Genomic DNA, 57,671 nt, shown 5'->3' on the forward strand with positions numbered 1-57,671 from the left:
ATTGCCGCTGGCGACCACGCCACCCAAACCATTGGCCACGCCACCCTTTTCGGTCGCATTCCCCGCATCGGCAACCGCCGTCGGCGTCGTGTTCGAGGCCGACGGATTGAACATCACATCGACCCAGTAATTCGTCTCAGCGAAGGTGGCCGTAGGGTACAGGCTGGTGCTGCCGTATCTGTATACGCCATTACCGCTCGCTGGTGCCGTCAGCGGACCGCTGGTTACGTTCGAGACGAAATAGTTGGTGGTTGTCGAGTAACGACCGGCATTGGTGTGGTACGACGCCGTATAGGTCTGTCCGGGCGTCAACGCCACAGGACTGGAAAAATTTGCGGCCTGCCAGCCGCTGGCGGTCTCGTTCGAAAAGGTGAGGGTTGCGATCCGCGTGCCGGTGCTCGACCAGAGTGAACCGGTATGCGTACCGGTGTCCTGGCTGCCCTTGTAGAAACGAATACCGCTGACAGTCCCTGCCACAGAGGTTTGGAAGCGGACTCCGAGTTCGACGGCTGACGCATCGTTTGTATTGACGATGGCCGGAGTCGCCGCGCCGAAGAGGGACGTGTAGCTCGGCCCACTGACGGTGACCGTACGTCCGGCCGAGGGTGTTTCGAGATTGATGTTATCGTCTACGGCGCGGGACCGGATCGTGTAGCTTCCGACGACCTGCGGCGACCAGCTATAGGTCCAGTTCTCATCGCCTGTCGCTGGATGCCAGCTTGCCCCGTTGTCGGTGGAAACCTCGACGCCGGCGATGACTCCGCCGCCCGTGTCTGCAGCAGTGCCCGTAATCGTCACGGTGGATCCGACGGTCGCCGTCGCGGGCACCGAAATGACGGAGGTCGGGGCAACCTGGTCCGACGAAGCAGTCGCGGCGACGAGTCCGGATTGCAGCGTCCCGGGCTGAATGCCCATATCGGCAAGCAAGTTGATCATTGCCTGCTGCACGCGCGGGTCCGTCGGAGTCGCCGTGAGGTCGTGATTGTCGCTCAGACCCCATGTCCAGTAGACGGTACCGGCGCCGAACACCAGTGCACCGCTCGGCGCACGATAGAGCGTCAGATTATGGGTCGCGGTCCCGTTGCCGGTCGTATTTCCGTAATCGAGCAAGTAGGTGCTGACCGGAAGCGTCGTCGACGACAGCTTGACAAGGCCAGCCGGATCGAAGCCGTTATCGACCGCTTCGTCCCATTCGTAACCAAGATAGTTCTTGGTGAGCGTTGCCGTCTGGCCAGGCTGAAGATTGGCAACGCTCGTATTGCGCCAGAAGCGCAGGTTGGCATCGTCATATCCGACTTTGATCGCCTGGAGATTGCTCCCGACATCATCGACCTGGAACAGCTGCCCGGTCAATGAGTTTTCCGGATTGCCGCCGCCGACAGCGGGTGGACTGAGGCGCGGATCACGGAATGTGCCCGTCCATTCGTTGGAAGGGTCGATGCTGGCGCTCGGCGACCAGGTCTCCTTGTAGGAGATCAGCGTGCGATAAGGCGTGCCGTCGGCGCTATAGGCATTGCCCCAGCGGGTGCGCCAATAAACCTCGTTACCGCTCCAGAACATCAGGTTGACGCCGGCATCGCGCGCGGCTTCGACATTGGTCCGCTGCTGTCCAGACCAGTATTCATCATGCCCGGCATCAATATAGGTCTTGTGATTGAGCAACAGGCTGCCATAACGGTCGACGTCGACACCTGACAGGTAGGAGACGTCATAGCCGTTCTGTTCCAGCCAGTAGATACCCGCATATTCGGCGCCGAACAGGTAATCCTGCGGGCCGGCAACGGTTCCCACGCCCCCGCGGGTCGCAATCGGCCGGTTATAGCTGACCGCATAAGCGCGACCCGCACCCTGCCCCGTCGCCGGACCGTTGCCGCCATAGAAGTTTGCGCCGCCCCAGCCGTTGTAAGCTTGCCAGGTCTGGTCTGCAGTCTGGAAGACGATGTCGCTGCGGCTGTCGTCGTCGCGCACGATGAACGGGATATGATTTTGGCCGGAGGTGCCATCTTGGCGCACGAGCTTAGCGATATAGACGCCCGAGACGGAGTCCTCCGGTACGGTCCACGAGGCTGACACGGCCCAGTTGCCGGCATCCACCGTGCCGGTCGAGGCGTTGCGCAACGGATTTGGCTGATTCTGCAATCCGGTATGCTGAATGGTGTCGACCTTGCGAGCCCCCATGCCGCCATAATAGCCGAGCCGGTATATGTCGATCCGGTAGTTGGTGGAATTGGTATTGATCTTGAAGCTGATCGTCTTGCCATTGTCGACGCTGATATCTGTCGCAAATCCCTCGATGTTGGAGCTACCGGCACCGTCGATGCCCCACTCGCTCTCCGGGTTACCCTGCTTCTGGTTTTCCAACACGATCAGGTTGCTGGCCGCAGCCGCGGCCGCCAGATTTTGCGTCGTCAACGACCGCTGCGTTGTAGGTGGCGTCGTCACCGAGCCGGAAAGGATGCCGATGCCCTTGGATGTGGCGGTGCCCGTTCCGGTCTCTCCGCCGCCTGGCAATGATCCGTTCAAGATCGTCGAATCCGTCCACGTTGCGGTTCCGCGCCAGCCCGAGAGAGGGGACAGAGTCCGATCGAGAAGCGGGTCGCTGGTCGAGGCGCCGATCGCCCGCTTGATCGTCGATACAAAGTCCGGCCCCTCGGTCAGCCTGGTCCCCGGCAATTGGCCGTCCTGTTGAAGCATGGCGCCGCCATGGGCCCAATCGAGAATCCGCGTGGGGGAGGTAAAGTAGCCGCATCCGCACACACCAAAGGGCATGCCAAACGCCAGTGAATCCGCGCCCGTCTGATGCGCAGTCGCCTGCGCTGACGGGCTCGATTCGAGAATGACGACATTGCCCGAGTGAGCACGCTCGCCCGTCACCGCAGGAGAACCTTGTCCCGAAACTCTCGGTGCAGGGCTTTGCGGCAAATACGGAGCCAAAGGATCGTCGCCTATGAGGCTCATTCCAGCGTAGGTGCGATAAAGGGACGATTGAGCCCCGAATGCAACTCCGTGCGCGTCCCGCTCGAAACCTGCAAAACCAGGCGTGTGGGCGAACAACCGAGACGCGGCAGTGTCCCCGCTTCGACCCCCTGTCTGGCGATTTGCTGCGAAAGCGTTAGGCAGGGCAGGCAAGAGCGGCGCTGGGTGGTTGCTATCGGCCCGACCATCTGTGTCGCCGATCAGGCCCGCTCTCTGTCCAATATCATGCTCATTGAGCGCCGCGTTGCTGTAGGGATTGTCGACAAGCGTACCATCATGCTTGTTTCCATCCGCCGTTTGCACGGTTGTCGCAAGTTGAGCACTATCCTCGCGCTTATCGGCAGGCTTGCGAGGCCTTTCCTTTCCGCCGACGGTCAACCATCGGGGAACCAAGGAATCCAGCAGGAGTGAGCGTGATGTCCACCGGCGAGCGTTGCGATACATGGCAGGCCCTCTCTCGCGAGATTATCGGGATCGAATCTACGGGGATCGTTTGCTACGAAGCTCTGAATGATAGCCCAAAAATAAGCGAGTAGGTCCTACGCCTTTTGCTCTACAGGCGGCATCCTTTGGGCAAGCGGCCGTGTTGGCATGGACCACGTGATGGGAAAGACACGCAAGTTGTTCGTTTGGAGGCCTTTTCTTTGCGCCGACCGTTAAGGCGACGCCGCCGGTCAATATCATCATCGCAAAATAAACGATCCAAACACGACGGCTCTGCCGCGAGGGATCGCTGGCCTTCGCGGCTCAAGCGCGTCGCGCTTTAGAACTTTGTTTTTACGCATGTCGTTAGCGCAAAATCGCTGCACACTTTTGCTCGACATGCTCTGGCGCGCCTCTTCCTGCGCGCATGACGTCCTGGTTTCCCGGGGCCGATGCCTCTGTGCCGCGCCGAAGGTATATGTTCCTACTCGGTTTAGGCTAAGCCCCCTCCCCCGCCTCATCAATAGTGATAAGGCGAAGCAAACAACCGCCACCTTCCTCAAGGCTTCGTCAGATTGCACACTGGCATTGCGGCTTCGGACCTGGCGCCCGATGCTCGCGTAGCGCCTAAGGCATTGACCCGGTGTCCGTTTAAGGACGCTTTTGCAGGCTGGACATGTAAATGAAGCTATCGTATCGCGTTCTTAACGTGTTCTTTCGGGCGACGCTTGTCATCAGTACACTCGTCTTTCTTGCCGGAGCTGTGCCGCCGGCTCTCGCCGATGACACTGCTTTTGCTCCGCAGACGAAAATCCGTCTGACGATTGTCCAATGGATGCAGTCGAAAGGCCAATATGAAAGATGGGATGCGCTTGGCGGTGAATATACCGTCTCGGATGAAGGCGCTGTCTTTTTGCCCTTTCTTGGATCCGTTTCCGTCGGCAATCGCGATAACACCAGCCTCACGAACGAGATTGCCAAGCGTTTGCAAGAAAAAATCGGATTGGTTCAGCCACCCGCGGTCACCATCGAAATTCTCGAATACCCGCCAATCTATGTCGTCGGAGACGTAACCACGCCTGGGCAGTACAAATTCCGCTCAGGACTTACCGTCCTGCAATCCCTGGCAATGAGCGGCGGCCCGTTCCGCGCCACAAGTCTGCAGCAATCGCAGACGATCAAACTCGCGGGCGAGCTGCGGGAAATCGACCACTCCCTGCTGCGCAGCACTGCCAAATTAGCACGGCTCCAAGCAGAGATGACCGGGGCAAAGGAGATAATTTTCGATCAGAGCCTCGGCGTCAATCAGCAATACGCCGCGGGAATATACAACGAGGAACGGGTCATTTTTCAGGCTCGCGCAAATGCGCTGGACAGGCAGTCGAAGGCGCTCACGGAATTGCGTGATCTTTTGAATAGTGAAGTCGGCATGCTGGGCGAGAAGGTGCAGGGCTCGGAGGACAATATCAAATCGATCGAGGACCAGCTGACCAGCGTCAAAACACTGGTTTCGAAAGGCCTCACCGTTTCGTCGCGTCAATTGGATCTGGAACGGTTGCTCACCACCTACCGCTCCGATCGGCTCGACCTTGTCACCGCCATCATGCGGGGCCGTCAGGCGATCAGTGAGACAACGCGAAATCTTGAGGGGCTTTATGATACGCGGCGAAGCGAAGTCGCTTCCGAATTGCAGTCGGAACAGGCAAGTCTCGACCAGCTCAAATTGAAGCGCGAGATGACGCAAAAACTGCTTCTCGATGACCTCGCGGCAGGGGGAAGCTCGAATATTACCGACGAGGCGCTCCCGCTGACGTTTACGGTGAGCCGGCGAAGCGAAGGCCAAATCAGGCAGTTCCAGGCCTCCGAGACAACGGCACTGATCCCGGGTGATGTTGTGAGGGTCGTTCGACCCCCCATAGTGGATCGCGTGTCTCAGGCCGCGCCCGCCGACCTGCCGCGTGAAACTGAAACACGCGCCAGTCAGGCAAGCCAGTGACCCGCGAAAAGCATGTATTGCAAACGATCTCGCAGCGGACGATTGACCAGCGCCAAGGCGCTCCGACTACCTGCGCGAGAGAAATTGCTCTTGATACAAGCTGCCATAAACCCGACCGGGTCTTGAATTCGCTTCCTGCCTCAACAGCAATGCCTGTGCCGCGTATCTCCGAAGCGGCGTTGGGCAACATGTCGGCGACATTGCGCCGGAGATCCCGCCCCACAGCATAGCGGCCAAGGACAATTGATGACTTTGCGCATGATCCCAGCCAGTGGGCAGACTTATACCCAGATCCTCAAGTCGACGATGCTGATGGGCGGTTCCTCGCTCGTGAACGTCGCTCTAAGCGTCATTCGTAACAAGGCCCTGGCCGTTCTGCTTGGGCCAGAAGGCGTGGGGCTCATGGGCCTCTATCAGTCAATCGTCGATATCGCGCAAACGGCCGCTGGTCTGGGACTGGGCGGCAGCGGGGTGCGCCAGGTCGCCGAGGCCGCCGGTACCGGCGACGAAGCGAGGATCGCACAGTCGGCCAAAGCGCTGAGACGCATATCGATGATACTCGGCCTGCTTGGCGCGCTCCTTCTTGCGGCGCTGGCATTTCCGGTCTCGGATTTCACCTTCGGCGACTACCAGCACGCCGGTGGCATCGCGCTGCTCTCGCTCGCCGTATTCTTCCGGATAGTGTCGTCCGGGCAGACGGCGTTGATCCAGGGCTTACGTGGCATCGCAAATCTTGCCCGCATCAATGTGCTCGTTGGTTTTTTCGGCACGGTGATCACGGTCCCACTGATTTACCTGTTCGGCGCGCAGGCGATCGCACCCTCGGTCGTAGCGATTGCGGCTGTCACAACACTCTCCACCTGGTGGTACAGCAGACGGATAGGCGCACACTCGCCGCGAATGTCGGCTCGCCAATTTGGTCAAGAGTGGGCACCTCTGCTGAGATTCGGCGCCGTGTTCATGGCGAGCGGACTTCTGACCTTCGGCGCGGCCTATGCCATCCGCATCATCGTATTGAAGGACGGGGGCGTGATGGCCGCAGGATTGTATCAGGCGGCCTGGGGGTTGGGCGGTCTCTATGCCGGCTTCATTTTGCAGGCGATGGGAACGGACTTCTATCCGCGCCTGACCACGACTGCGGACAATCACGCCGAATGCAACCGCCTGGTCAATGAACAGATGGAAATCAGCATCCTTCTTGCCGGCCCCGGTCTGCTCGCCACGTTGACGCTGGCGCCGCTCATGATGAGCCTGTTCTATTCTTCGGAGTTTCATGGGGCGGTGGATCTCTTGCGCTGGATCTGCCTTGGCATGATGCTCAGGATCATCGCCTGGCCGATGGGTTTCATCATCTTGGCGAAGCGTGCCCAAGCCATTTTCTTCTGGACGGAGGTGGCGGCCACGCTCGTGCATGTGGGCCTGGCATGGCACTTCGTATCGAAGTTCGGTACGCCAGGAGCCGGCATGGCGTTTTTCGGCCTCTACGTCTGGCATAGCATCCTCATTTACGTGATCGTGCGGCGGCTTACCAGCTTCCGCGGGTCCGCAGCCAACCGCAGGCACGTGCTGCTTTTCCTGCCTGCATCGGTGTTGGTATTTTCGGCATTTTGGGTCTTGCCGTTATGGCCGGCGATCGGCATCGGCGCCTTGGCCGTAGCTCTGACGGGGATCTACTCGCTGCGCATGCTGATCCAGCTTCTTCCGCCCGAGATGATGCCCGCAGTGATCAGAGGATGGATCGCGAAATTTGCCTAATAAAAAATGCGCATCGAGGCGATGCGCATTAGGCCCTGCGGCACAACGAGAATTGCATCACGCAGTCAGGAAATCATACAAGCGCGATGTCCCGATCGTGCTGTACGGCGGCGGGTATGCTGGCCGCCTCAGCCAACGAGCTTCGAAGTGCTTCGACAACCCTGACGATGTCGAGATCCGTCATCTGAGCATAAAGCGGCAGGATTATCGTTTGCCGCTGCGCTGCCACGCTTCGCTTCAGACTTGCGGCAGCACGATGGGAACTTTGGCCCGAATAGGCCCCCTCCAGATGGATGTTCATCACACCGCGCCGGGTGGATATCCCCTGATCGAGCATCGCTTGCATGACCGCTCTTTGGTCGACAGCATCAGGCAATCTCACACAAAAGCTCTGCCAGTTGCTGCGAGCCCAGTCGGGCTCGATTGGCAGCGTTAGCCCAGGGATCGTGGACAGGCGCTCTATATACTTCTCGGCAAGCCGCCGGCGCTGCGCAATCAGCTCCGGCAGCCGCCGCAGTTGCACCCGTCCGACCGCCGCCTGAAGGTCAGTCATGCGGTAGTTGTAGCCTAGTTCATCATAGTCTTCAAAGATCACCTGCCTCGAGCCGTGACGGACGGCGTCGGTGACGCTCATGCCATGTTGGCGCCAGAGGCGAAATTTTCGGTCATACTCGGGATTGGCCGTAGTCAACATGCCACCATCACCGGTCGTGACGACCTTACGGGGGTGGAAGGAAAAGCAGGCAATGTCGCCATGCGACCTGCCAATTTTTTCCCAATTTCCATCCCAAAGGATTTCGCTTCCCGTTGCGCACGCTGCATCCTCGATGACCGGTATCGAGAGGCGCTTCCCGATCTCAACGACAGGGCGAAGATCGCAAGGCATGCCAAGCTGATGAACGCACAGGATTGCCTTGGTCCGGGACGTGATTGCCCTTTCAATCAGGCTAGGGTCGATGTTGTAACCGTCCGCCTCGATGTCGATAAAGACAGGCACGCCATCGCAGTATCTGATGGCGTTCGCGGTTGCGATGAACGAGTGACTGACCGTAATGACTTCATCACCGGCACCGATACCTACCGCCATCAAGGCTAGATGCAGTGCGGTCGTGCAGTTTGAAACGGCGCAGGCATGTGCTGCGCCGACAAAGGCAGCGAATTCACTCTCGAAAGCGGCAACTTCCGGCCCCTGCGTCACCCATCCTGATAGAATAACGCGACGGACAGCCTCCGCCTCCTCCTCTCCGAGAACGGGCTTGGCAACTGGAACTACAGGTAGCGACGGGCTCATGCAGCTTGGCCTCCTGCCGCATCGGTCTTCATCTTCCACCAGGCGACAAGGTCGCGAAGCCCTTGTTCCATCGATATTTCCGCTTTGAAGCCCAGGAGTTTCTCGGCCTTGCTGATATCGGCAAGACGACGGGTTACGCCGTTTACCGTGCGGGCTTCTTTGTGCTGCGGTTCGAGTGAGACCCCCATGATGCTGCTCAGCATCTGCGCGAGTTCCAGGAGGCTTATTTCTCTGCCGCTCGCGACGTTGAACACTTCATCCGTGACATCGCTCTTCGCAGCGAGCAGGTTTGCCCGGGCGATGTCACGTGCATCGACGAAGTCCATCGTCTGGCTGCCGTCTCCATAGATGAGGGGTGGCATCCCGGTCGCCAGACGCTCCATCCAGCGGATCAGCACTTCGGTATAGGCGCCGTAAACGTCCATTCGCGGCCCGTATACGTTGAAATAGCGCAGCGCCACATAGCGCAGGCCATACATCTCCGCAAAGCTGCGAAGCAGCCCCTCGTTAAACGTCTTGGCCGCCCCGTAGATCGTCTTGTTATTATAGGGATGATGCGCTTCGGTGGTCGGAAAGCTCTCGGCCAAACCCAGCACAGAGGCAGAAGAGGCAGCGACGACCTTCGACACACCTGCCTTTACGGCAGCTTCGAGAACATTGAACGTGCCTTCGGCCAGTACATCGAAGGCAAGCCGTGGGTCTTCGGCGCATTGCGTGATGCGGATGGCCGCCTGGTGAAAGACGATGTCCACGCCCTCGAAGGTTCTCGCCAACAAGGCTCTGTCACGGATATCTCCCTCAATGATGTTGACCGACCCGCCACCTATTGCCGTGCTGAGATTGTCCCGGCGTCCGCGCACGAAGTTGTCGAGGATGATAATCTCCCGCGGCTTCTCCAATGCGACGAGATCGGCGATATGCGACCCGATCAGGCCGGCTCCGCCGGTAATGAGTACCCGTTGATTTCTCACGATCTTCCTCCATGCGATAAATCCAGCACAGGATCGGCTTCCGTGCGCCAGCGTATGAACTTCGCCGGCACGCCCGCCACGACTGAAAACGGTTCGACATCGGAGACAACGACTGCACCCGCTCCGACGATCGCCCCTTTTCCGATGCTCACGCCGGGAAGAATCGTTGCGTTCGTTCCAATATCGGCCCATGCGCCGATGCGGACCGGCTTGATTTCGAGATCGGTGCGAATGATCGGCACATCCACCGGCTGTGCTGTGTGGGTCGAGCCAAGCACCTTGGCGCCAGGGCCCCAGCCGACACAATCCTCGATAACCAGGTCGCGTGCGTCGAAATAAGCCATCGGGCCGATCCAGACATTGTCGCCGATCACGCAAGTGCCGTCGAAGCGGCCCTGGATATAGGCCTGAGCGCCGATGAACACGCCATTGCCGATTTCAAACGTTTCCGGATGTTTGAAACCGGCGCCGCCCGCAACCTGCAGTCCCGTGCCGCAGCTCCGCGCGATCGCTTGCCAAATGGCTTTCCGCATCAGAGTGTCGACGACCCCGTCGCCTGTGGCGAAACGACCATAGAGGTCTATCAGGCCAGCGCGCCCGTATGATTGTCTGAGTTCTTCGACCAACCCAGTTTGGTAGCCAGGATCTGCCGGCCTTTCATGGCGACCATGGACCGCCTGCACCAGTCGAGCCTCGCCGGCGCGGTTAACTGACATAGGCGTACTCCAGCGCGGCGACCACCAGGTCAACGTGTCGTACAGGCATCTCTGGATAGATCGGCAGCGAGAGGACCTCCCGTGCCGCGGCTTCCGAGAGTGGGAAATCCCCGGCCTGGTAACCAAGGTCGGCATGGGCTTTCTGCAGATGAACAGGGATGGGATAATGGAGCCCGGACGGAATGCCTTCCGCGCTGAGCAGCCGTTGAAGCCCATCGCGATCACGGCTTCTTATGGCATAGACATGATAGACGTGACGCCGGTCGGATGCTTCGACAGGGGTCGTCAAAACCGTCGACCCGGCAAGCAGCGAAGAGTAGCGGCGCGCATGCGTGCGACGCGCCTCGGTCCAGGCTTCAAGGTGCCGGAGCTTGACACGCAGGATCGCGCCTTGAATGGCGTCCATGCGATAGTTAAAGCCCTTCAGCAGATGGTGATAGCGCTGCTCCTGACCCCAGTCTCGCAGCATGCGCATCGTCTTGGCCTGATCATCGTCATTGGTAACGACCATACCCCCCTCGCCGCAGGCGCCGAGGTTTTTGCCCGGATAGAAGCTGAAGCAGCCGGATAGGCCGATACTGCCGGCGCGGTGGCCTTTGTATTGCGCGCCATGGGCCTGGCAGGCGTCTTCGATGACGGGTATCCCGTGGCGCTCGGCAATTGCCTTGATCGCGTCCATATCGGCCATTTGACCGTAGAGATGGACGGGAACAATGGCCTTGGTCCGGGGAGTAATCTTTGCCTCGACTTCCGCCGGATCCATCGTGAGTGTCACGGGCTCAACATCGACGAACACGGGTCGTGCGCCCGTGTAGCAGATCGCCGACACGGTTGCGACGAACGTGAATGGCACGGTAATGACCTCATCGCCGGGACCAACGCCCGCCGCAAGCAGGGCAAGATGCAAGGCACTCGTTCCGGTGTTGACGGCTATCGCATGCTTGACGTTGCAATAGTCTGCGAATTCCTGCTCGAAATGCGCGACCTCGTCGCCCAATACGTACTGCCCCGAGGCGAGGACGCCGAGCACGGCGGCGTCGATCTCACCCTTGATTGATTGATATTGTGCCTTAATGTCCAGGAACGGGATCATGCGATGCGCCTTGCCTCTTCGAGCTCGATGATGCGACCGCGCTGGGCCAACGACCGGCTTGCTGCCTCCAGAATCCGAACGACGCGCAGGCCGGCATGGCCGTCCGTAATGGGCCGCGAATTCTGCTCGATGCATTCGACGAACTGATCCAGTTCGCGTTTCAGTGCTTCGGTCATATCGAGCTTGGGCGCCCACATGTCGCCGCTGCGGTAGCCGACCATCATCTGATGCACCTTCTCGCCGTAAGCCTGAGAATTGGGGTTCAACGTGATGCCCTTGTCATAGATCTTGATTTTTTCGCTGGGCTCCAGATCGTCGTAAACGATCATCTTGTTGCTGCCACCGATCAGCGTGCGGCGCACCTTGACCGGCGCCAGCCAATTGACGTGGATGTGTGCGATGAGCTTGCTTTCGAAGAAGAGCGTCAGGTAGGCGATGTTTTCCGGCTCGCCGAGTACATGGCTCATGCCTGTCGCTGAAACAGCCACCGGCCTTTCCTGCACAACATGGTCCAGGATGGAGAGATCATGCACCGCGAGGTCCCAGATGACGCTGACATCATGCTGAAAGAGCCCCAGATTGACCCGAACCGAGTCATAATAATACATGTCCCCCAAGCCGTTCTCGACCAGTTCACGCATCTTGCGGACGGCGCCGGTATGGACGAAGGTGTGATCCACCGCCAGCACGAGGCGTCGACGTGTGGCCTCTTCGACCATCCGCGAAGCTTCCTCCGTCGTCGATGCCATCGGCTTTTCGACGAAGACATGCTTTCCGGCCATCATAGCCTGCATTGCAAGCTTGAAATGGGTGAAGACCGGGGTCGCGATAGCGATGGCATCCACTCTTGGATCACGCAGCACTTCCTCGAAATCATCGGTGATCGTCACGGCGGGGTAGCGGCTTTTGACAGCCGCCAACCGGTCAACATTGAGATCACAGACAGAAACGAGGTGCGCTCCGGCTGCCTCCGAGATGTTGCGAACCAGGTTCGGCCCCCAATATCCATACCCAACAACAGCGATGCCGATCATCACATTCCCTCCAACGCGTGCATGTCGACTGGCCCGTCATTGACACGGCCGATAACCCTGGCTGGAACGCCCGCGACGATGGCGCCATCCGGCACATCCTTTGTTACAACCGCTCCCGCTCCGACCTGGGCAGCCTCTCCGATCGTCACGCCGGGCAGAATTGTGGCGTTGCTGCCGATCGATGCGAGGCGCTTGACAAGCGTGGGGATGAGAATCCAGTCGGCCTCCGTCTGCAGGCTGCCATTCCGATTGACGGCGCGCGGGTAGGTGTCGTTCGTAAACATGACCCCGTGGCCTATGAACACGCCATCTTCCAGGGTCACGCCCTCACAGAGGAAGGAATGGCTGGAGATCTTACAGTCTTCTCCGACGATGACGTTCTTCTGAATCTCGACGAAGGTGCCGATGCGGGTTCCTGCTCCGATCGTGCAGCCGTAGAGATTCACAAGATCTCGATGGTGGATGACGCTGCCTTCACCCAGCTTGACGTTTGATGCAATCATCCCTGCAAACTCCCTACTCCTAACAGGCCCGATTTTCAGTCAAACAAATAATCGTTCGATTGCGTCCAAGGCTTCACACCAACAGGAGAAATACTTCTCTCCATTCCAAAGAGAATTGTTTTCTTCATCTGAGTAAAGAAACAAAACGTTTAAGCTTATCCGCCGAAAGGCGTATCTACTTAAGACGACTTACGCCCTGGTTTATGCCCCTGACCATCATTGGTGGTGGGGTTATCCCCCCGCACTCGTCGGCTGCTTACGTCGGAGACAGCGATGGTTTCCATGCATTTAGGGGTTCATCGCCAAACGGCGACGCAACAACAGAGACTATCCCGCAAGCTCTCTAGTAAGACCTAGGTCTATACTCAGGCTTATCTTCAACATCTTATCCATTTATGGAATCTGTGTAGTACTTAGCCTATATTAGCTACTGTAACGCTCGGCGAATTGTGGTATTCGATTCCTACTTTAGAGTTTCCTAAACCCCCGTATTGAGAGGGGTTGGTACTCGGGTCTTAGTTGAGCGTAACGTGTTAGGGGAGGGTAAGCTGTGAATTCAGCACTTATACCGAATTTGGACCTCAGGCAGGAGAACGTAGCTCTTCCCCTCAGGATAGATAATCCGAACACATCTGCCGCGCCGGGAAGACACACGCATTCGCTTGTCATTCTCGATAATCGTGAGCTCGATCGTCAATGCCTGGCGCAATGCATGGCTGCCCAAAAAGCGGATTTGCAGATTTTGGCCTTTGGATCAATTGAGGAGTGGAAGCAGAAGCGCGACGAATATCCTCCGCTTTCGGCAATCCTTTTGAACGTCGGCGGCAAAAAGATCGATGAACCGGCCGTTTCGGAGCAAATCCGGAAGCTTTCGTCGGAATTCGCATCGACGCCACTCATCGTATTGGCCGATAGCGACGATTTCGGTCAAATCGTTAGGGCACTTGAGTACGGAGCCAAAGGGTTCATACCCGCCTCAGTCAGCGTCAGTGTCTGTATGGAGCTGATCGCGCTGTCGGTGGCAGGAGGAATTTTTGTGCCTGCAAGCGCTCTGTTCGCCATGCGTCACTTGCTGGACTCGAGCAATTCGACCGCACGCCCGCTAGCCGGCATATTCACGGATCGTCAAGTCGAAGTCGTGGAGGCGCTCCGACGCGGAAAGGCAAACAAAATTATCGCTTATGAGCTCAACCTGCGAGAAAGCACTGTAAAGGTGCATGTTCGCAATATTATGAAAAAGGTCAAAGCGACGAACAGAACGGAAGTCGTGTTCAAGCTCAACGATCTTTTTCTTTCGGGCGGCTCTGCGACAAACAGCCTGTGCTGATGCGGTCGGCCGATCAGATCTTGCATCGCATCACGAGCGCATTCTCGCTCTAAACATCCTCGGTGGCTGCGCGACAATACGCCACCGAGTCCCCGATTGCATCTTCAGCCTCACCGGAGAAGTTTGTCATGCACGCCTCTCCAGGTGAGGCTGTCTGCATGTGCGCCCACAGCTAATTGCCGGTGCCCATTGGAAGCCTGGAAAGCGCCGTTCGGATCCTGCGCAACGGGCCTCTCCGCGAATGGGGGACCAGACGCCGCGCAAGATGCCAGAAGTATCGGAACTCAGGCAGCGGCGGTACATTCGGCCTCAGGCCATTCAGGCGCAGTCTGACCATCAGGCCGTCGACGCCTGAATATAGTCGCAGACGCCAACCAGCATCACGTTTGAAGTGTAGAAATGTTACTTTCTCGCCGGCGCCGCTTCGGCCGACGGGAGCGTGACGAAGAACATTTGCAAGATCTGGCTGCTGACACCGCTCAAGAATATCGGAGAACCATACAAGCCATTCGGAATCGCTGCGATCGGGAATCTGATGAATGCTTTTTCGATCGCTGCCATACCGTCTTGAGACGACCCCATCGCCTGAGCGACCGAGTTGCGCGATGACGAGGCGCGCGCGCCTGAATTCGTCGTGGGATAGAGATGGATAGAAATCTTGCAGCCTCCGCGCCCGCTCACACTGGCCTCTGCAGATCAAAGCGAGAAGGAAGTACGCCCACTCGACCGGATCCGGGTTGAGTGCCCCATATTCGGTCATGGTCACCTTGACCAGGTCCACCAGAAGGTCATAGGCGCGCTCGGCGTCGCCCTCCTGCAACGCACAAATGGCAAGGCGGAATTTAGCTTCGGGGAGGTACGATACATAATCCAGGCAGCGGGCGTAGCACTGCTTGGCTTCCTCCACCCTGCCCTGCTCGAGAAGCAAGTCGCCCTGCTTCAGTAAAGTGCGATCGCTCGCTTCCCCCACGATATGGACGCTCTCTTGCTTGGAGATCCGCGGGACCTTTGTAAGATCGCCGAACGGGCCGGACTGGATGATCTTTTCGCCGAACTGAAGGCCTTTGTTCAGCACGAACCACTGATATATTTGCGGCCTGTGGCTCAACGTATGACACGAGTGGATCAGACTGTAACCGGCTGTCGTGATACGCCGTATTTCGTCGGGATGGGCAAAAAGGTAATCCAGTCGCTCGACGACGTTGCGCCCGTCAACAAAGACACAGTTCTCCATGTCGACAAAGCCGGCTGCCTCCACGGCTGCCGTGCGTTCCGTCACGAGACAGGCCTTTGCCGCGGGGATCTCAAAATGCTTGCGCACGACCTCGCCGCCCATAGTGCCGCATGTGGGGACGACGAGGCTCGCGTTGAGCGCGCGCGCATAAGCCTCTCCAGACAGGAGCTGGGAAGCTAGCTTGCTCTCATAGGCGTGTTGCGGCGAGACCAGGCAGGGGTAACGGTCGCGGATTATCGGAAAGACCGTCTGTCGCCAGGGATAAAGGCCGTAGGCCTGACCTGTGAGCATGGCCGGGATGACCTTTTGCTGGCCATAGTCGTGGTAGACTTCGGGATCGATGAAATTTGGCCAGACGAACAGATTCTCCTTCACCGCCGGCATATATTCCGGAGCCATCGTTGCGATCGCGAAATACGCCTCGATTCCCCACTGCTCCATATCGGAAAGGAAGCCCGCGCGTCGATCGCACCATGCGTCAGCGTTATGAAGGCCAAGCTTGGGAACGGCGATATGGGCATTGGTGTTGGTGATTTTTATCCGACGCGAGCCATGCGACCGATAACCGCTTTCAAACAGCGTCAGATCCGGCTCGTACCTGTCGCATATCTCCGCATAATCGCAGTCGCGGTTAATGACGACGACATCGAAATGTGTTGCGAGGCATTTGACCTGCTGCTGCATGTGCAGCAGCAGGTAACCGGCCGCGTTCGCATTGGGCTGATGGTCCCATTGAAAAAAAACGAGCCGCGGCTTTCGATCATCAACGGTGCTATTCATGTCCCTATCGAATGGCTTCAGGAGCAGTGAGTTCGACGTTGGCAGACGCCAGATGCGGATAAGCCTCTTGCGAGGACTTGACGCTAAGCCTGTTCTTCACGCCGCCGGAAAGCTTCCACTCGAAATAGGCGATCGTTCTCTCAAGCCCCTCACGAAGGTTCACCTTCGGCTGCCAGCCCAGTTGTTGCGTTGCGCGGCTGATATCGGGCTTGCGCTGTGTCGGATCGTCAACTGGCAGATCCTTGAAGACGATGCCGGACTTCGATCCGGTCATTTCGATCACCATTTCTGCCAATTCACGGACCTGGAATTCTCCGGGGTTGCCGAGATTGATGGGGCCTGTGACCCCAGCGGGCGCCGCCATCAGACGGATAAAGCCATCGATCAGGTCGTCCACATAGCAGAACGATCGTGTTTGCCTGCCGTTGCCAAAGATGGTGATCGGCTCGTTTCGAAGCGCCTGAACGATGAAATTGGAGACGACACGGCCGTCATTGGTCTGCATGCGCGGACCATAGGTATTGAAAATCCGCGCCACCCGAATTTCCACGCCATATTGGCGATGATAATCGAAGAACAGCGTCTCTGCGCACCGCTTGCCTTCGTCATAACATGCCCGCGGGCCTATGGGACTGACGCTGCCTCGATACTCCTCGGGTTGAGGGTGGACTGCCGGATCGCCATAAACTTCGCTTGTGGATGCCTGGAAGATCTTCGCCTTGGTGCGTTTTGCCAAGCCGAGCATATTGATGGCCCCGTGCACATTGGTCTTCACGGTCTGCACGGGGTCGTGCTGATAGTGGACCGGAGATGCCGGGCAGGCGAGGTTGTAGATCTCGTCGACCTCCACATAAAGCGGGAAGGTAATGTCATGGCGGAGCACCTCAAAGCGAGGATCGTCAAGAAGATGCAGCACATTGTCGCGCGAACCGGTGTAGTAATTGTCCACGCAGAGGACGTCATTGCCCTCTCGCAAAAGCCTTTCGCACAGGAATGATCCCAGAAACCCGGTGCCGCCGGTTACCATAATTCGCTTTTGTCCGTGCATTGGTATGCTCCGTTGTTGATGGTTGCCTCGCGGAAGCGAGGATGGTCAGTAGGCTCCCCCGCGCTTGAACACCGCGGGGATTGTGCTGAGAAGAATTTGGCAGTCGAGCCACAGGGACCGGTTGTCGATGTAGAACTCGTCAAGTTGCTGCTGCAGTTCGATGTCCGCATTGCTTCGTTCGGATATCTGCCAGAGGCCCGTCAGCCCCGGTGTTACCGAACGCCGCTTGTCACGAAATTCGCTATCCATCGCTGAGAGGTGATATTCTGGAAACGGACGCGGTCCGACGATGGCCATCTGCCCCGCAATGATGTTTGCCAATTGCGGCAGCTCGTCGATGCTCGAAGAGCGCAGCATATGTCCTATAACCGGAAGGACGCGCGGATCGTCCTTGAGCTTGAAGTGGCTCAACCACTCGGCGCGCATGTTAGGGTCATCTCGGAAGACTGCTTCGAGGCGCTGCTCTGCATCCTGATACATCGTCCTCAATTTGAGGACGTGCACCGGCTTGCCGGACCGCCCCTCCCTGGTGTGCCAGAAGAAGACGGGGCCTGGATCAATGGCATAGATTGCAGCCGCTGCAAACGCGATGAATGGGGCGACGACAATCGATGCAGGGATGGCGATTGCGAGATCGAGGATCCGGCGAACCAAGTCCGAGTTGATTGAACTCCCACTGTTGATAAGGCGAATACCGATCTCTCCGCCGACATCCGCAGGTCGCAATCCGCTTACCTTGAGGCTCGGCGTATCGGACAGCAAAATAACTTCGGCGAACTTCCGACGCATCGCCGCCAAATCGGATGCAAGCGCGCCTGTGGCGCCCGCAATCACGGCAATGGATGGCCCGCCATCGGGCAATGCCTCCAAACTATCGAGGGAGATGGCCTCCGGCCTGATGCCATACTGCCAGTGGCTCTTGAAATGCGCCACGAGAGCGGGAGTAAGGTCGCCTCCCCCCATGACAACCGCGCGCTCCCCCCAGATTCCAAGTTCCCAGCACAGGCTCCGTGCAAGCCAATGCCCAAATGGCTGAACAATCAGCCCGAGAGCGAGGAACCCAGTGACGGCAAGCAGCAGTCGTTCCCCCTCCGGCAGGATAATTGCTCCAAACGCCGCCAGGACAGCCACCTTGACGCCAGCGACAGTGCGCCGCCGCAGATGTTCATGGTCATGCAACCGATACCCAGGATAGAGGCCGGCCGATGTGTAAAGAATAATCGCGGCGAATGCTGCGATCGTGAACGTACGCTCCGCCAGCGTGCCCTCCAAACCACTGGGGAAAAAGGACAGGACAACAAAGTAGGCAACCAAATAGCTTGCAATGTCGCCGGCGACCAGGAAGGACGAGGTTGCAAGCCGAGGAAGCCGACTCCGTAGTGCGACGGGCATATACAGCCCTGCCCGGTCAAAGGGATCGGCGGTCTTAGCTGCTATGGGCGGCACGGAACCTGCCGCAATCGCCCGCGACGTCATGTCATTTGAGGTGGCTGCCTTCGGCGGCCTCGGTGTCATTGCTGGCGACGCAAATAAGGACATGATGGCTTTACACCTTTGCAGCTGCTTCTTTTGGCGCGCTTGGTCCAAAAACCGCGTCTTCGATCGGAAACTTTCGAAGCCCCAGTCTCTGGAATGCCGTCAGTGAGATGAACGTCGGCACGACGACCGCATAGCGCCGCCACAGCCGTCGCGGCTCGCATAAAAGACGAAACGCCCATTCGAAGCCGCTTCTTTGAATGATCCTTGGAGCCTGCCGCTTGAGGCCGGCGTGGAAATCGAATGCGGCTCCGACACCGATGAGCATCGATGCTTCCAGACGATCGCGCATGCGCGCCATCCAGAGTTCCTGCTTTGGACTGCTCAGCCCGACCCAGATGATATCGGCGCCCGATCGATTGAGCTGGTCAGCAATCTCCGTTTCCTCCCGCGTCGACAGTTTGCGAAAAGGTGGCGCATAGGAGCCGACGATCCGAGCTTGCGGAAATTTTGCGAGAAGGCGCGCCTGCAGCTGTTCGAGCGTTTCGGCCGTTGCGCCATAAAGGAAGTGGCGCAAGCCCTTGGAGCTGCCGGCATCGAAAACGGATAACATCAGGTCAGGTCCATAGACCCTGTCGCTTTCCGCATGACCGGCACGCTTCAATGCCCATACCAACGGCATGCCGTCGGGTGTTACGAGGAAAGCCCGGTTATGTATCGACCGGAGCTCGGGATCATCTTGACACCGGACCACGCCGTGCGCGTCGCGAACGCACACATATTCCTTCCTGCCGTCTTCGATCGATTTTTGAATAATTCCGGTGGCACTCTTGAGATTAACTGCCGAAATGCGAACACCAAGGACATTAATACATTCCAAAGAACTCGTTTGGTTGAGAACTGAATCTTGGCTTCTGTCTGCTGATTGCTTTCTCATGACCTACGCTTTCGCGATCTAAACTGTCATCAGAATATGCTGCCAAGACGATTGCCTCCATACTTGCGTCTCTAACTATTGGACGTAGAAGAGACTTCATGTTTCTACGTCTTACGCCGAGATAGGTTACATATTCGAAGTAAGGCGATGTACCCCAGCTGCTTGCCAGGCTGCTCTTTTTGATGAGCGCTGTCCCGAAAGAACGGTTTGACCTCGGCAAAGCCGAACGCGGCTCGCCATCGCGCCAAAGCGCAACCGAAAGTGCAGCGCGCCCGCGACGCAGACCTCTACAAGGAGCGCAAGCGCATCGAGCGCTTCTTCAGCAAGCTCAAACAGTTTCGACGCGCCGCAACCCGATACGACAAACTGCTCGTGAACGTCATGGGATTGGCCAAGCTCGCCGCCATCACCGTTGCCATCCGAGTTAAACAGTTGTCCCCTGTCCGTTTACTGCGACCGGGGCAACTCATAGTCTGCGGCAGAACCGTCGATATGCTTCTTTACAACGCGGCGAGAAAAACCAGGGACCCTGCGGGGCGGCACGCTTATGAGATGAATATGGTGCATGCATCTTGCACACCGGATCGATCCAAGCCGGGTCAGCCGACGGAGCAAGCTGGATTTCATAAAGAGGACTTCCCCGCCACCGTTCCGAGGTCTCGCACCAGCGGCCGAACTTGGTCGCCCACTCAGACACGGCCTGGAACGAGACATCGATATCACGCTCGGCAAGCAGATTGTCGACATCAGCGGAAACGGAAAGTGTAGTCACACCGCATGCCAGACGATCTCGGCGGGAAAGCGGTGACGCTTGAAATGCTGGGCAATGGGTTGGCCGAATCGATACGGTCGACCTCCCCATTACCATCTCGATCAGCATCAATCGTAAGGCGATGCTGCCCAAAATTGCCGAATTCAGAAAAAAATGTCGATTCCGCATTTGGCGGGAGCAATCCCGCCACGCCCATCAGATTTTTCTAAAGTTTTCAATGGATGCATATCGCTCTGGTTGCAGAAAGAATAACTCCCGGCAAGCGAGATATTAATACTGCCACATTTTGGGCGACTCCAAATTCACCAAATATTTCAAAACGTAACTTTGGATCGATTCGGATATTGTGGCAGCAATAAGGCTATGCTTCTCAAGCACTTACTGTTGCGTTGCTGTTGCGCCCTCAAAAATGTCACCCTATAACCTGCCGCCGTAACGCTGGATTAACCACAAATATTAACGGGCGGGGGTTGAGGAACAAGACCATGACAACATATTACGTAGCGACAACTGGCAGCAGCGGCGGTAACGGCAGTACCTCCTCTCCCTTCCGCACGATCAGCGAGGCGATGTCGGCGAACCTTAGACCCGGCGACGAGGTCGTGGTGAAGGCGGGGACCTACAACGAAGCTATTAACATCAACACGGACGGCTCGGCGGCAGCCGACATCACGCTGCGCTCGGAAGTGCCCGGCGGGGCGCTGATCCGGCCGCCCGCGGGCTCGTGGAACGCGATCAGTGTCAACGCCAACTACGTGACAATCGACGGCTTTGACATCGGCGGCGCCAAAGGCGACGGCATCGAAGCGAACAATGCCCACCACGTCCAGATCCTCAACAACAAGGTCCACGGCAGCGGCGAGTCGGGCATCCAGTTCAACCAGTCGGACTTCATTCGCATCGAAGGCAACGAGACCTACAACAACGCGTCGACGGGCTGGTTCTCGGGCATCTCGATCTACCAGAACCGGAACATCACCGGCGATACCTCGACCGACGGCTACCGGACGATCGTGCGGGACAACATCTCGCACGATAACGTCACCAAGTCGGGTGAGCACACCGACGGCAACGGCATCATCATCGACGATTTCCAGAGCACGCAGACGAGCGGTCATCCGAACTACACGTTCAAGACCCTGGTCGACAATAACCTCGTCTACGAGAACGGCGGCAAAGGCATCCAGGTTACCTGGAGCGACTCCGTCACGGTGAAAAACAACACCGCATACCACAACAATCAGGACCCGGCGAACAGCGGCACCTGGCGCGGTGAGCTCAGCAACTCGGCGTCGAGCAACAACATCTGGGCCAACAACATCGCCGTAGCGGACCCATCGGTGAACAAGAACAACACTGCGATCGATAACACGTCGACCGACAGCTACACCAACAACAACGTCGTCTGGGCCAACAACATCACCTACAACGGCACGGCCGGCCAGGCATCGGTCAAGACCGACGGCGGCAACGCGATGCCGAGCGCGGCGAACGGCAACAAGCTCGGCGTCGACCCCAAATTTTCGGGGGCAGCGAGCGACAACTTCCACCTCGGCTCCGGCTCGGCGGCAATCGACAGCGGAACCGCCAAGTACGGCGTCGGGTCGGTCGATCTGGACGGCCACGCTCGCGTCGTTGGAACTGTCGACATGGGTGCCTACGAATCGGGCTCCAGCTCGACACCGGGAACGCCAACCACGCCAACACAACCGGGTACGCCAACCGCGCCGACGCAACCAGAAACGCCAACCACGCCAACGCAACCGGAAACGCCGACCACACCGACCACGCCGACGAAGGTATTCACCGGCACCAACGGCAATGACATCCTGCCACATACCGGTCAGTCCAACGGCGGCAACGAAACCTTCAAGGGTCTCGGCGGTAGTGACGTGTTGAAGGGCGGCGCCGGCGCGGATGTGCTCGACGGCGGTTATGGCACCGATACGGCCAGCTATGCGGGCTCCGGTGCGGTCAGCGTCAATTTGGCGACCAAGGCCGCAGCGGGCGGGCAGGCCACCGGTGACAAGATCGCCAGCATCGAAAACTTGACTGGCTCCAGCTACAGCGACGTGCTGACCGGCGGCAATGGCGGCAGCAACGTTCTCAATGGCGGGGCTGGGGCGGACAAGCTGGATGGCGGCGCCGGCGGGGACGTCATCATCGGTGGCGCCGGAAAAGACATCATGACCGGTGGCGTCAGCACCGGTGGCGTCAGCGCGGATACGTTTGTCTTCAAAGCACCGACGGAAGCCGGGTCTGGCTCGAACCGCGACGTCATCACCGACTTCCTACATGGCGTCGATAAGATCGACATCGCGGCGATAGATGCGAATGGTTCTGGGCTGGGCAATGGAACCTTCCATTTCCAGGCGCAGGAGAATGCCTTGTTCGACCATAAGGCTGGCGCGCTCGCCTGGCACTATGACGACCAGGCTGGATCCGCGAACGACGCTACCGTTATCCAGGGCGACCTGAACGGCGACGGCGTTCATGATTTCGAGGTTCAGCTGAAGGGCCTCGTCCACGTGGGCGCAGGCGATTTTCTCCTGTAACTATTACTTGTTGCGGCGGTCGTCCGATCGCCGCAACAATCGTCCTGGGCGAGTTTCCTCATCTCGATCCAGCGGTAATAGCGCCGCTTCACCGAGCGATAGTCGCCAAGCCGCTCGGGCAGATCTCGCCGGTGCGGAACATCGCTCGTCGCGTCGCCCTTTTGTTACTCGGGCGGCGCGACTACGCTTTCGGTGTCCGCCCCAACCTTCTGAAGATCCTGTAAACTGCCAAATTCTCCCGAAGGCATGATCTCCGGATGTATTCGGAAGCTCTTGTCGTTCAAATTGCCGGTGTAGCGGTTATGCGCGAACTGCACGTATCCAGGCCCATGGTCAGGAGCGTAGACATAGGCTGCAAGCCCGTTGCTACTGTCGATCGACACGATATTGCTCTCGATACGATTGGGACGTGCCCATGGCGGACGCCAACCCCTGCCCGTACCGTCATCAACGCGAAAAGCCGCGCCCGATCCATGCGTGATGACGTTTCCCGTCACCAAGTTGCTCCAGCCGCCGTTGATGCCGATCGCCGATATATTGTCCGAGAGCGTATTTCCTTCGATGCGCACACCACTGGCCTTGCCATCCGTGTAGATCGCCCAACTGATAGGCGTCGGCCATTCATTGATATTTTCATATCCGAAAGGCCAAAACGTCCCATCGGCCCTGTTCATAAGTTGACCTGTCCCGGTGACCAGATTGTAGCGGATGCTGCTGTTCAGGAGGTCTGCCTGCTCGCCCATCAGCTTGATGGCACCGCCATCTGCCGTCTGCTGATTGGCATTACGGATCTCGTTATGTTCGATGACTGCGTCGTGGACTGCGTCTTGTGCCCCCCACAATGAGCCGCCGGCGATACCGAACTGCGCAGTATTTTCGACCAGGTTATGAGCGATCCTGATACTGTCGGCCGCCTGGAACCATATGCCCGCGGTTTCAAAGTAGACCCTTCCAATGTCATGAATATGGTTCGAGAGGATTTTGGCACCGTCGGATTTGCCGAAGCTGCCATAGGTCGTGCCAACGTAAATCCCGTTGCCAGCCACATCTCCAATCACGTTGCCGGCAATCAAGACACCTTTGCTCTCGGAAACATGGATGCCGACGCCGACATTGTCGATGGAGTTGCCGAGCAGCCGAACACCATCCGAGTGATCGAGCCGTATGGCCCCAAAGCTTCTGGTGTCTGTACCGAACTTGCCGCTGCCACGCGGATCTCCATCCCGAAACTGGAGCCCCGATACAACCATCCCGTCGGCTCCGTCCAACCTGAAGAAGGTCGGCAGGATGCCCGCCACAGCCGTAGAACTTGTTGGTAGCCCATCGGTCGGGATATAATCGAGTTGACCCTTGGTGCGGTCATACCACCACTCCCCAGGCGCATCGAGCAGCGCTGCCGCCCCGGTCAAAAAATAGCGGCTGCCTTCTGCGGTGAAGAAATAGCCGGTGCCTTGGGTATTTATCGCCCGGTTCGCGGTGTCGACTGAAACCACTGGGAGGGTATCACTGCCCCACTGGCTGCCGGGGTGAAAACCACCAACGATGTGGGCGACAAGGCCTGCTGCATTTTTTGAGATCGGAAGATCGCCGGCATGGAAGCAAAAACGCGTGTTACCATGCCATAAGTCGTCGTCCTGCGTGCACTTAGCCGCGAAAAGCCACCCTTTGCGCGGATCTCCATCGAGTGGAGCGTTGGGAAAGCGAGCCTGCGTCTGGCGCGCGCCGCCGACGAAAAGATCGCCCAGATCCCGGCCCGCAGGCAACTTCAGTGACGCCTTCCAGCGACCATCGTCCTGCGCCGTCCAATTGCGAACGATCGGGCCGCCGTGCAGAACCGGCGCCTCGTTGCATCTCGCCGCGATGATCAGGCCCGCATCGCGAGCATCGAAGACTATCGGTTCAGCGAGATAGTAATCCCCATTGCCCATTGCGATCGTATTCTGGCCGCCCTTCTGGCGCGCAGCATCCCGCGCTCTTTCAATACTGGCAAAAGGACCGTCTGTACGCCGAGAATTTGCTTTAGGAAGGTGCCCGCTCCAGGTGTCTTTGCCATCGGGAGAGACATAGAATACTGCCCGGGGCGCGGATGTTCCGGTCATTATGTTGCTCAGTGAAGTCCCCTTCAGCTTGTCCGAAAAGGTCGCCGGCGAAGCTTCCGCGCAGGTTGCCTCCCTGACCGCCGTCTGCAGCCTGTCGGGCGCATCTGCGTCCGGGCGCACCGGAGCCAGCTTGCTCGGCTGCGGAAAGAGCATCGCAAGCAAAATGCTCAAGATCGGTGCGAAGCGCAGCCTCATGAGATTTGCAGCTCCGCCGTTTTGCTGCGGGCCGGTGCTCGCAATTGCCGGCCGGGGGCCGTCGAAGCAACAACAGGCTTGTATAGAGAGAACATGATGATGGCCGTTGTGAACAGAATGAAAATCGCGTCATTCTGGATCAGGAAGATTGTCTCGGTCAGGTTCATCACCAAAATCACAACCGTGAAGACGTTCAACCAGAGCCAGCCATAACGCGGGTCCCCGCATTGGAGGGCCGCGCCTTGGCGGAGTGCCTGCAAAAGCATCAGAGCGAACAAAGTCATTCCGCTTGCTCCGAAGCTCAGCAGCGTATCGCGGAATCCATTATGGGCGTGGGGAGCCATCCATTGGATCTTTGACCAGATAATCCAGGCTTCGGGATTCGCCTCTGTCCAAAACGCTTGGTAGCCGAAGCCGAGCAGCAGATGATCGGCGATCTGACCATCGACCAGCTCCCACAAGGGCACTCGACCCGTCAGAGTGGCATCCTTGCCAAGCGCCTCAAGGAATGGGACCAAGAACTCGTGAAGCAAAAGGAGGATCCCGACGAAGATTTGAACGAAAAACAGGATGAAGACAATGCGACCGACGCCACGGATTCGCTGCAACATGGAGTAGAAGCCGATCAGGCAATATGCCGATACCGTCGCAATTGTCGCGGTCATCGATCCGGAAAGGAAGAGACAAGCCCCGCCCGCCATCAGCAAGATCAAAGCTGCTCGCCGCAAGCCTGGATTGCCGTCCATTACGATGGCGGTCGACACCAGTATCATCATGCCGGCGTACCAACCAAGGCTGTTCTTGTGGATGAATATGCCGCGAACCGCGCTGTCCGTGGGCATGCGAGCGAGCCCCGGTGACACTAGAAGAAGCAACAGGCTAAGGACGATACATGTTCCGAAGGTGGCAAATGCGATGAGAAGCAACTGCCTCGGTGTAAAGCGTATGGCCAACACATAGGCCAGAAGTACGGTGAAGAGCAGGCCGATGGCACGCCTGAAAGTCGTCGACGGGCCAACCGACCAGAAGACAGACACGAAGGGCATGGCGACCATCAGGGGGACAAACCAATTTCGCTTCAGCGCTATGATGAATTGCGGAGAATTTCGTGCCAGCATCAGCAATGTAAACCCGTATACCGGTAAACAAAGCAGACGCAGTATAGACCTGGCATGATCGCTCAGGCCTCCGTCGGCATCCGCCAGCATGAGCGGGAAAAGCGCGCCTGTCTGAAGAAAAAGGCATAGGCCGGCGCCCCAGCACTCTATTGCCCGCCAACTGACAGTCGGCCCATTCGCTATTCTAAGCGTATACGCTCTCATTACCCGTCCCGATTTGCTTGGACAGATGAGAGGCTGTTGATCGCGGCAATTTGGAAAGACATGGGTCCCCTTTCATAGCTGCGCTGCTTACCAACGAACAATCATCCCGCCATATCCCCGGTCAACCAACGCAAACGAAGGCGGGGCTAAGCCTAACGTCCATACCCACCACCCAAGGGCGTTGTTTGGATTAAGCTTGCAGTCTACCCCTCCCCCAAAAGTTGGTGCTGGGGCCTACGACATTGCCCATAAGAGGAGATGTCACCCGTGACCAATCACCGGTAGCTTGACGATGAAAGCATACCGCGAAGCACGTCGCGCCGAGCCGCAGTTCCGGTGAAGTGAGGCAATAATTCTGGCGCAGCCGGCTGTTGGCAGGTGACGCTTAGAAGGGTTGGGATTGCAATGGTTCTGCGTCATGGTCCTGGTTTTGTACGTTATATAAAGGGAGCGTCACGCGTTGCGGCGTTGTCGGCGGTGACCCTACCGGCTCAAAGCGAAATCCTGATCGAGCTGAACTCCTTCCATCAATTCGCGCTGCCAAACGCGCGAGCGTTCGCAACTCTGGCGCACCGACGTGTCGCCCAGCGACGCGCTTGAGGGGTGTCATGGAGCGGCCGACATTCAGCGTCCTTATCAACAACTACAACTACGGTCGCTTCGTCGAACGAGCGATTGACAGCGCCTTGAGCCAAGAGGCGTCCAATGTTGAGATAATCGTCGTCGACGACGGCTCGAGCGATCAGTCGCGCTCTGTTCTCGACGGCTATGACAAGCGGGTGGCGGTGCTTTTCCAGGAAAACCAGGGACAGGCCGCCGCCATAAATGCTGCTGTGAAGTTAAGCAGTGGCGACATCCTCTGTTTTCTCGACGCCGATGACTGGTGGGCGCCAGGTAAGCTGTCGGCAACAGCCGCTGCTTTCCACTCCAATCCTCAGGCATCGCTTGTTTATCACCGACTTCAGCCAACGCAGACCGATGGTTCACCAGCCTTCAAGCCAATCCCTCGGACCCTGTGTTCAGGAAATTTGTCGCCACGGCTCGCCAGATCGGCTGGTTGGTGGCCCTTCCCGATGACATCAGCTATCGCTGTAAGGCGTAGCGCGTGGGATGCTGCAGGGGATATTCCCGAGCAGTTCCGCATGTCTGCAGATGCCTGGCTCACAGGCATCTACCCATTTCTGGGGGGCGTTGTCGCCTTGTCGGATCCACTCGGGTTCTATCGGATTCACAACAACAATTGGTATCGGCCAGTCGATGACGCCGCCATGCTGCGAAGGCGGATGGCCCATTGGCAGGCTACCGTTGAAGCGACGAACCGGTTTCTTTCCGCGCACGATCTGGCGGGAAGGCTGCGTCTGACCGATCACTATCCGTACCGGGTGGCCTCAGCCAGACTGCAGGGCGCCGATACACGCACCCGGTTCAGACTTGCTATGGAAGGGCTCTTTTTCGCCGGAGAACCAAACTTGCTGAGGCGGACGCGTGATGCATTGCGCACAGCCTGCGACCTGCCTCGACTTGGTAAGGATGTCGGCGTGTCGGAGTCAGCGGGATGAAGGCGCTGCTACTGGTTTCCGAATTGGAAGACTACACCATCTCCTTCGCTAGCGGCGTTGCGCGACATGCGCACGTCGTCCTAGCGGTTCCGCGCCGGCGCTACGCACATCTTGCTCCATGGATCGATCCGGCTGTCGATCTGCACCTGATGGACTGGCCAAGGCACCGCTCGCTCTCCAATCCCTGGTTCCTGCACCAACTCACACGTCTTATCCGGCAGGAGCGGCCGAACGTCATTCACCTTCTGAGCAACTCGACGCTCTGGTTGAACTTTGCCGCGCCGTTCTGGCGCCCAATCCCGATCGTGACCACCGTCCATGACGTGGAAGTGCATCCCGGCGATTCCGACACCCGCACGCTGCCCGCCTGGGCTCCCCAATTGATGGTGCGGCAATCGGGTCATGTCGTCGTCCATGGCGAAGGGCTGAAACGAATGGTCCTCGAGCGATATTCAAAATCGCCTGATTGTGTCCATGTCCTGTCGCATCCCGCCATTCATCGCTACGCGGAACTCGCTCGGCGGCACAAGATGGCGCGGCGCGGCGCAGATGGAACTTTGCGCGTTCTGCTGTTCGGACGGATTTTTGCTTACAAGGGATTGGAGCATCTGATCCGTGCTGAGGCGATGCTCAAGGACCTGCTCCCCAATCTACGCATCACGGTCGCTGGCCGCGGCGATGATCCGTGGATCTTCCAGCCCCTTATGGGGGACGCCGGCCGCTATGATATCCGCAACCGCTTTATCGAGGATATGGAGGTCGCCCAGCTCTTTCTGGATGCCGACATCGTTGTCCTTCCCTATACGGAAGCCTCTCAAAGCGGCGTCCTCAATCTTGCCGCGGCATTTGGCAAACCGGTTATCGTGACTGATGTCGGCGAATTGCGAGCCACCGTTCTGCCAAACGGACTGGGAATGGTGGTTCCACCGGGAGATGTGGAACAGCTCGCGAGAGCCATCTGGACATTGGCGGAAAATAACGAGCTCAGAAGCAGTTTCGGGACCAGCGCGCTTGCATGGGCTACAGGTCCGAATTCGCCTCAACAGGTCGGAGCACAGGCTGCGGCCGTTTATCGTAAGGTGGTCGGGGCATGCTAATGAACGCGCTCACGGATGGGAATCGGGTAGCGATGCGGAACGCAGCAGCAACCGTCCGCCACTACGTCCCGGGTGGTTGCGAAAACGGTGGCGGAATTGGCAGGCTCGTCGGCTATATATCGAACACGGCGAAGGAGGCCGGCGAAACACACCTCGTCACCGATACCAGAGGGCCTCGGTGGTCCTCAGTTGCGTCGCCTGTGCGCCTGCTCGGCGCCGTCTTGATGATGGCAAAGGACCGGATAATTGCTCCGGCACGCATTCACCATATTCATGTGGCGGGTCGCGGCAGCACCGCAAGAAAACTGATCCTGACCGAGGCTGCCCGTCTCCTCGGATGCTCTCACATATTGCACCTGCACGACTACGACTACGCGACCGACTTTGCCGCACGCTCGCCACGTCAACAAATGCTTGTACGCCGGATGTTCCAACATGCCGACCAGGTCGTGGCACTGGGCCAGCGCGACCGCATGACGCTCACGACGCTTCTCGGCGTGGAAGAGCGCCGCGTAGTCGTCATCGGCAATTGTGTTCCCGACCCCGGGCCGCGCAATGTTCATGTCGGCGAGATGCCGTTGATCATATTTCTCGGCCGGCTGAGTGAACGCAAAGGCGTTCAGGAGCTTCTGCTTGCCTTAAGTCATCCGATCATGAAAGAGCTCCGGTGGCGAGCCGTGCTGGCAGGCGACGGACCTGTGGAAGACTACCGGCGCCAGGCTGCCGCCATGGGACTTTCAGATCTGGTGAAAATGCCGGGCTGGCTTGGCGCCGACGAGGCGCAAGCCTTGTGTACACGGGCAGATATCCTGGTCTTACCTTCGCATGCCGAGGGCTTGGCAATGGCTGTGGTCGAAGGGCTTGCCCATGGGCTCGCCGTCGTCACCACGCGCGTCGGCGCGCATGGCGAAGTCATCTCCGACGGTGAAACCGGCGTCTTCGTACCTGTCGGAGACAAGGATGCCCTGGCTGCGGCGCTGGCTAAGCTCGTCACCGACCCGGAAGTCCGCAACTATCTGTCGGCCAAGGCCCGCGCTCATTATCTCAATAATTTCAGTATGAAGGCTTACATGCGATCGCTGGACAAACTCTACGACGCGATCTCCGCGCAACCTCAAACGACGGCGGGTGAACGATGACTATTTCGACTGTGCCGCCAGACCGCAACACCTCGCTCTCGTCGATGCGCTACGATCCCCGGCTTCAGGTAGAGACTCGTTCGGATGACCTTGATCTGACTTCGGGCCTGCGCCTTATCCGGCGACGGGTGGTCATGATAATGGCCATCGTCATGCTCCTTATGGCGGTTGCCGCAACCGTGATTTCGGGATTGAAGCCGACTTATCATGCCGAGTCCCGGCTGATCATCCACACGCCTCTGGCGACAAAGCTCGGCACCGACGAGTCCAGCCGCAACGATCCGCTGGACGCCACATCCGAGACCGAACGGCTTCTTTCCAGAAGCATCGCAGAGCGGGTAATCCGCGACCTGCGGCTCAATGAATGGCCGGAATTCAATCCGGCGCTGCAAGAAATCTCGCCTATCGACAAGATCCGATCAATGCTACGCGGCTGGATCGACAGCGAAAAACCGTCCTTGCCGATACGGGACAGCATCGAGCCGATAATCCCAAAGTACTACAAGGCCCTCCGCGTTTGGCGCGATGGCCAGGGTGACGTAATTCAGATCGGTTTCGATGCGAGCGACCCCGAACTGGCCGCCTCGGTCCCGAACCGGCTCATCAGCATCTACCTCGAAGAGCGGAAGGACAGTCTGCGCGGTCGAGTGGACGCAGCAGAAGAATGGCTTCTGCTGCGCATCGACGAACAGATGGGGCGCGCCAAGGCAGCACGCGATGCCGCCGACGTGTACCAGAAAACTACCGACGTTGCCTCAAATGACGACGATCAGGTTGAACAGATCAAGTCGATAATGGAGCTGGGCGAGCGGCGGACAAAAATCGAACAAAGCCGCGCTGAAGCGAGAGCAACGATAACCGCACTCGAAGCGGCCGACGACCCCTCGCTCGTCCTGCAGAATATGGTCATTCCCGACAGCATTGGTGCAATGCAACGCGAGCTTCGTGCGCAGGAGCAAGATCTCGAGCGCCTTCTTGAGACATATGGCAACACCGCCGACGCCGTGGTCGACACGCGCGCCAAGATCCTTAAATCCCGCACCGATCTCAGCCTTGCGACCGACCGATATCTCCAATCGATACGCGCCAAGCTTGCGGCGCTCGATCATGAGGACGACGCAATCCGGTCGGCATTGGCGGCCGCTCATGAGAAACGCACTCGCTCTGCCCTGGCGCAAACCGAGTTGGCCCGACTCCAGCACATGGCTGACAAAGAGCAGACGGCGCTGGATAAGCTCGAGGAGCAGCGCCGTGGCCTGGCTGCGCAAGCGATGCTGCCGGGCGCGGAACTGGAAGTTTTGTCACCGGCCGCGGTGCCGCTGGCGCCGCAGGGACGCGGGCGGCTTTTCTATTTGATCGGCGCCCTTTTGGCTTCGATATCGATCGCGGTGACGGCCGCTTTCGTGGTCGAGATGTTGGACAATTCAGTCCGCAGCTTCGACCAGATGGCCGGAATGTCGCGCATCGTACCCGCCGGATTCATCCCGCACCTGAAACGGAAAGACCGGAGAGATCCGTCGATGCTCTTCGGGAGCATCCAAGACGGGATGTTTGACGAAGCAATTCGCTCCGTCATGACTTCGCTCAAACAATCTAACGGCGGAAAACTGCCAAGCACGATTGTTGTGACGTCGGCTCACAGCGGAGAGGGCAAGTCGCTTGTCGCCAGATCCCTGGCAATCGATCTCGCCGCCAACGGAATTCCGGTGCTGCTTGTCGATGGCGACCTCAGACTCGGAAATCTCGACTCGTTTTTCAAATCAGAGCTAAAGCAGGGGTTGAACGAATTCCTGTGTGGACAGGCCGGAATGCGGGACATCATCCATCACCATCCAAGCGGCATCGACTTCATCCCGGCTGGCAATGCCAGTCTCCATCGGCGCGTTCGTTTGACTGATGCGGCTGACATCGTCGCGATGGCCGCCTCACAGGGCCAAATCGTCATCTTCGACAGCGCACCTGTGCTCGCCTCGGCTGATACGATGCATCTGACAGCGTTAGCAGAACGAACGCTAGTGGTCGTAAAATGGGGAAAGACGAGCCGTCGGGCCGTAGAGTTTTGCCTACATCAGCTGAAGACCGCGCGCAACGCAGAGATTGCCGTTGCCATAAATAACGTCAATCCGAACAAACACGCCATGTACAACTTCAGCGATTCAGAACTGTTTGCGAGCTCACTGAGGAAGTACCACGAGTTCACATGAGTTCGAACAGCGTGTCCACCTGATTCCGTCGAAATAAATTACGGAGACCGCAGTGAAAAACGAAAATAAAGTCGCGCTGATTACGGGTATAACGGGTCAGGACGGTGCGTATTTGGCCGAATTGCTCCTGGAGAAGGGCTATATTGTTCACGGCCTCAAGCGACGCTCATCGTCTTTCAACACCAGTCGCATCGAGCATCTATACGAGGATCCCCATGTCGAAAATCCTCGCTTTATTCTGCATTACGGGGACATGACCGATTCAACGAACCTCATCCGCGTCGTTCAGGAAACGCAGCCGGACGAGATCTATAATCTCGCCGCACAGAGCCACGTTCAAGTCTCTTTCGAGACGCCGGAATATACGGCTAACGCCGATGGAACCGGCACCCTTCGGCTACTTGAAGCAATTCGCCTCCTGGGTCTGACCAAGAAGACCCGCTTCTATCAAGCATCCACCTCAGAGCTCTACGGCAAAGTTCAGGAAGTCCCACAGAGCGAAACGACGCCTTTCTACCCTCGATCCCCCTACGCGGCTGCCAAGCTCTACGCCTATTGGATTGTGGTCAATTATCGCGAGGCATATGGCATGCACGCCTCGAACGGCATTTTGTTCAATCATGAAAGCCCGATCCGCGGCGAAACATTCGTGACGCGCAAAATCACCCGGGCGGCGGCTGCGATCCATCTTGGGCTGCAGGAAAGGCTTTATCTCGGCAATTTGGACGCCAAGCGCGACTGGGGACATGCACGAGAATATGTCCGTGGCATGTGGCTGATGCTGCAACAGGACGAACCGGAGGATTATGTCCTTGCGACCGGCGAAACGCACTCGGTTCGTTCCTTCGTTGACAAAGCCTTTGCCCAGGTGGGCATGCCGATTGATTGGCGTGGGAACGGGGTTGAGGAAAAGGGATACGATAAGACATCCGGTCGGTGTGTGGTGGAGATCGATCCGGCTTATTTCCGTCCGACTGAAGTTGATCTTCTGATCGGCGATCCGACGAAGGCGCACACGAAGCTTGGCTGGAAACATGAGACCAGTCTTGATCAGCTGGTTGCAGAGATGGTTCGCGAGGATCTGAAAGTCATGGCACGAAATGTTCCGTCGGTCGGCGCAACCAAAGGTTTTGCCTATGCCTGAGGTGATCTACAGCCTAGCCGGAAAGAGGGTCTATGTCGCGGGCCACCGCGGCATGGTGGGCTCTGCAATCGTCCGACGTCTCGCTTCCGAGGGCTGCGAGATTTTGACGGCCACCCGCGCCGAGGTCGATCTCAGACGGCAGGAGCAGGTGGAGGCGTGGATGAGTAAGCATCGTCCCGACGCTGTCTTCCTGGCTGCTGCGAGGGTCGGCGGTATTCTCGCGAACGCTACCTATCCGGCCGACTTCCTTTACGACAACTTGATTCTCCAAGCGAATGTCATCCACGCCGCCCATAGAGCTCACGTCGAAAAACTGATGTTTCTGGGCTCGTCCTGCATCTATCCGAAATTCGCCGATCAGCCGATCGTTGAGGACTCACTTCTGACCGGATCGCTTGAGCCCACGAATGAATGGTATGCGATCGCCAAAATAGCCGGATTAAAGCTCTGCCAAGCCTATCGCAAACAGCACGGTAGAGATTTCATCTCGGCCATGCCTACCAATCTTTACGGTCCAGGCGACAATTTTGACCTCGGGTCAAGCCATGTCATGCCGGCGCTCATACGCAAGACGCATGAGGCCAAGGTCAACCAGCAGCAAGAGATATGCATCTGGGGTACTGGCACGCCGCGGCGCGAATTCCTGCATGTTGACGATTGCGCCGACGCCTGCCTCCATCTCATGAAGACCTATTCCGCCGAAGGTCATGTGAACGTAGGTTGTGGCGAAGACATTACCATCCTCGAATTGGCATACCTCGTCTCCAAGATCGTTGGTTTCGAAGGCAAGATCACGCGCGACCTCACCAAGCCAGATGGCACGCCACGTAAACTCCTGAGCGTCGACAAGCTTCGCACTCTCGGCTGGTCTCCTAAGATAAGTCTGAAGGAGGGCATCGCAGATGCCTACCGCTCCTTCCTTGAAGGCCATCATCTCGAACGCAGCGACAGAGCTACGTCCGGCGACTTGATCGGTCAAAGCGACATCAGTTTCGAGAAAGCGAAGAGTTCGGCACCGCATGCGCCCACGCTCTCGACCGTTGCGCATCATCCCTCGCCATAGGAAATTTGCACGAGGGATAACAGGGTTTTGTCTCGGGGGGACGCATATGCTGGGATGGCGCAAATAATGCAGCCTGTAGAAATCAGGATTGCAGCGCTCATTTTCCTGATAGTCGTGTGGGTGATGATTATCGGTGCGGCAATGGATTTTTTCGCGGTCGAAATGCCGATATCGCTTGTCGCGCTATTAGGCAGATAGTCCACGTCGGATGGCTCCACCGGGCCTTACCTTCGGCTGACTGTCGGACGACAATCGCTGCAGTAAAGTCGACAGGCGAAGAGATGAGCCGGACGGAACCCGCCTCAGTTGATTGGCGGTTCCGCATCGATGTGACCGGGCGGCAAACTTGGCTGACCGAGCCCGAAGAACGCGCGCGCGGTCAAGCATGCGTCATCCCCTGGGACGCAGGCGCGGCAGACGTCAGGCCGAAGATCGTACACTTGACAGGATGTCTCTGAACCGACGCGACCGACCAATGCGGAGCAGCGCGCACCGTCGCAACGCATTCCTTGCTGGTTCGCGGCTACGAAATGCGCCGGCAGCAAATCGAGAGCAGCGTCTGTTTCGGTGGAAAATCTGGGCCAGGTCGGCGAGAAGGAGCAGCAGGCTCCGCAGCCTTGGCAATCGAAATCGATCAATGATGTCATGGCCCGCTCCTACCACACAGCCCGCCAAGAGCAAAGCCTTCGCACGATTTACCGCCGCCGTTGAAGATAGGGCGGCTGGCGTTCTGCTGCAAGCCAGACGCCGCACTCGTCGACTTTCCTGACGAGGCCGGGAATGCGGCGCGGCATTTCCAACGGGAGGCGCGACCTGTCAGGTGGCCTCGAGGATCATGTTGAGGGGCGTCTGGGCTGCACGCCGGATATGAGTGAAACCGCCTGAGCGGATCACCTCGGCCAATCGCCGCTCTCCCGCCTGCGCGCCGAGTGCGAGCCCTGTCTCCTGCGCAAGCGAGGTCGGAACGCAGATCATCGTCGAGGCTGAGTAATAGAGCCGTCCAACCGGATTGATGTTCTCCTCCAGCGTATCTCCGGCCATTGGTTCGACCACCATCCAGACGCCACCCTCTTTTAACGCCTTTCGAATATGAGCCGCAGCCGCTTTCGGGTCGCCCATATCGTGCAAGCAGTCGAAGCAGGTGATCAAATCGAAATCCCGGCCGTCGAAATCCTGCGCCCGGCCGACCTCGAAGTGCAGGTTCGTCAACCCGTGTGCCTGGGCGTGCGCGGACGCAGCGGCAATCGAGCCTGGATGGAAGTCGTAGCCCACAAAGCGGGAATTGGGAAACGCCTGCGCCATCAGGATCGTCGATAGACCGTGCCCACATCCGACGTCCGCCACCTTCGCCCCCGTTTTCAACCTATCGGCGACACCCTCGAGCGCCGGCAGCCAGTCCTGCACAAGGGCGTTGACATAACCTGGGCGGAATAGTCGCGCGACGGCGCAGAACATGCAGCCGGCCTGATCGCCCCAGGCAACGCCTCGGCCGGTTTTGAAGGCGGACTGCACCTTCGGCTGGTTCTCGACCATCGCAGCAGCGGTATCGAACGCGCCGATCAGATTGACCGGGCTATCCGGCTCGGCAAATACGAAGGCCTGTTCGGGCGTCAGCGAGAACAATCCTCGCTCATGGTGCACATAACCCGAGGCAGCCTGTGCCGCCAGCCACTCGCGGACATAACGAGGTGCGCATCCCGAGGCATCGGCAAGTTCGTCGGCCTTCACCGGCCCGATCTCCTTCAGCGTCCTGTACAGCCCGAGAGCATCTCCGATCCGGACCAGCGGCACGCTGACCGCTCCGCCGAGGTCGCCAAGGACGCGGCCCACGAGTTCATTGAGCGTTGTTTCGTTGATTTCCGTCATGTGAATTCCTCCCGGTGCTCGGATGGCGTCCTGCCATCCGCGATGCCAAGGATGAAGCTTGCCGTCTCGGCGAGCATGAGGCGGTTGTCCCGCGTCTGCGAAGAAATCCACTCCTTGGAGGGACACACGTCCCGTCGGCATCGGAGGAGGTGTCTATCCACCTGCAGAGCGGGACTATCGGGAGAGCGCGACGACGATCGCTTGCGAGCGGCTATGCACGCCGAGTTTGCTGAATATCACCGACAGCTGGTTTCGCACGGTCTTTGCACTCTTGCCAAGCCGTTCGGCGATCGCGCGGTTATCTAGCCCCTCCGCGACAAGGTCGAGAAGGGCGGCCTCGGCGGGTGTCAGACCGGCCTCACTGACCGCGCGCGGCCGCACCGACCGATCCTGCCCGAGAAAGGCAGCAAGTTCCGTTTGAAATACATTCCAAGCGGGCTCGTCCGGCAAGAGCACATGGTTCTTGCTCTCAAGCGGCACAAAGCTCGCGCCCGGAATCGCGGCGGCGAGCTTGCAACCCTGGTCAAACGGCACGCGCATGTCACCGCGGCTGTGTGCGATCAACGTCGGGACGCGCAGCATCGCCGCAAGGTCCAGCACGTCGATCCCCTGCATCTGCCAAAGCAGTTGTGCGGCGACGTCGGCCGTTGCCGTTTGCCGCTCAAGATCGCCCCACCAGCGATGCTGTTCAGGCGTGCCGTCGGGGATAAAGAGATTGGTGAAGAACCGGCAAAACGCCGGATTATCGCGCCCCCAGCCGACGCGAACGAAATTGACAAGGGTCTCGGCTTCCAGCCGCTCGGCCTCGGTCTGAGCTCTGGCGCGGGCACCCTGACCGTAGGCGTTCAAAAGCACCAGATGCGATACTCGCTCGGGATATTTTAGGGCATATGCGATAGCGAGCGCGCCGCCCTGCGAAAGACCGAGGAGGACGAAGCGCGGCTCCTCGATCGACGCTGCCACGGCAGCAAGATCTGCGTGCCACGCTTCGACCGAGAGGTCAAAGACATGCCGGTCCGACAGACCGCAGCCGCGCGGATCGTAGCGCACAAACCGGTTGTGGGCGGACAGCGCCTGGAGCCACGGCCGCCACACCGGGCTTTCGAGATCGTAATCGACATGGCTCAGCCAGTGCGCCGCCCGCAGGATCACCTGACCCTGCCCGCAAGACGCCATGGCAATACGGGTGCCGTCCTCGGCTGTCGCGAACCGTATGGTCTGACTGAGTTTCATCGGTCGAGGATATCGCAGCCGAAGATCGCATAACAGACCTATCTCCTACGGGGGCGATTCTCCTGGAAGACAGTTCAGCCTGGGATGCTCGCTACGAAGCCTTTCGATCCGTTTTCCCGGCTTCGGGGCCATATACCCGACCGGCGACCTGAGCCCTCCCGCTAGCGCTTGAGCACGAAGCGAGGTTGCCGCGATCTCCGTTGACTGTCGCTGAGCTCACGGTCTTGTGGCAAGAGCGAGGAGGCCATCGTAAAGCGCGGTGGCAAGCGGGTCGACATCCGGTGCCTCCTGGTGGAGGCGGAAGGTCGTCGCAACAAGTTTACCGCGGCCGAGCCGCTTTTCGATGATGAAGGCAGCGGGTTTGTGAACCCAGCCGATGACGACGCCGGCGTGCACGCGACCTTGGAATTCCCAGGGACGGAGGCCGGCCATCACCTGGTGCGGCGCGACGCCGGTGAAGGACAGGTCGAACAGCGGACCGCCCGGCACATGAGCGAAGACACCATCCCGGCGCAACCAGGAGAAGTTGCCGACCCAATCGCCGCGCCAGATCGATTTGTGACGATTGACGAGATTGTAGCCGGGAAAACTGAAGAACGGCCCCGAAACCATACCGCCGGCACCCGGATCGATTTCGATCGACATAGGGCCATCGCGCGGCGGCGCGTCGTCGCGCAGGCGGCCGGGGTCCTTGTTGACGATCTGCAGCACCCGCTGGCCGGAATGGATTGCCTCGACGCGATCGGCATCGATGTCCTTGGTGACGAAGACATCCGCCTCGTGCAGCGACACGCTGACATGGCCAAGGGCTGACAACCTTTCGGAAATCCCGTCGTCGTGCGAAGCAAAGCGAATGGGGGGCACATCGCGCTTAACGTAGACCGCGAGTGTCTCGGAATTCTGAGACAGCACGCTTCCATCGGGCGACACGACCTGGAACCGGGCCTTTTGGATCTCGGGCACCGGCACCGCACCTGCTGTCGCGGTGATCGGGGCATTATGAACCTGCATCGGCGCCATGGCCGGCAGCGGTATCTCGCCTTTTTCAGCGCCAAATTCCCAGACGAGGCGACTGCCTTCGGGCAGTGCTGTTCCGCCGCTCGACACCTTGATGTCGAAACTGGCCGTCTGCCCCTCATAGACGGCGTGGCGGGCAGCACCCGGCGCGATGACGATGTCGGAATTGACGGCCGGTAGCGCTTTGGCGAAGACGCGCGGATTGCGTGCCATGTCCATCAGCCCGTTGCCTTCCCAATGGACATCGGTGAGTTCGGTGATGACATAACCTCCGATCGGCGCGTGCGTTCGGATAACCTCGATCTCGTATTTCAGGTTCATGTATTGATACCACTGCACCTGCTCGATGAACTGGCCGAGATCGCCAAGCACTTTCTCAAGAGCGAGTTCGCGGAAACGGGCTTCGATGCCCTGCGGCAGTGCCGTGCCATCCGCCCAGGTGGCACCATAGGCCATCCACCAGGGGTCGCGGCCGTTCTTTTCGCGCAGACGGGCGGGATCGGGCAGACCCCAGACGCCGAACTCGGAGAGAACAAGCGGTTCCTTCCTCGTGCGCACGGCTTCCTTTTCGGTTGAGAAGGTCCAGTCGGCATTGCCTGCGAATTCGCGGCAGAGCGTGTCCCATTCCTCGCGTCGATCCACCGCCGTTCGGTAGAAGTGGAAGTCGTTGATGTCGGTCTTGACGTGAACGTTCGGGAAGCAGGCGGAATTGTCGACAACGAGCCGTAGCGGGTCTTCGACACGCAGCCAGTCGACCATGTCGGAAATCCATTGCCGCTGTTCGGCCGTTTCGCGCAGCCGCGTGCCCCAATCTTCATTGATCAGGGTCCAGATTACGATGGAGGGGTGATTGCCGTCACGGGCGAGAATACCTTCCATGGTCGTGCGCAGGCGCTCGGCGGAGGCCGGGGTGAAGGTCTCGATATTTGGAATTTCGCTCCAGATCAGCATGCCCAGCCGGTCGGCGACCTCGTAATAGCGCGGGTCCGGCACTTTGATGTGGCAGCGCAGGCAATTCAGTCCCATTGCCTTGGCCTTGCGCAACTGGTCTTCGAGCAGGTCGAGCGAAGGCGGCGCGCCGAAACCATCGGGATAGTAATCCTGATCGAGCGCGGCGCGCAGATAAAGCGGCTTGCCGTTCAGATGCAGGAAGCCGTCCTTGGCTTCGAAGCGGCGAAAGCCGAAACTTTCCTCCCGGCTGTCGATCTCGACGCCGTCGGCGCTGAGGATCGTTGTGATCGTATAGAGGTTCGGGCTGTCGGGCGACCATGGCGCGACGGCGTCGAGCTGGATCGAATGTTCGAGGGTATTTCCCGCGGCCGGAATGTTTCCGGTAAAGACGGGCATGCCCTGCGGGCCGATGATCTCGATTTTCAGCGAGCCTGCAACCATGCTCGCAAAGCGGGCTTTAAGATCGAGCCTGGCTTCCGGCCAAATCGGGTCGAGGCGCAGCGATGAGATGTGAGCGGGATCGCGGGCCTCGATGAGGACGGACTGCCAGATCCCGCCTTGCGGGCCATACCAGCTCTGCTTGCCATGCGGGATCTCCGCAAAATCGGCGCCACCCTCGTTGCGATGGGCATCCGGCAGGCAGGCCAGGACCTCGACGGTGTTCTCCGCCTTCAACAGAGCGGATGGAATCACGAATTCGAAAGGAAGATAACCGCCTTCATGGCGGCCGATCTCAGTGCCGTTGATGGAGACAGTCGCCAGATCGCCGACAGCACCGAAGCGGATGGCGATTTGCCGAGCCGACCATTCTGCGGGGAGCGTGAAGATCTTGCGATAGGTTGCCGATCCGAAGCTGACGGCGAGATCCTCGAAGCACGCCTGCCAGTGCGCCGGCACCTTTGCATGGCGCCATGCACGATCGGTCTCGTGGCGGAACTCCCAGGTCCCATCAAGGGAAAGTGTTTCGCGGAGCGGCGTGTTCGCTGGGGCGAGCGACTGGGAATAGGCGTTCATCGGTTGTCCTAGGAAGTCGGCTTTTTCGATTGGGGTTCCGGGATACGCACGGAGCTGCGCGTATCCCGGCGGGAGACCAACCCCTCTCAAGAGGGGTTGGAGGAACTAGCGATTGCGACGCAGGACGCGCTCGACGCCGGCCTGCATCGCTTCAACCGTTGCCTGCGGATCGGTGCCGGTCAGCCACATCGCGTTCAAGTCGGTGATCATCGCGTTGTAGACTGCACGTTGGTTCTGGATCTGCGGCAGTGACGTGGCATTTTTGGCAGTGTCGGCAAACTCGGCGCGATGCGGCAGGGCCTTGAACTCTTCGGAATTCAGAACCGACTGACGAGTCGACAAATGGCCGGTGCGCGACCATTGGAAGTTGTTGTCGTTCAGAAACTTGAGGAAGGCGAGAGCGGCTTTGGTCTTGTCTTCGCTGCGATCGTCATCCTTCGGGATCACCCACATATGGCTGTCGGCCCAGACGGACGGTTTGGCGTAGAGTTGCGGCACATTGGCGACGCGATAGTCCTTGAGGGCCACTTTGCCGCTCTTGGCCTGGGTATCGTAGTTGTCGACGCCCCAGGTGCCGTTGATCAGAATCCCGGTTTCGCCGTTAAGGAACGCCTGTTCGGAGCCGGGATAATCCAGCGCCGGATTGGCAAGACCTTCCGAGAATATCGATGAGATCAGCTTGGCTGCGTTCAGCCCTTCCGCTGTGTTGATGCTGGCGGTCTTGCCGTCGGCGGAGAGGACATCGACGCCCTGCTGCCAGAGAAGCGTGTCGAACAGGCGCACCATCATGCCTTCCGAACTCTGAGCTTCCGAACCGATATAGTACTTGCCGGTCGCTTCCTTGAACTTCTTGCCCTGCTCGAGCAGTTCCTCGGGCGACTTCGGCAGGATCGGCGAGCCGTCTGCATTCACAAGGCCCGCCTTCTTCATCAGGTCCATGTTGACGTGGAAGAGCAGCGCATGAAGGTCGTATGGGAGAGCATAAATTTCATTCTTGGCGGTAGCGTTCTTCAGCGCCGCCGGTACGAAGTCGCTTGTCTGGATGCCGAGATCGGCAATAGGCTTGGCCAGCGGCGTCAGGAGATCCCGGTCGGAAAAATTCGGCATTATCGAGGCGTGCATGACGGCGACATCAGGGATGTTGCCGGTGGAATAGGTCGCAGTCAGCAGGTCGTAATAGGCGCCCCATTCGGCCGTCTGGGTGACGACCTTGGCGCCGATGGTGTTTTCTGCGTTGAACTTGTTGGTGAGCGCGGTGATGATGCCGCATTCGCCATTGGCCTTGGTCACGTCTGTCACCTCGCCGTATTCGCCTTGGCAATCGCCGAAGAAGCGGAAGAACGAGATGTCGACTGCTTGGGCAGCTCCTCCCCAGAGCGCGGTCATCAGTGTCGTGGCGAGCGCCAGACGTTGCAGCATTTTCGTCTTGTGCATCATATCCTCCTTGCGATGCCGTTGCGAAAAACCCCTCCCGGCATGGCCGGTCGGGCCGGTGCCTATTTGCCGGCGCTCATGGCAACACCTGCCACGATGAAGCGCTGGAAGATCAGGAACAGAAGAACGATGGGCAGGCTGGCAAAGACCGCCGATGCCATGACAGCGCCGATGCCTTCCGAGAAAGCGAAGTTGGTCTGGATCGAGGCAAGGCCGACCGTGACCGTGTACATGTCGGCCTTGGTCGCCGAGACGAGCGGCCAGAGAAAGTCGTTCCAGGCGAAGATGAAGGTGAACAGACCGAGCGTGGTCAGTGCAGGCACGGAGAGCGGCAGCATAATCTTCAGAAAGATCGTCAGCCGTGAGGCGTGATCAATGGCGGCCGCTTCCTCCAGTTCTTTCGGAACGCTGCGGAAGAATTGCATCATCAAAAACACACCGATCGGCACGGCGACGCGCGGCATGACCAGCGCGAAGTGGGTATTATGCAGTCCCCAGCCCGAGACCATCGTGTGCAGCGGAATGAACACTGCCTGCTCGGGCACCATCAGGCCGGCAATCACGAGCATGAACAGCGTCTTCTTGAAGGGGAACTCCAGGCGCGCGAACGCGTAGCCGGCCATAGACGAGACGACCAGAACCATAATCGTCATCGTTACCGAGACGATGAGACTGTGCATCAGCCAGCGCGGCACGGTATCGAGCTTCAGGAGGCCGATATAATTATCGAGCGTGAATGGGACCGGCAGGAAGCCTGCCGTGGAACGCATCAGCTCGGCATTCGGCTTCAGCGACATGGCGACGACCCAGACGACGGGCAGAAGCCAGAGGATCGCAAAGGCGATGGTTGCGGCGAGGATGAGACCGTCCGTGGCGCGGCGCAGGCCGCTTGTACGTGCGCTTGCCATCATTCGTCCCCCCTGCGGCCGAGCCAGAGCTGCAGCATTGTGAAGCCAAGCATCAGGATGAAGAGCCCGAAGGACATGGCCGTGGCGTAACCGACCTGCCAGTCGCGGAAGCTCGTCTCGTAGATGTACTGAACCAGCGTACGCGTCCGATTGGCAGGCCCGCCCTGTGTCATCAGGTGGGCCTGACCGAAAATCTGGAACTGACCGACGATCTGCAGGACCAGAACCAGGAGCACGGTGTGACGGATCGACGGCAGGGTGATGTTTTTCAGGACGCTGAACCGACCGGCATGATCGAGTTCGGCCGCTTCGTAAAGTTCCGGCGGTATCTGGCTTAATGCCGCCAGAAACAGCGCCATGGGGAGGCCGACACCCCACCAAAGCGTCGTCAACGCAATCGACGGCATGGCGAGCGTCGGGTGCCCGAGGAAATTGATGGGCTTGACGCCGATGAGATTGAAGAGCGGCACCAGCAGGCCGTTGTCCGCAGACAGCACCATCGACCAGATCAGCGTCACGACCGATACCGAAAACACGCTCGACATGAAGAACACGGACCGCAGCACACCCTTGAGCCGCCCCTGCCCGAACACGGCAAGAGCCAGCACCAGGGCCAGTGCTGTCATGGTCGGCACGGTCATGGCGACGAAGGCCAGCGTATTGCCCACGGTCTTCCAGAAGATCGTGTCGAACCACATGTCCTCATAGTTGAGGAGGCCGATATATTTACGGTAGCTGCCGGCAAGCTCCCAGTCGTGGAGACTGATCCACAAGCCCTTGAAGAAGGGGTAGACCAGGAACGTGGCGTAAATCACCGCGAACGGCGCGAGGAAGATATAAGCGGCGAGTGCATCGCGCCTGCGGGCGGCGGTCAGGCTGCTGGTGCTCATGCTCCACCCGCTTCAGAATGCAGGGTGATCGAGACCTTGTTTGCATCGAAGACGTGGCGCGTGCCGGGGCCGATCGCGAAACGGGCGACGGAGCCGATCGAGGGCGCCGCACCGCCGCGCAGTTCGGAGACGATGGCGGTGCCATCAGCGAGTGTCGCATAGACAAGTTGCAACGAGCCGAGCTGCTCAACGACGTCAACGGTTCCGCTGAGCGCCCCTTCATCGCCCGGCGACAAGATTTCCGGCCTCAGGCCGATCGTCACCGTGTCGCCTTTGGCGGGACTGGCACGAACCTTGGCAGTAAGGCGGGCATCTCCCGCACAGGCGAGTTCGACCGTTTCGCCGTCGACGGCTGTGACTGTTGCCGGGAGCAGATTGATGCGCGGCGCACCGAGGAAACCAGCCACGAAGGCATTGGCAGGGCGCTCGTAAAGCTCGATCGGCGCGCCGACCTGTTCGATCTGCCCGTCCCTGAGGACCACGATACGGTCTGCCATGGTCATGGCTTCCGTCTGATCGTGAGTCACGTAGATCATGGTTGCGGCGAGGCGGTGGTGGAGCTTAGCGATCTCGGTGCGCATCGAGACGCGAAGAGCGGCATCGAGATTGGAGAGCGGCTCGTCAAATAGAAAGACATCCGGTTCGCGCATGATGGCGCGGCCGATCGCAACACGCTGACGCTGGCCGCCGGAAAGCGCCTTGGGCTTGCGGTCGAGATAAGGTTCAAGCTGGAGGATCGCGGCGGCCTTATCGATGCGTAAGGCGATTTCGGCCTTCGGCGTACCAATATTGCGCAGGCCGAAGGCCATGTTCTCGCGAGCTGTCATATGGGGGTACAGCGCGTAGTTCTGGAAGACCATCGCCACCCCGCGATCGCGGGCGGCCATGTCATTGACCCGGTTGCCGCCGAGCAGGACGTCGCCGCCGGTGATGGTTTCGAAACCGGCGATCATGCGCAGAAGCGTCGATTTACCGCAGCCGGAAGGTCCGACGAAAACCAGGAACTCGCCGTCGTTGATCGAAAGCGAAATGTCACGGATGACATTCACCGCGCCATAGCTTTTGGACACCCCAGCGAGCGTTACTCCTGCCATGCACTCCTCCCAGAGCGATTAGTTATAAATCACTGGTTATAACTAAAATTATTATCAAGCAAGCCCTCGCCGCTTTTGCGTTCGTAAAACTTCGTGCTAAGCGGATAGTCAGTCTTGCAAGGGGTTCGCGTGATCAAAAAGCCGACGATGTCCGACATCGCTGCCGCCTGCGGCGTCTCGCAGGCGACCGTGTCGCTTGTGCTCAACAACGCTCCGGGAACGCGCATATCGCCGGCAACGCGTGAGGCTGTTCTAAGTGCGGCGGCCGGGATGGGTTACAGGACGCAGGCTCGGCGCATCGACCGGCGTCCGCTGATTGCCATGCTCATCAACGAGGTGACAAGTTCGCCTCATGTCGCCGGCTTGATCGACGGAGCCGCAGAGGCGGCAAACGAGCTGGGCTATCTGCTCTCGGTGATGCCGACGGACGCCGACGAGGAGTCAGAGCAGGCAGCTCTCAGCCATCTCGCGACGCTGCCCGCTGCGGGCGTCATCTATGCGCGGCTGATCACGCAGCAAGTGACGCTTGCTCCGCAGCTCGCGCAATGGCCGACCGTACTTTTGAACTGCTATACGGTCGACAAACCCCTTCCGAGCGTGGTGCCCGGAGACCTGTCGGCTGTCATGAAGGCAACGCTGTCGCTGATCGATGCCGGCCATACGCGCATTGCTTATATCGGTGGCGAGGACGCGATCGAAGCTTCTCGCGAGCGCATCAAGGGTTATCGCCGAGCGTTGACGATGCGCGACATTCCGGTCGACAACCATCTCATCATCAAGGGACGCTGGACGATTCAGGGAGGTTATGCAGCCTTCAAGCGCCTGCAAGCGCTCGATGACCGGCCCACGGCAATATGCTGTTTCTGCGACCGCATCGCCATGGGTGTCTATGAAGCCGCAAAGGAAGCCGGCCTGTCTATCCCGCGCGACCTTTCGGTCATCGGTTTCGACAATGAATCCTATTCCGGCGATATGTTGCCGCCGCTCACGACGATGCAACTGCCCCATGCCGACATGGCGCGCTATGCCGTCGAGAAACTTGCCGAGATGATCGCCGCGCCGCGGATGCGGCATGACAATCACAAGGTCAAGCTGGAGTGCGAAATGATCGTGCGCCAGTCGGTCGCGCCAATAGACCCCGTATAGGCCGGATGCCAGGGTGGATTCCCCGGTTGTTCACAAGCGCTTCCTCGGATGACCGGCTCAAGAGCGAAACTCTGTCGCGGTGCCGGTTCATTTGGTTGTCTGCGCGCGCCCGGGCTGGCGCCGACAGCTGGAGAAGGGCTGACTGCTCAGCTCCGACAGTTCAAGCACTAGCTCGCAGCATATACGTCCAGCTCGTGTGGAACGCTCTGGGCGGCTGGCGCTCGCTTGTCGCAATGCTATCTATGAGATAGCGCCCCGCTTCCTCCAACGATCCCCATTCCGGGCCGATCGTGGTGAGGCGCGGCTCGCAATAAAATCCTTCCTCCGCATTACCACATCCCACGACGGCGATCTCCCGCGGCACCGAGATACCCAGGCGGGAAAACTCCTCGATCACCGTCACGGCAGTATAGTCCGACTCGACAAAAACCGCTGTTGGGCGTGGCTCGAGCGCCACGATCCTGCGCGCGCAGTCGGCGGCTAACGATCTTTCGCTGGCCCCCACCATTGTGTCGATGACGACATCACCGTTGAGCCGTCTCTGGTGGTCCATGATGGCTTGAAGACGGTGATTGGGACTAAGGCCGGTATTTTGAACATAGGCAAATATTCGGTGCCCTTTCGAAATGAGATCCTCGAATGCGGTTTCGAGTGCCGCCACGAGGCCGTTGTTCAGCACGCTAAAGCGCATTGATCGGGCCGTCGAGTGTATGATGAGGCAATCCTTGCCCATGCCGGCGAAAACTTCGTCAACCTGTTCTTCGCTCAGATACTCAACGTCGGCGACCACACCATCGGCCAAGCCGGCTTCCACTTCCGCAAGGACTTTCTGCAGCTCAGCGATGTTCGATGCCGTTGACACGATCGGCAGCAAACCACGTTCTACGGCAGCCTGGCCCAGATCCTGCACCATCTTATCGGCGTAAGGGATCCCGAGTTTTGGCAGAATGATGCACAGGCGCTCGCTCTTCTGGCGGCGCAAATGACGCGCAGTCTTGTTTGGCACATACCCAAGCGCCTCAACCGCTGCTCGGATACGTTCCCGAGCCTCGGGACCGACACGCTTCAGATGTTCAGCTCTGTCACTGAAGTAAAAGGAAACGGCAGCGGTAGAAACGCTTGCATGGCGCGCGACGTCAGCGACCGTCACGTTCCTTTCGTTGGACGCCGGCTGCAACGGCCGCGCCTGTTTCCCGTGCTCATTCATATCGGCGTTATCGTCGGTAGAGGTTCGCCTGCGTCGGCGATCCGGCGTAGGAGTTCTGTTCGCAGGCTCTTGCGAACATCCTCGAATTCGCCGTGCCTGCAAAGATTATCCAGCTCATACGGATCCTTTTCGAGGTCGTAAAGATGGGTCTCGACATAAGCGGAACCGTTCATGTCGTGCCAGCCACTCAACTCCGGCCCGCCCACTTCGTATTTCCAGCGCCTGGTCCTCAAGGCTCGTCCGACATGGCTCTCGCTTATTTGCACGAAAATACTCTCGTTCTCCAACGGCGAATTTCGGAATATCGACCGTCCTTGCATCTCGTCCGGCACCGGCAGCCCGGCGGCCGCGAGCAAGGTTGGGGGCAGATCGATAAGACTTGCCAACCCGTCGTAGGGGCCGCGGTTCATAAATCCGGGCCCATGAAAAAACGTCGGAACCCTGATCGATGCCTCGTGGCATGACCGTTTGTATTCCTTGTTTCTCGTCTTGAAATGGCAGCCGTGGTCCGAGGTAAATAGGATCACAGTGTTGTCGAGCTGCGTGAGACTGATCAACGTATCGACGAGCCGCCCCAGCGCTTCGTCAAGCCGCTGTACCATTCCCATATAGCCGGGATAATGCTCTGAGGACGATCCGCCAAGCATGGCCAGATCCGGAGGCAATTCCATTTTCTCTCGGATACGCTCCTCGTAGCCAACCGGAGCTGGATAATCGTCAAACTCGTTTTGGTGGTGTGGCTCGATGAACGAGAGAAACAGGAAGTACGGCTTGTCCCGCGGCTGGGCGACATAGCGGATTGCGGCGTCTGTCAAAGCATCGACCCGATAGCCCGGCAGCTTCACCGCCTCGCCTGCCGCATTAAACATGGTGGTGTCGTAGGCATAGGACGTGAATTCCAGGATGTTGGACGCCAACCAGTGTTGATACCCACCCCGCTGCTCCGGCGGCACCGGTTCCCTGGAGGCAAGATGCCACTTGCCGATATAACTCGTCTCATAGCCGCCCTTGGCGAAATGGTGGGCCAGCGTCTTCTGTTGCGGAGGAAGCGGGATGTCGTTTCGAAAGCAGCCGGTCGTCGTCGGATAGAGCCCGGTCTGAAGCGCGGACCGAGCCGGACCGCAAACCGGCTGGCAGGTAAAGGAATTGGGAACAAACATGCCTGCTTGGGCCAAGCGGTCGAAATTCGGCGTAAGCCTGAGTGGATGACCGTGAAGTCCAACGGTGTCCCAGCGCTGCTGGTCCGTGAAGAATACGATGACATTCGGAGAAGAGTTCATGGTGGTCCTCGTTCGACTATTTCATCCCGGACATCATCACCGACTGGACGAAATAACGCTGCATAAACACGAACAGCAGAAGGCTCGGGACGAAGAGAATGACCCCGCCCGTTGCAGTCAGATTCCACTGTGTAAAGAATTCGGAATTGAACAGAGTGAGCCCTGTGGTGATTGGCCGCATTTCGACCGAGCTGACGACGACCAGCGGCCAGAGAAACTCGTTGAACTGAAAGACGAATGTGAGAAGCCCGAGCGTGGCCATTGGGGGCCCAAGCTGCGGAAGGACGATTGCACGATAGATCCGCCACTCCGACGCTCCATCCACCCTTGCCGCATCGAGAAGCTCCGAAGGGACTGGCCGGATGAACTGGCGCATCATGAAGATGCCATAGGCGCTCATCGCAAACGGCATGATCAGCCCCTGATAGGTGTTGAGCCAGCCGAGCTCGGCCGTGAGAATATAAAGCGGGATCATTCTGATGAAGAAGGGCAGCATCAGGGTCGATAGCAAGGCGACAAACATGAAGCGCCGGCCCGGGAATTCAAGCTTGGCAAACACGTATCCGATCAGGGGATCGAACAGGAGGTGGAGTATGGTTATGCCTCCGGCGATCACGAAGCTATTGACGATGAAGCGGGCAAAGGGAGCTTTGTCCCAAATGGTGATGTAGTTCGAGAATTGCAGTTCCGAGGGAATGATGACGGGCACGCCACTGAACAGATCGGCATCGCTCTGCAGTGACAACGACACCATGTAGAAGAAAGGAAAAAGCGCCAGGATCACGAAGAATGCGAGCACAAGATAGGTGATCAGAGACGCCGCGACCGGGCGCTGGTTTGCCACACCTGCCATCAGTAAGAGATCTCCCGGTTCAGAAAGCGGAACTGCAAGGCAGTGACGATCAGGATGACGATCAACATCAGAAATGACAGCGCCGATGCATAACCGATGTTGAGTTCGACAAAAGCCGTTTCGTAGACATGCAGGGCATACAATCTTGTCGCTTCAGCAGGGCCGCCTCCCGTCAAGAGATATGGGGCCGAAAGGTCCTGGAGGTGGGCGATCATGCTGATGACGGCGAGAAAGAGCGTCGTAGGCGTCAACAGCGGAACGGTAATCCGGAAAAACTTCTGCCTGGCCGATGCCCCATCGACGTCAGCCGCCTCGTAAAGATCCTTGGGAATCGATTGGATCGCCGCAATGTAGATCAGCATTGCATATCCGATATCCTTCCATACCGTGACTGCGATGATGGTTGGCAAGGCGGTCGACGGTGTGCTCAGCCAGTTCTGCATCGGCAGCCCCAGGGAGGCCAACACTGCATTCAACATGCCGGTGTATGGGTCGAGAATGCTTTTCCACATCAGCGCAACGATGACGAAGGAAATGATGTAGGGGAAAAAGATGATCGCCCGGATCGTCGTTGCAGCCTTGACGGGCCCGACGAGGATGGCGGCCAGGCAAAGGGCAGGCAGCAGAGTCCCGATCGTTCCGCAGATTGCGAAGACAGCGGTCCGGATGAAGGCATCGCGAACTCTCTCATCCGTCAGCGCCTGCATATAGTTGTCAAATCCGGCAAATTCGGAATCACCGATCAGCGGCTGCCCGCGAAAGAAGCTGGCCCAAAGTTCGACGGCAATCGGGTAGAAGAAGTAGACGGTGAAATAGAGGATCGCCGGCGACAGTACGATGTAGGCAAACGTTGCCTGACGGCCTTGGTGGCTGTTCAAGAACTTCATGCCGGCGATCTCCGGTTCTAGTTTTCGTCACTTTTTCTCAAGCTCTGCGTTTGCCTTCGCAGCGTAGTCCGACAGCACTGCCTGGGCGGGTTTGTTGTTATAGAGAATGTCCTGAACAGCGGCTTTGAAAAGGTCCTGAACAGTCGCATTCTTGCCCGTCAGGGAGAGTTCTGCCGACGAGTCCACTGCGTATGGAAGGCACTGACTGAATTTCCCAAGCACCGGATCAGATTTGACCTTTGGATCGGCAGCCCAGGATTTGCGCGGCATCGTCATGCCATTTGGTATCGAGGCAGCGAGTTCGGCGTCGAGCGAGACGAAGCGCTTCAACAGATCCCACGCTTCCGCCGGATGCTTGGCATCCTTCGGAATGAAGAGGCTGACGCCTCCGGACATCGTTGCCTGATCCTTCTCTGTCAGCGAAGGCGCAACATCCCAATGCAGTTTCGGATTGCCTGTTTTGATGGGTCCGACATCCCATGGTCCTGTCAGGATCATGGCTGCCCGTCCAGCCGTGAATAGTTTTTGCGGGCCCTCGTAATCGGCGCCGGCGACAGGAAGGGTTGCGGCCTTATCCTTGTGGATCAGATCCGCGACGAACTGGAGCGCTTGCGCGGCTTCAGGGCTGTCGAACGTCACTTTATTGGAGGCTTTGTCGTAAAACTTGCCGCCATTTTGATAGATCCACGGCGTGAAATAGGCGGCCACCTGGTTGGGAGCAAAGCCAAATCTTCCGGTTTTCGTTACGGCGATGGCAGCGTTGCGGAACTCTTCCCAATTGGCAGGTGGCTTTTCAAAACCTGCCGCTTTCAGCAGATCGACGTTATAAACCAGCGTCGCGCATGTCAGGTGTAATTGGACGCCGTAGTACTTTCCGTCGATGGTATTTCTCGCCACCGAAAAGTCCTGCCAGTCATCAGGATAACCCATCCCCTTTCCGTCTTTAGCGACGAAGTCGTTGAGGGTGGTTATCTTTCCTTGCAACGCGAATTCCGGCACCCAGCCACCAGGTTCGGCAACAAGATCCGGCGCATTGCCAACAGACAGGTCGGCCACCAGCTTCGTGCGCAGATCCGGCCATTGAAAACGGCCCCACTCCACGGTCCAGCCGGGATGATCCGTTTCGAACTGTTTGATGACGTCGGCATAAGCTTGGTAAGCGTGGCCGGCGTTCCAATAGATTTTTAGGGTTTCGGCCTTTGCTGGTGCGCAAAGCGCGAGGCCAAGCGCGGTAACGGCTATGCGATTGACGAGTTTCATCTGTCTCCTCCTAGCGCAATGCTGGCCGTAAGTCGCAGGACGCCCCTCCTCAAGAACGTCCTGCAGCCAGTCAGTTAATGGATTAACTTAACATGTCCGAACTGTCAATCTGCCGATGCGTTGATGTCGAAAGCAATGCGAAAGCCTATGTGGCCCGTTGTGGAGTCCCCTGTGCTGCCCATTCGAGCGGCGATGCGATACCGATGGCAATAAGACGCGTGACAAAGGTAAGAGCCGCCTTTCAGAACTCTTTTGCCTTCCTCTTTGGATGCCGAATTGGTTGAAGTTGCCGCCCTTCGCAGAGAACGGACGCGGAATGGATCGGCGGTCCATTCCCAACAGTTTCCGGCCATGTTGTAGAGGCCATATCCGTTGGGCTCGAAGGAGAGTACCGGCGCCAGGCCGGCATATCCGTCCACCGCGGTATCAAAGTCGGGAAAACGTCCTTGCCATATGTTGCAGGGGGTGAACGTCTCGGTCGGCTGTTTATCGCCCCATGGGTAAACAGGCTGGTCGAGGCCACCGCGTGCGGCGTGTTCCCACTCAGCTTCGCTCGGCAATCGTCCGCCCGCCCAGTGACAATAGTCCGACGCATCCTGCCAGGAGATGTGCACGACAGGAAAGTTCCCGAGCTTTTCAAGCGACGAACCAGGACCGCTTGGGTGGGCCCAATTTGCGCCCTCGACCTTCCGCCACCATTCGGCGCCGACTACTCCCGATGTCGGAACATCTCCATCGAGGAATTTATAGAAAACGTAGGACCAGCCAAGTCGCTCCGCCTCGGTCACATATCCGGTTGCCTCGACAAACCGCCCGAATTCTTCGTTGGTGACTGCGCCGACAGAGAGTTCGAACGCGTTTATTCGAACCGACCTGACCGGTCCCTCACCGTCTTGAGGCAACAAAGGCTGGCTTGTTCCGACCGAAACGCGACCACCTTCAATTCGGGCAGTTTGCAACACCGGACGGGATGAAGCAGAGTGGATCGAGGCCCGCGGCCCGTGCGGAACTTCCTGTCCGCCCGTAGATGGAAAACCACAACAACTCGCCATCAGCCCGCCTCCTACAGCTTGCAGATCTAAGCTTACATAAGGGGCTGACGGAATCATAATCCAGCGGCCCTCGAGCTACCGCGCCGCCTGACTTGGCGTTGGGATATCTTAAATGCCGATACGCAGCTTGCGCGCCAGAGCCTGAAGCTCCTTGAACCCTTCATAGCGCTTGTCATGAATATCAGGGATCGGCCCTTCTGATGGCAGGAATGTCGTTTCGACCGCCGAGAGTGTCGTCATCGCTTCGCGCACATCCGCAAACAGCCCGCCGGCGACCGCGCCCAGGATGGCGGCCCCCAGGAGTACCGGTTCCTCTGCCTTTGTCGCGATGACCGGCTTGCCGCTCGCATCGGCGAGCAGCTGGCGAACGAAATCGTGCTGGCCGGCGCCACCGCTGATGACGATGTTTTCGATGGTAACGCCCGCATCGGCCTGCGTCTCGATGATCTGCCTGAGGCCGTAGCCGATACCGCAAAGCCCCGCGACGTAAAGAGAGACCAGGCTGCCTATATCATCCTCCATCCCGAGACCGGCGATGATTGCGCGGGCATGCGGATCGGCAAAGGGCGCGCGGTTGCCGAGGAACTCGGGAACGACGTGCAATCCGGCCGCAAGCGTGACGGCGTCCGAAGAACGGCCCGCCTTTCGGGCGGCCATATCTGCAAGCAGAACCGGCAGCGAAACGCCGGCCCTCTTAGAAAGCTCCCTCGCTTCCGCGGCAGCCGGATGGAAGGAGAGCAGCTGGTCGATCGCCGCGCCGGCGGCACTCTGACCACCCTCGTTCAGCCATAGTCCCGGCACCATGGCCGAATAATAAGGCCCCCAGACGCCGGGCACGAACGACGGTTCAGCTGTCGATGTCATCGTGCAGGAGGAAGTGCCGAAAACATAGGCCAGATTGGCTTGTGGACCGGCACCCGTGCCAACGGTTCCGATTCCGCCCGCATGGGCGTCGATCAGTCCGGCAGCGACAGGCGTTTCCGACTTCAGGCCGAGCTCGCCGGCTGCAGCCGTGGTCAGTCCTCGACCGAGTGCCGAACCGGGCTCGACGATAGCCTGACCGATGCGGGCAAACTCTTCGTCGGCAAGCGTGCCGAGGCCGATCTGATGAAAATAATCGCCATCCCAGCGCTTTTCATGGGCGAGATAGGTCCACTTGCAGGTGACCGTGCAGGTCGAACGCGACAGATCGCCGGTCGCCCGCCAGGTCAGGAAATCTGCAAGGTCGAAGAATTGCCACGCAGCGTCGAAAACTTCAGGACGATTTTCCTTCAGCCAGAGAAGCTTGGGCGTTTCCATCTCAGGCGAGATACGGCCGCCGATGTAACGCAGGACGTCATGACCGAGTGCATTGATACGCTCCGCCTGCGGGACGGCGCGGTGGTCCATCCATACGATGATGTCCCGGTTCGGATCTTCCGAAGGCCCGACGGGAAGCGGTTTGCCGCCTTCGCCAAGGACGACGAGCGAACAGGTGGCATCGAACCCGAGCCCCTTGACGGACGCCGGATCGACCCCGGCCGAGGAAACCGCCTCGCGCACTGCCGCGCAAACCGCCGCCCAGATCTCGGTGCTCGATTGCTCAACCATGGAACCCGGTTCGTGAAACAAGGTGATATTCCGCTTGGCGGACGCCAGCATCCGGCCGGTCAGGTCGAACAGGCCGGCGCGGGCGCTGCCGGTGCCGACGTCGACGCCGATGACATATTTGGCATCTGCTTCTGGCGTGCGAGATGTGTCGCTCATGGTCTCTCCTTTGAAATCGGCAAGGATCAGGCTAGCTGCAGTCTGGGCTGGTGTTTACAGATCCACGCTATTTGGCAGAATCACCAGATCGCGGACGGTCACATTACGCGGTCGCGACAGCATGAAAAGGACGGCGTCGGCCACTTCTTGCGGCTGCATCAGGCTGCATTGGCCAGCGCCTCTTCCATTTTCGCCTTCGGCCAGTCGTCTAGCAAGCCGCTCCGTTCCGCAGCCTGCGCATCTCAGGAACTCTCCGGTCGCCCATTTGTTTTATATTCTGCACCGCCCAGAAGTTTGCCCCCAGTGCAATCGGCGACAGTGGAGCTGATCCATGGATATGACGCGCATCCGAGATCGCATGGTGGAGCACCACGTGACGCGTCGTGGCATTCGCGATCAAAGCGTCATCGGAGCGATGCGCATGGTACCGCGCGAAAAATTCGTTCCTCCAGGCTCCGAGGAATTCGCCTATGAGGATGCACCGCTGTCGATCGGCGAGGGCCAGACAATTTCGCAGCCGTTCATCGTGGCGCTGATGCTCGAAAAGGCCAATCTGAATGTCGGTGACAAAGTGCTCGAGGTCGGAACCGGCTCCGGCTATGCTTCGGCCCTCATCAGCCGGATAGCAAGACATGTCTACTCCATCGAGCGTCATGAAAAGCTGGCGTTTCAGGCCAGGGAACGGTTCGAGAAGCTGGGATACCGCAACATTGACGTTCGCGTCGGCGATGGCAGCAAGGGCTGGGCGAAAGCCGCTCCGTTCGATGCCATTATCGTTTCTGCGGGCGCACCCGAGGTGCCAACCGCCTTGAAAGAACAGCTGCACCTCGGAGGGCGGCTCATCATCCCGGTCGGCGGCGGTGAAGGGCAGCGCCTGAAACGGTTCACGCGCACCGGCGCCGCCGCATTCGAGGAAGAAGATCTAGGCGGGGTACTCTTCGTTCCCTTGATCGGCGAAGACGCCTGGACAGCTTCACATCCGATGTACACGGCGACGACCCCCTCATTGCCGGGAACTATTGCGCCCAAGCCAAGTTCTCCGCCAAACGCACAGGGAGGGAGCATGGAAAAGATACACAAGTTGCCCGCGTTGCCGGAAGGCGTGCTCGATCATAGCGAATTTCAGCAAAGGTTCTGGGCTGTTCAACGTATTTCCTGGATCGTGTTCATGCTTCTTTTGGTGACCTGCTTGCTGGGATTGCTGGGAAGAGGTGGTCCGTTTTCGCGGCAAACACTGCTGTTGCCCGATGGCTCCGTGGATTTTCCCGTCATCTCCCGATGGAATGCCCCCGAGGACATGACCGTGACCTTCACGCCATCATCCGAAGACAGGGTCCTCACGATCGATGCCGCCTTTCTTCAAAGCTTTTCAGTTCAAGGGGTCGATCCGCCCCAAAAAGCGACCTTCGCGCGCGACGGCCGGATAGGTTATGTCTTCCCGGCCGACGCGTCTGGGCCGACGCAGATCGTCTTCCGTCTGCAAACGCAACTCCCCGGCCCTCGTAGCGCCCTCATCGGCATGGGCGGCGAGACGCGCACCCAATCGACTTTCATCTTTCCATGAGGGCGGTACGGTGGATGCGGTATTACGCGGACTGGCAATTTATTTCACGCTACTCGTGATCATCCGTCTGTCGGGAAGACGGACATTGGCCCAGATGACACCGTTCGATCTGGTCATCGTGCTGGTGATCGCCGAAACCACCCAGCAGGCGATGCTGGGCGATGACTTCTCGATCACCAACGCCGTCATCTTGATCCTCACGCTGTTTACGACCGATATCGGCCTGTCCTACGTGAAGAGGTGGTGGCCTCGCGCAGCTCATATCATCGATGGTGTTCCAACCATTCTGGTGACGGATGGCGTCTACGACGAAGGCGCACTCAAAGGTGCCCGGCTGCAGAAGGAAGATGTCATGCAAGCGGCTCGAAGCCAGGAAGGCATCGAGAGCGTGACGGAGATAAAATTTGCCATCCTCGAAGTGAGCGGCAACATCAGCATCATCAAGAAGCAGAAATCCGGCTGACAATCGATCTCTGGCATCAAAAGATCAAACGTGATCTTGTCACATTACTGAGGTGGCTCTGACTGGGGAATGACCTAATGCCCGTATATGAAACGACGAGGCCGACGACGCGTTGCCCTTCCCACCCTGGGGCACTGCTTGAGGACATCATCCCTGCAACGGGAAAAACCAAGGTGGAAATCGCCAATCTGCTCGGAATCTCGCGCCAGCAACTCTACGATATTCTGAACGAGAAGAAGCCGGTTTCGCCCAATGTCGCTGCCCGACTTGGGAAATTGTTCGGTGATGGCCCGCAATATGGCTGCGCATGCAGGCTGCCTATGATGCTTGGCACGCCGAACGGGAGGTGGACGTCTCCAGCATCCCGACGATCAGGGCGGCATGATCAAAAGCGCGCTTATCGGCATTGCCGAGGCAGCAGCGAAAACATCGTGATGATCTTTCTGCTTTTTCGAGCGGGATGCGCTTCAGAAGGATAGGTCGAGCACCCTGCCCTCGAACAGACGGTCCCGGGAGCCTTCGAGATGCGCTTTCATCAGTCTCTGCGCATCGTCAGGTCGCCCGTCGGCGATCGCCTTGTAGATGGCGTTATGCTCTTCATAGACCTGTTCCAACCCTTGGCGGGGGCCGAGCAAAGAGAGGCCGTGGAGATGCATGCCGACGGCGATATGGGCCTTCAGCGCATCGATCGAGGCCGTGTAATAATGATTGTTGGCAGCCTCCGTCACCGCGCGGTGGAAGAGAAAATCAGCGTCGGTGCGGTGAAGCTGATGGCTGGTCGCCTCGCGCAGATCCGCAAGCGCGCTGGCGATCTTCTGGATCGCCTGCTCATTGCGGCGTTTGGCGGCAAAATAGGCCGCCGCCGGCTCGATCGTCAGGCGGAACTCGTAGCAGCGCTGGATATCGGCGATCGTCTTGACCGGTGAATAGGCAAGCTGCGTCGTCGGCGATCCATGCGCGCTGACGAAGGTGCCGGCGCCCTGCCGGGCATAGACCATGCCCTGATCGCGCAGGCGCGCCAGCGCATCGCGGACGATCGGCCGCGACACACCCAGCATCGAGGCAAGCTCATGCTCGCCGGGAAGGCGTGAATCCGG

42 protein-coding genes and 4 pseudogenes (1 of these 46 running past the window's edge) are annotated in these 57,671 nt (G+C 58.7%); 15 read left to right on the plus strand and 31 right to left on the minus strand.

What is annotated here, in order from left to right; genetic code table 11:
- Window positions 1-3,420: N,N-dimethylformamidase beta subunit family domain-containing protein (locus RWJ89_RS22235; RefSeq protein WP_410056114.1), on the minus strand; the 3,420-nt coding region annotated here is incomplete at its 3' end.
- 661 nt (window positions 3,421-4,081) lie between these two features.
- On the opposite strand from RWJ89_RS22235, the gene RWJ89_RS22245 reads away from it, so the two are divergent.
- Entirely contained in the window at window positions 4,082-5,395 is a 1,314-nt protein-coding gene (locus RWJ89_RS22245) for a polysaccharide biosynthesis/export family protein (RefSeq protein ID WP_316031453.1), read from the plus strand.
- Between the two features lie 246 nt (window positions 5,396-5,641).
- Window positions 5,642-7,150, plus strand: a complete 1,509-nt coding sequence (locus RWJ89_RS22250) for an O-antigen translocase (protein ID WP_316028829.1) — start codon at window positions 5,642-5,644, stop codon at window positions 7,148-7,150.
- A 73-nt stretch (window positions 7,151-7,223) separates the two neighbouring features.
- Here RWJ89_RS22250 and RWJ89_RS22255 read toward each other — a convergent pair whose 3' ends face one another.
- The 6 genes from RWJ89_RS22255 to RWJ89_RS22280 are packed head-to-tail and all read right to left on the minus strand — an operon-like array spanning window position 7,224 to window position 12,758.
- Window positions 7,224-8,441, minus strand: a complete 1,218-nt coding sequence (locus RWJ89_RS22255) for a DegT/DnrJ/EryC1/StrS family aminotransferase (RefSeq protein ID WP_168282929.1) — start codon at window positions 8,439-8,441, stop codon at window positions 7,224-7,226.
- Window positions 8,438-9,412 (minus strand): NAD-dependent epimerase/dehydratase family protein, encoded by a 975-nt coding sequence (locus RWJ89_RS22260; protein ID WP_168282927.1) that lies wholly within the window; start codon window positions 9,410-9,412, stop codon window positions 8,438-8,440. The genes RWJ89_RS22255 and RWJ89_RS22260 overlap by 4 nt, the downstream gene beginning before the upstream one ends.
- Window positions 9,409-10,128, minus strand: coding sequence for an acyltransferase (locus RWJ89_RS22265; protein ID WP_077979674.1), 720 nt, complete (start codon window positions 10,126-10,128; stop codon window positions 9,409-9,411). The genes RWJ89_RS22260 and RWJ89_RS22265 overlap by 4 nt, the downstream gene beginning before the upstream one ends.
- A complete protein-coding gene (locus tag RWJ89_RS22270; RefSeq protein ID WP_077979675.1) occupies window positions 10,118-11,221 on the minus strand; it encodes a DegT/DnrJ/EryC1/StrS family aminotransferase in 1,104 nt (367 codons plus the stop codon). Before RWJ89_RS22270 ends, RWJ89_RS22265 begins: the two co-directional genes overlap by 11 nt.
- A complete protein-coding gene (locus RWJ89_RS22275) occupies window positions 11,218-12,255 on the minus strand; it encodes a Gfo/Idh/MocA family protein (protein ID WP_168282924.1) in 1,038 nt (345 codons plus the stop codon). The genes RWJ89_RS22270 and RWJ89_RS22275 overlap by 4 nt, the downstream gene beginning before the upstream one ends.
- Window positions 12,255-12,758, minus strand: a complete 504-nt coding sequence (locus RWJ89_RS22280) for an acyltransferase (protein WP_316031454.1) — start codon at window positions 12,756-12,758, stop codon at window positions 12,255-12,257. Before RWJ89_RS22280 ends, RWJ89_RS22275 begins: the two co-directional genes overlap by 1 nt.
- A 550-nt stretch (window positions 12,759-13,308) precedes the next feature.
- Between RWJ89_RS22280 and RWJ89_RS22285 the strand changes: the two genes are divergently transcribed.
- Complete coding sequence (locus RWJ89_RS22285) at window positions 13,309-14,085, plus strand: response regulator transcription factor (RefSeq protein ID WP_132614741.1); 777 nt, start codon at window positions 13,309-13,311, stop codon at window positions 14,083-14,085.
- 172 nt (window positions 14,086-14,257) lie between these two features.
- On the opposite strand, the gene RWJ89_RS22290 is transcribed toward RWJ89_RS22285, so the two are convergent.
- Genes RWJ89_RS22290 through RWJ89_RS22305 form a run of 4 tightly spaced genes read right to left on the minus strand, consistent with a single transcriptional unit; the run spans window position 14,258 to window position 19,560 of the window.
- Entirely contained in the window at window positions 14,258-16,099 is a 1,842-nt protein-coding gene (locus tag RWJ89_RS22290) for a glycosyltransferase family protein (protein WP_131665636.1), read from the minus strand.
- Window positions 16,100-16,103: 4 nt separating this feature from the next.
- Window positions 16,104-17,147, minus strand: coding sequence for a UDP-glucuronic acid decarboxylase family protein (locus RWJ89_RS22295; protein WP_168282922.1), 1,044 nt, complete (start codon window positions 17,145-17,147; stop codon window positions 16,104-16,106).
- Window positions 17,148-17,192: 45 nt separating this feature from the next.
- The gene (locus RWJ89_RS22300) at window positions 17,193-18,686 is read right to left on the minus strand and encodes a sugar transferase (protein ID WP_168282920.1); all 1,494 of its coding nucleotides are present in this window, start codon (window positions 18,684-18,686) and stop codon (window positions 17,193-17,195) included.
- Window positions 18,687-18,693: 7 nt separating this feature from the next.
- A complete protein-coding gene (locus tag RWJ89_RS22305; protein WP_316031455.1) occupies window positions 18,694-19,560 on the minus strand; it encodes a WecB/TagA/CpsF family glycosyltransferase in 867 nt (288 codons plus the stop codon).
- 226 nt (window positions 19,561-19,786) lie between these two features.
- On the opposite strand from RWJ89_RS22305, the pseudogene RWJ89_RS33250 reads away from it, so the two are divergent.
- Window positions 19,787-19,983 (plus strand): annotated as a pseudogene (locus RWJ89_RS33250) (transposase); the annotation flags it as partial.
- 247 nt (window positions 19,984-20,230) lie between these two features.
- Here RWJ89_RS33250 and RWJ89_RS22315 read toward each other — a convergent pair.
- A pseudogene (locus RWJ89_RS22315) lies at window positions 20,231-20,388 on the minus strand (IS6 family transposase); the annotation flags it as partial.
- A 429-nt stretch (window positions 20,389-20,817) separates the two neighbouring features.
- Here RWJ89_RS22315 and RWJ89_RS22320 point away from each other — a divergent pair.
- Window positions 20,818-22,887 carry a choice-of-anchor Q domain-containing protein gene (locus tag RWJ89_RS22320; RefSeq protein WP_316031456.1) on the plus strand — a complete coding sequence of 690 codons (2,070 nt, stop codon included), beginning with the start codon at window positions 20,818-20,820 and terminating at the stop codon, window positions 22,885-22,887.
- Window positions 22,888-23,051: 164 nt separating this feature from the next.
- Here RWJ89_RS22320 and RWJ89_RS22325 read toward each other — a convergent pair whose 3' ends face one another.
- Both RWJ89_RS22325 and RWJ89_RS22330 read right to left on the minus strand, forming a co-directional pair.
- The gene (locus RWJ89_RS22325; RefSeq protein WP_131665634.1) at window positions 23,052-25,181 is read right to left on the minus strand and encodes a right-handed parallel beta-helix repeat-containing protein; all 2,130 of its coding nucleotides are present in this window, start codon (window positions 25,179-25,181) and stop codon (window positions 23,052-23,054) included.
- Window positions 25,178-26,503 carry an O-antigen ligase family protein gene (locus RWJ89_RS22330; RefSeq protein ID WP_077979681.1) on the minus strand — a complete coding sequence of 442 codons (1,326 nt, stop codon included), beginning with the start codon at window positions 26,501-26,503 and terminating at the stop codon, window positions 25,178-25,180. The genes RWJ89_RS22325 and RWJ89_RS22330 overlap by 4 nt, the downstream gene beginning before the upstream one ends.
- A 608-nt stretch (window positions 26,504-27,111) precedes the next feature.
- On the opposite strand from RWJ89_RS22330, the gene RWJ89_RS22335 reads away from it, so the two are divergent.
- Genes RWJ89_RS22335 through fcl form a run of 6 tightly spaced genes read left to right on the plus strand, consistent with a single transcriptional unit; the run spans window position 27,112 to window position 34,709 of the window.
- Window positions 27,112-28,062 (plus strand): glycosyltransferase family 2 protein, encoded by a 951-nt coding sequence (locus RWJ89_RS22335; RefSeq protein WP_131641737.1) that lies wholly within the window; start codon window positions 27,112-27,114, stop codon window positions 28,060-28,062.
- Window positions 28,059-29,159 (plus strand): glycosyltransferase family 4 protein, encoded by a 1,101-nt coding sequence (locus tag RWJ89_RS22340; protein WP_316031457.1) that lies wholly within the window; start codon window positions 28,059-28,061, stop codon window positions 29,157-29,159. Before RWJ89_RS22335 ends, RWJ89_RS22340 begins: the two co-directional genes overlap by 4 nt.
- Window positions 29,153-30,298: a glycosyltransferase family 4 protein gene (locus tag RWJ89_RS22345; protein ID WP_077979684.1), complete on the plus strand. Its 1,146-nt coding sequence runs from the start codon at window positions 29,153-29,155 to the stop codon at window positions 30,296-30,298. Before RWJ89_RS22340 ends, RWJ89_RS22345 begins: the two co-directional genes overlap by 7 nt.
- Window positions 30,295-32,502, plus strand: a complete 2,208-nt coding sequence (locus RWJ89_RS22350) for a GumC family protein (RefSeq protein ID WP_222000644.1) — start codon at window positions 30,295-30,297, stop codon at window positions 32,500-32,502. The genes RWJ89_RS22345 and RWJ89_RS22350 overlap by 4 nt, the downstream gene beginning before the upstream one ends.
- A 52-nt stretch (window positions 32,503-32,554) precedes the next feature.
- A complete protein-coding gene (gene gmd, locus RWJ89_RS22355) occupies window positions 32,555-33,646 on the plus strand; it encodes a GDP-mannose 4,6-dehydratase (RefSeq protein ID WP_131641740.1) in 1,092 nt (363 codons plus the stop codon).
- A complete protein-coding gene (gene fcl, locus RWJ89_RS22360; protein ID WP_168282915.1) occupies window positions 33,639-34,709 on the plus strand; it encodes a GDP-L-fucose synthase in 1,071 nt (356 codons plus the stop codon). The genes gmd and fcl overlap by 8 nt, the downstream gene beginning before the upstream one ends.
- 302 nt (window positions 34,710-35,011) lie before the next feature.
- Here the strand turns inward: fcl and RWJ89_RS22365 are convergent, their stop codons facing one another.
- The 8 genes from RWJ89_RS22365 to RWJ89_RS22400 form a co-directional block, all read right to left on the minus strand.
- Window positions 35,012-35,356, minus strand: coding sequence for a YkgJ family cysteine cluster protein (locus tag RWJ89_RS22365; protein WP_077979688.1), 345 nt, complete (start codon window positions 35,354-35,356; stop codon window positions 35,012-35,014).
- A gap of 169 nt (window positions 35,357-35,525) precedes the next feature.
- On the minus strand, window positions 35,526-36,575 hold the full coding sequence (locus RWJ89_RS22370; RefSeq protein ID WP_132614755.1) for a class I SAM-dependent methyltransferase: 1,050 nt from the start codon (window positions 36,573-36,575) through the stop codon (window positions 35,526-35,528).
- Window positions 36,576-36,749: 174 nt separating this feature from the next.
- Window positions 36,750-37,808 carry an alpha/beta fold hydrolase gene (locus RWJ89_RS22375; RefSeq protein ID WP_017992393.1) on the minus strand — a complete coding sequence of 353 codons (1,059 nt, stop codon included), beginning with the start codon at window positions 37,806-37,808 and terminating at the stop codon, window positions 36,750-36,752.
- A 216-nt stretch (window positions 37,809-38,024) separates the two neighbouring features.
- Window positions 38,025-40,790, minus strand: a complete 2,766-nt coding sequence (locus RWJ89_RS22380) for a glycoside hydrolase family 2 protein (RefSeq protein ID WP_316031458.1) — start codon at window positions 40,788-40,790, stop codon at window positions 38,025-38,027.
- A gap of 105 nt (window positions 40,791-40,895) precedes the next feature.
- On the minus strand, window positions 40,896-42,224 hold the full coding sequence (locus RWJ89_RS22385; protein ID WP_316031459.1) for an extracellular solute-binding protein: 1,329 nt from the start codon (window positions 42,222-42,224) through the stop codon (window positions 40,896-40,898).
- A 62-nt stretch (window positions 42,225-42,286) separates the two neighbouring features.
- The gene (locus RWJ89_RS22390) at window positions 42,287-43,135 is read right to left on the minus strand and encodes a carbohydrate ABC transporter permease (RefSeq protein ID WP_164054283.1); all 849 of its coding nucleotides are present in this window, start codon (window positions 43,133-43,135) and stop codon (window positions 42,287-42,289) included.
- Complete coding sequence (locus tag RWJ89_RS22395; protein ID WP_131602306.1) at window positions 43,132-44,022, minus strand: carbohydrate ABC transporter permease; 891 nt, start codon at window positions 44,020-44,022, stop codon at window positions 43,132-43,134. The genes RWJ89_RS22390 and RWJ89_RS22395 overlap by 4 nt, the downstream gene beginning before the upstream one ends.
- Entirely contained in the window at window positions 44,019-45,116 is a 1,098-nt protein-coding gene (locus RWJ89_RS22400; protein WP_168287014.1) for an ABC transporter ATP-binding protein, read from the minus strand. The genes RWJ89_RS22395 and RWJ89_RS22400 overlap by 4 nt, the downstream gene beginning before the upstream one ends.
- A 129-nt stretch (window positions 45,117-45,245) precedes the next feature.
- Here RWJ89_RS22400 and RWJ89_RS22405 point away from each other — a divergent pair, with 129 nt between their 5' ends.
- Complete coding sequence (locus tag RWJ89_RS22405; protein WP_316031460.1) at window positions 45,246-46,262, plus strand: LacI family DNA-binding transcriptional regulator; 1,017 nt, start codon at window positions 45,246-45,248, stop codon at window positions 46,260-46,262.
- Window positions 46,263-46,422: 160 nt separating this feature from the next.
- On the opposite strand, the gene RWJ89_RS22410 is transcribed toward RWJ89_RS22405, so the two are convergent.
- The 8 genes and pseudogenes from RWJ89_RS22410 to RWJ89_RS22445 form a co-directional block, all read right to left on the minus strand.
- On the minus strand, window positions 46,423-47,469 hold the full coding sequence (locus RWJ89_RS22410; RefSeq protein WP_316031461.1) for a LacI family DNA-binding transcriptional regulator: 1,047 nt from the start codon (window positions 47,467-47,469) through the stop codon (window positions 46,423-46,425).
- Window positions 47,466-48,749 carry a sulfatase-like hydrolase/transferase gene (locus tag RWJ89_RS22415; protein WP_316031462.1) on the minus strand — a complete coding sequence of 428 codons (1,284 nt, stop codon included), beginning with the start codon at window positions 48,747-48,749 and terminating at the stop codon, window positions 47,466-47,468. Before RWJ89_RS22415 ends, RWJ89_RS22410 begins: the two co-directional genes overlap by 4 nt.
- A gap of 16 nt (window positions 48,750-48,765) precedes the next feature.
- Entirely contained in the window at window positions 48,766-49,602 is an 837-nt protein-coding gene (locus RWJ89_RS22420) for a carbohydrate ABC transporter permease (RefSeq protein ID WP_077979698.1), read from the minus strand.
- On the minus strand, window positions 49,602-50,489 hold the full coding sequence (locus RWJ89_RS22425; protein ID WP_077979699.1) for a carbohydrate ABC transporter permease: 888 nt from the start codon (window positions 50,487-50,489) through the stop codon (window positions 49,602-49,604). Before RWJ89_RS22425 ends, RWJ89_RS22420 begins: the two co-directional genes overlap by 1 nt.
- Before the next feature lie 27 nt (window positions 50,490-50,516).
- Window positions 50,517-51,749 carry an ABC transporter substrate-binding protein gene (locus RWJ89_RS22430; protein WP_131665620.1) on the minus strand — a complete coding sequence of 411 codons (1,233 nt, stop codon included), beginning with the start codon at window positions 51,747-51,749 and terminating at the stop codon, window positions 50,517-50,519.
- A gap of 104 nt (window positions 51,750-51,853) precedes the next feature.
- Entirely contained in the window at window positions 51,854-52,801 is a 948-nt protein-coding gene (locus RWJ89_RS22435) for a formylglycine-generating enzyme family protein (protein ID WP_077979701.1), read from the minus strand.
- 108 nt (window positions 52,802-52,909) lie between these two features.
- Window positions 52,910-54,547 carry an FGGY-family carbohydrate kinase gene (locus tag RWJ89_RS22440; protein ID WP_131665619.1) on the minus strand — a complete coding sequence of 546 codons (1,638 nt, stop codon included), beginning with the start codon at window positions 54,545-54,547 and terminating at the stop codon, window positions 52,910-52,912.
- Between the two features lie 54 nt (window positions 54,548-54,601).
- Window positions 54,602-54,768 (minus strand): annotated as a pseudogene (locus RWJ89_RS22445) (glucose dehydrogenase); the annotation flags it as partial.
- A gap of 110 nt (window positions 54,769-54,878) precedes the next feature.
- Between RWJ89_RS22445 and RWJ89_RS22450 the strand changes: the two are divergent.
- The 3 genes and pseudogenes from RWJ89_RS22450 (at window position 54,879) to RWJ89_RS22460 (ending at window position 56,959) form a co-directional block, all read left to right on the plus strand.
- On the plus strand, window positions 54,879-56,111 hold the full coding sequence (locus tag RWJ89_RS22450) for a protein-L-isoaspartate(D-aspartate) O-methyltransferase (RefSeq protein WP_132614814.1): 1,233 nt from the start codon (window positions 54,879-54,881) through the stop codon (window positions 56,109-56,111).
- Between the two features lie 10 nt (window positions 56,112-56,121).
- The gene (locus RWJ89_RS22455; RefSeq protein WP_077979704.1) at window positions 56,122-56,574 is read left to right on the plus strand and encodes a DUF421 domain-containing protein; all 453 of its coding nucleotides are present in this window, start codon (window positions 56,122-56,124) and stop codon (window positions 56,572-56,574) included.
- A gap of 77 nt (window positions 56,575-56,651) precedes the next feature.
- A pseudogene (locus RWJ89_RS22460) lies at window positions 56,652-56,959 on the plus strand (HigA family addiction module antitoxin).
- Between the two features lie 82 nt (window positions 56,960-57,041).
- On the opposite strand, the gene RWJ89_RS22465 reads toward RWJ89_RS22460, so the two are convergent.
- Window positions 57,042-57,671, minus strand: partial view of a FadR/GntR family transcriptional regulator gene (locus tag RWJ89_RS22465; protein ID WP_316031463.1) — the 3' portion only. 135 nt of this gene lie beyond the right edge of the window; the window shows 630 of its 765 coding nt (coding positions 136-765); its start codon lies off the right edge, out of view; its stop codon occupies window positions 57,042-57,044.

This window comes from Rhizobium sp. 10PS4 (genome assembly GCF_032464805.1).
GTDB lineage: Bacteria > Pseudomonadota > Alphaproteobacteria > Rhizobiales > Rhizobiaceae > Rhizobium > Rhizobium laguerreae.

Coding starts and splice junctions, on each gene's coding strand:
- RWJ89_RS22245 (WP_316031453.1), top strand. CDS start 4,082: ATGAAGCTATCGTATCGCGTTCTTAACGTGTTCTTTCGGGCGACGCTT.
- fcl (WP_168282915.1), top strand. CDS start 33,639: ATGCCTGAGGTGATCTACAGCCTAGCCGGAAAGAGGGTCTATGTCGCG.
- RWJ89_RS22420 (WP_077979698.1), bottom strand. CDS start 49,602: ATGGCAGGTGTGGCAAACCAGCGCCCGGTCGCGGCGTCTCTGATCACC.
- RWJ89_RS22270 (WP_077979675.1), bottom strand. CDS start 11,221: ATGATCCCGTTCCTGGACATTAAGGCACAATATCAATCAATCAAGGGT.
- RWJ89_RS22450 (WP_132614814.1), top strand. CDS start 54,879: ATGGATATGACGCGCATCCGAGATCGCATGGTGGAGCACCACGTGACG.
- RWJ89_RS22250 (WP_316028829.1), top strand. CDS start 5,642: ATGACTTTGCGCATGATCCCAGCCAGTGGGCAGACTTATACCCAGATC.
- RWJ89_RS22330 (WP_077979681.1), bottom strand. CDS start 26,503: ATGAGAGCGTATACGCTTAGAATAGCGAATGGGCCGACTGTCAGTTGG.
- RWJ89_RS22350 (WP_222000644.1), top strand. CDS start 30,295: ATGACTATTTCGACTGTGCCGCCAGACCGCAACACCTCGCTCTCGTCG.
- RWJ89_RS22440 (WP_131665619.1), bottom strand. CDS start 54,547: ATGAGCGACACATCTCGCACGCCAGAAGCAGATGCCAAATATGTCATC.
- RWJ89_RS22375 (WP_017992393.1), bottom strand. CDS start 37,808: ATGAAACTCAGTCAGACCATACGGTTCGCGACAGCCGAGGACGGCACC.
- RWJ89_RS22335 (WP_131641737.1), top strand. CDS start 27,112: ATGGAGCGGCCGACATTCAGCGTCCTTATCAACAACTACAACTACGGT.
- RWJ89_RS22370 (WP_132614755.1), bottom strand. CDS start 36,575: ATGACGGAAATCAACGAAACAACGCTCAATGAACTCGTGGGCCGCGTC.
- RWJ89_RS22365 (WP_077979688.1), bottom strand. CDS start 35,356: ATGACATCATTGATCGATTTCGATTGCCAAGGCTGCGGAGCCTGCTGC.
- RWJ89_RS22380 (WP_316031458.1), bottom strand. CDS start 40,790: ATGAACGCCTATTCCCAGTCGCTCGCCCCAGCGAACACGCCGCTCCGC.
- RWJ89_RS22425 (WP_077979699.1), bottom strand. CDS start 50,489: ATGAAGTTCTTGAACAGCCACCAAGGCCGTCAGGCAACGTTTGCCTAC.
- RWJ89_RS22395 (WP_131602306.1), bottom strand. CDS start 44,022: ATGAGCACCAGCAGCCTGACCGCCGCCCGCAGGCGCGATGCACTCGCC.
- RWJ89_RS22340 (WP_316031457.1), top strand. CDS start 28,059: ATGAAGGCGCTGCTACTGGTTTCCGAATTGGAAGACTACACCATCTCC.
- RWJ89_RS22255 (WP_168282929.1), bottom strand. CDS start 8,441: ATGAGCCCGTCGCTACCTGTAGTTCCAGTTGCCAAGCCCGTTCTCGGA.
- RWJ89_RS22345 (WP_077979684.1), top strand. CDS start 29,153: ATGCTAATGAACGCGCTCACGGATGGGAATCGGGTAGCGATGCGGAAC.
- RWJ89_RS22265 (WP_077979674.1), bottom strand. CDS start 10,128: ATGTCAGTTAACCGCGCCGGCGAGGCTCGACTGGTGCAGGCGGTCCAT.
- RWJ89_RS22300 (WP_168282920.1), bottom strand. CDS start 18,686: ATGTCCTTATTTGCGTCGCCAGCAATGACACCGAGGCCGCCGAAGGCA.
- RWJ89_RS22385 (WP_316031459.1), bottom strand. CDS start 42,224: ATGCACAAGACGAAAATGCTGCAACGTCTGGCGCTCGCCACGACACTG.
- RWJ89_RS22295 (WP_168282922.1), bottom strand. CDS start 17,147: ATGCACGGACAAAAGCGAATTATGGTAACCGGCGGCACCGGGTTTCTG.
- RWJ89_RS22275 (WP_168282924.1), bottom strand. CDS start 12,255: ATGATCGGCATCGCTGTTGTTGGGTATGGATATTGGGGGCCGAACCTG.
- RWJ89_RS22430 (WP_131665620.1), bottom strand. CDS start 51,749: ATGAAACTCGTCAATCGCATAGCCGTTACCGCGCTTGGCCTCGCGCTT.
- RWJ89_RS22435 (WP_077979701.1), bottom strand. CDS start 52,801: ATGGCGAGTTGTTGTGGTTTTCCATCTACGGGCGGACAGGAAGTTCCG.
- RWJ89_RS22390 (WP_164054283.1), bottom strand. CDS start 43,135: ATGATGGCAAGCGCACGTACAAGCGGCCTGCGCCGCGCCACGGACGGT.
- RWJ89_RS22410 (WP_316031461.1), bottom strand. CDS start 47,469: ATGAATGAGCACGGGAAACAGGCGCGGCCGTTGCAGCCGGCGTCCAAC.
- RWJ89_RS22290 (WP_131665636.1), bottom strand. CDS start 16,099: ATGAATAGCACCGTTGATGATCGAAAGCCGCGGCTCGTTTTTTTTCAA.
- RWJ89_RS22320 (WP_316031456.1), top strand. CDS start 20,818: ATGACAACATATTACGTAGCGACAACTGGCAGCAGCGGCGGTAACGGC.
- RWJ89_RS22400 (WP_168287014.1), bottom strand. CDS start 45,116: ATGGCAGGAGTAACGCTCGCTGGGGTGTCCAAAAGCTATGGCGCGGTG.
- RWJ89_RS22305 (WP_316031455.1), bottom strand. CDS start 19,560: ATGAGAAAGCAATCAGCAGACAGAAGCCAAGATTCAGTTCTCAACCAA.
- RWJ89_RS22280 (WP_316031454.1), bottom strand. CDS start 12,758: ATGATTGCATCAAACGTCAAGCTGGGTGAAGGCAGCGTCATCCACCAT.
- RWJ89_RS22325 (WP_131665634.1), bottom strand. CDS start 25,181: ATGAGGCTGCGCTTCGCACCGATCTTGAGCATTTTGCTTGCGATGCTC.
- RWJ89_RS22415 (WP_316031462.1), bottom strand. CDS start 48,749: ATGAACTCTTCTCCGAATGTCATCGTATTCTTCACGGACCAGCAGCGC.